General features: G+C 72.1%; 48 protein-coding genes and 1 pseudogene (2 of these 49 only partly in view). 19 read left to right on the top strand and 30 right to left on the bottom strand.

The window, feature by feature from the left end; all coding sequences use genetic code 11:
* The 4 genes from OG440_RS07560 to OG440_RS07545 form a co-directional block, all read left to right on the top strand.
* Positions 1-553: the 3' portion of a (2Fe-2S)-binding protein gene (locus OG440_RS07560; protein WP_406006055.1), read on the top strand. Its footprint begins 74 nt before the window's first position; the window shows 553 of its 627 coding nt (coding positions 75-627); its start codon lies beyond the left edge, outside the window; it ends in the stop codon at positions 551-553.
* Positions 554-555: 2 nt separating this feature from the next.
* Positions 556-2,952, top strand: coding sequence for a xanthine dehydrogenase family protein molybdopterin-binding subunit (locus tag OG440_RS07555; RefSeq protein WP_406006054.1), 2,397 nt, complete (start codon positions 556-558; stop codon positions 2,950-2,952).
* A gap of 139 nt (positions 2,953-3,091) precedes the next feature.
* On the top strand, positions 3,092-4,549 hold the full coding sequence (locus tag OG440_RS07550) for an NCS2 family permease (RefSeq protein WP_406006053.1): 1,458 nt from the start codon (positions 3,092-3,094) through the stop codon (positions 4,547-4,549).
* Positions 4,550-4,661: 112 nt separating this feature from the next.
* Positions 4,662-6,068, top strand: coding sequence for an XdhC family protein (locus OG440_RS07545; protein ID WP_406006052.1), 1,407 nt, complete (start codon positions 4,662-4,664; stop codon positions 6,066-6,068).
* Here the strand turns inward: OG440_RS07545 and OG440_RS07540 are convergent.
* From OG440_RS07540 to OG440_RS07505, 8 genes are all read right to left on the bottom strand, one after another.
* Positions 6,020-7,318 (bottom strand): lanthionine synthetase LanC family protein, encoded by a 1,299-nt coding sequence (locus tag OG440_RS07540; RefSeq protein ID WP_406006051.1) that lies wholly within the window; start codon positions 7,316-7,318, stop codon positions 6,020-6,022. The two genes, OG440_RS07545 and OG440_RS07540, sit on opposite strands and share 49 nt — an antisense overlap.
* Positions 7,319-7,354: 36 nt before the next feature.
* Positions 7,355-7,795 carry an SRPBCC family protein gene (locus OG440_RS07535; RefSeq protein WP_406006050.1) on the bottom strand — a complete coding sequence of 147 codons (441 nt, stop codon included), beginning with the start codon at positions 7,793-7,795 and terminating at the stop codon, positions 7,355-7,357.
* Between the two features lie 89 nt (positions 7,796-7,884).
* Positions 7,885-8,673 (bottom strand): polysaccharide deacetylase family protein, encoded by a 789-nt coding sequence (locus OG440_RS07530; RefSeq protein ID WP_406006049.1) that lies wholly within the window; start codon positions 8,671-8,673, stop codon positions 7,885-7,887.
* Positions 8,674-8,749: 76 nt separating this feature from the next.
* Positions 8,750-10,198 carry a family 43 glycosylhydrolase gene (locus OG440_RS07525; RefSeq protein ID WP_406006048.1) on the bottom strand — a complete coding sequence of 483 codons (1,449 nt, stop codon included), beginning with the start codon at positions 10,196-10,198 and terminating at the stop codon, positions 8,750-8,752.
* Positions 10,199-10,270: 72 nt separating this feature from the next.
* Complete coding sequence (locus tag OG440_RS07520; protein ID WP_406006047.1) at positions 10,271-11,761, bottom strand: family 43 glycosylhydrolase; 1,491 nt, start codon at positions 11,759-11,761, stop codon at positions 10,271-10,273.
* 221 nt (positions 11,762-11,982) lie between these two features.
* Positions 11,983-14,199, bottom strand: coding sequence for a catalase/peroxidase HPI (gene katG, locus OG440_RS07515; protein WP_406006046.1), 2,217 nt, complete (start codon positions 14,197-14,199; stop codon positions 11,983-11,985).
* Between the two features lie 84 nt (positions 14,200-14,283).
* On the bottom strand, positions 14,284-14,721 hold the full coding sequence (locus OG440_RS07510; RefSeq protein WP_406006045.1) for a Fur family transcriptional regulator: 438 nt from the start codon (positions 14,719-14,721) through the stop codon (positions 14,284-14,286).
* A gap of 72 nt (positions 14,722-14,793) precedes the next feature.
* Entirely contained in the window at positions 14,794-16,032 is a 1,239-nt protein-coding gene (locus OG440_RS07505) for a cysteine desulfurase-like protein (protein WP_406006044.1), read from the bottom strand.
* A gap of 223 nt (positions 16,033-16,255) precedes the next feature.
* On the opposite strand from OG440_RS07505, the gene OG440_RS07500 reads away from it, so the two are divergent.
* Positions 16,256-17,395: an SGNH/GDSL hydrolase family protein gene (locus OG440_RS07500; RefSeq protein WP_406006043.1), complete on the top strand. Its 1,140-nt coding sequence runs from the start codon at positions 16,256-16,258 to the stop codon at positions 17,393-17,395.
* Here the strand turns inward: OG440_RS07500 and OG440_RS07495 are convergent, their stop codons facing one another.
* From OG440_RS07495 to OG440_RS07470, 6 genes are read right to left on the bottom strand one after another with little or no spacing between them, the layout of a single operon-like run.
* Positions 17,396-19,048 (bottom strand): FAD-dependent monooxygenase, encoded by a 1,653-nt coding sequence (locus OG440_RS07495; protein ID WP_406006042.1) that lies wholly within the window; start codon positions 19,046-19,048, stop codon positions 17,396-17,398. It lies immediately after the preceding gene.
* The gene (locus tag OG440_RS07490) at positions 19,045-19,902 is read right to left on the bottom strand and encodes a fumarylacetoacetate hydrolase family protein (protein WP_406006041.1); all 858 of its coding nucleotides are present in this window, start codon (positions 19,900-19,902) and stop codon (positions 19,045-19,047) included. Before OG440_RS07490 ends, OG440_RS07495 begins: the two co-directional genes overlap by 4 nt.
* Positions 19,899-20,867, bottom strand: a complete 969-nt coding sequence (locus tag OG440_RS07485; protein ID WP_406006040.1) for a dioxygenase — start codon at positions 20,865-20,867, stop codon at positions 19,899-19,901. Before OG440_RS07485 ends, OG440_RS07490 begins: the two co-directional genes overlap by 4 nt.
* Complete coding sequence (locus tag OG440_RS07480; protein ID WP_406006039.1) at positions 20,864-23,788, bottom strand: glycoside hydrolase family 78 protein; 2,925 nt, start codon at positions 23,786-23,788, stop codon at positions 20,864-20,866. The genes OG440_RS07485 and OG440_RS07480 overlap by 4 nt, the downstream gene beginning before the upstream one ends.
* Before the next feature lie 27 nt (positions 23,789-23,815).
* A complete protein-coding gene (locus OG440_RS07475) occupies positions 23,816-24,736 on the bottom strand; it encodes an alpha/beta hydrolase fold domain-containing protein (RefSeq protein ID WP_406006038.1) in 921 nt (306 codons plus the stop codon).
* A 1-nt stretch (position 24,737) separates the two neighbouring features.
* Positions 24,738-25,286: a quercetin 2,3-dioxygenase gene (locus tag OG440_RS07470; protein WP_406006037.1), complete on the bottom strand. Its 549-nt coding sequence runs from the start codon at positions 25,284-25,286 to the stop codon at positions 24,738-24,740.
* A 300-nt stretch (positions 25,287-25,586) separates the two neighbouring features.
* On the opposite strand from OG440_RS07470, the gene OG440_RS07465 reads away from it, so the two are divergent.
* Positions 25,587-26,426 (top strand): IclR family transcriptional regulator, encoded by an 840-nt coding sequence (locus tag OG440_RS07465; RefSeq protein ID WP_406006036.1) that lies wholly within the window; start codon positions 25,587-25,589, stop codon positions 26,424-26,426.
* Positions 26,427-26,519: 93 nt separating this feature from the next.
* Here OG440_RS07465 and OG440_RS07460 read toward each other — a convergent pair whose 3' ends face one another.
* On the bottom strand, positions 26,520-28,019 hold the full coding sequence (locus tag OG440_RS07460) for an MFS transporter (protein ID WP_406006035.1): 1,500 nt from the start codon (positions 28,017-28,019) through the stop codon (positions 26,520-26,522).
* A gap of 258 nt (positions 28,020-28,277) precedes the next feature.
* Between OG440_RS07460 and OG440_RS07455 the strand changes: the two genes are divergently transcribed.
* Positions 28,278-29,387 (top strand): winged helix DNA-binding domain-containing protein, encoded by a 1,110-nt coding sequence (locus OG440_RS07455; protein WP_406006034.1) that lies wholly within the window; start codon positions 28,278-28,280, stop codon positions 29,385-29,387.
* Between the two features lie 155 nt (positions 29,388-29,542).
* On the opposite strand, the gene OG440_RS07450 is transcribed toward OG440_RS07455, so the two are convergent.
* The 3 genes from OG440_RS07450 to OG440_RS07440 all read right to left on the bottom strand — a co-directional run bounded on the left by OG440_RS07450 (position 29,543) and on the right by OG440_RS07440 (position 34,536).
* Positions 29,543-30,334, bottom strand: coding sequence for a S1 family peptidase (locus OG440_RS07450; RefSeq protein ID WP_406006033.1), 792 nt, complete (start codon positions 30,332-30,334; stop codon positions 29,543-29,545).
* Positions 30,335-30,627: 293 nt separating this feature from the next.
* On the bottom strand, positions 30,628-33,447 hold the full coding sequence (locus OG440_RS07445; protein WP_406006032.1) for an AAA family ATPase: 2,820 nt from the start codon (positions 33,445-33,447) through the stop codon (positions 30,628-30,630).
* Between the two features lie 222 nt (positions 33,448-33,669).
* A complete protein-coding gene (locus tag OG440_RS07440) occupies positions 33,670-34,536 on the bottom strand; it encodes a LuxR C-terminal-related transcriptional regulator (RefSeq protein WP_406006031.1) in 867 nt (288 codons plus the stop codon).
* A gap of 187 nt (positions 34,537-34,723) precedes the next feature.
* On the opposite strand from OG440_RS07440, the gene OG440_RS07435 reads away from it, so the two are divergent.
* Together OG440_RS07435 and OG440_RS07430 are read left to right on the top strand one after the other, a co-directional pair.
* Positions 34,724-36,400, top strand: a complete 1,677-nt coding sequence (locus OG440_RS07435) for an AMP-binding protein (protein WP_406006030.1) — start codon at positions 34,724-34,726, stop codon at positions 36,398-36,400.
* On the top strand, positions 36,397-38,028 hold the full coding sequence (locus OG440_RS07430; protein ID WP_406006029.1) for an AMP-binding protein: 1,632 nt from the start codon (positions 36,397-36,399) through the stop codon (positions 38,026-38,028). Before OG440_RS07435 ends, OG440_RS07430 begins: the two co-directional genes overlap by 4 nt.
* A 44-nt stretch (positions 38,029-38,072) precedes the next feature.
* Here OG440_RS07430 and OG440_RS07425 read toward each other — a convergent pair whose 3' ends face one another.
* Positions 38,073-38,972, bottom strand: coding sequence for a hypothetical protein (locus OG440_RS07425; RefSeq protein ID WP_406006028.1), 900 nt, complete (start codon positions 38,970-38,972; stop codon positions 38,073-38,075).
* 209 nt (positions 38,973-39,181) lie between these two features.
* Here OG440_RS07425 and gcl point away from each other — a divergent pair, with 209 nt between their 5' ends.
* Complete coding sequence (gene gcl, locus OG440_RS07420; RefSeq protein WP_406006027.1) at positions 39,182-40,966, top strand: glyoxylate carboligase; 1,785 nt, start codon at positions 39,182-39,184, stop codon at positions 40,964-40,966.
* 259 nt (positions 40,967-41,225) lie between these two features.
* Here gcl and OG440_RS07415 read toward each other — a convergent pair whose 3' ends face one another.
* The 5 genes from OG440_RS07415 to OG440_RS07395 form a co-directional block, all read right to left on the bottom strand.
* The gene (locus OG440_RS07415; RefSeq protein ID WP_406011290.1) at positions 41,226-41,486 is read right to left on the bottom strand and encodes a hypothetical protein; all 261 of its coding nucleotides are present in this window, start codon (positions 41,484-41,486) and stop codon (positions 41,226-41,228) included.
* Between the two features lie 212 nt (positions 41,487-41,698).
* Positions 41,699-42,667, bottom strand: coding sequence for a DMT family transporter (locus OG440_RS07410; RefSeq protein ID WP_406006026.1), 969 nt, complete (start codon positions 42,665-42,667; stop codon positions 41,699-41,701).
* A gap of 41 nt (positions 42,668-42,708) precedes the next feature.
* Positions 42,709-43,314: a TetR/AcrR family transcriptional regulator gene (locus OG440_RS07405; RefSeq protein ID WP_406006025.1), complete on the bottom strand. Its 606-nt coding sequence runs from the start codon at positions 43,312-43,314 to the stop codon at positions 42,709-42,711.
* 494 nt (positions 43,315-43,808) lie between these two features.
* Positions 43,809-44,711, bottom strand: a complete 903-nt coding sequence (locus OG440_RS07400) for a 2-hydroxy-3-oxopropionate reductase (RefSeq protein ID WP_406006024.1) — start codon at positions 44,709-44,711, stop codon at positions 43,809-43,811.
* Positions 44,712-44,737: 26 nt separating this feature from the next.
* Positions 44,738-45,559, bottom strand: a complete 822-nt coding sequence (locus OG440_RS07395; RefSeq protein WP_406006023.1) for a TIM barrel protein — start codon at positions 45,557-45,559, stop codon at positions 44,738-44,740.
* A gap of 225 nt (positions 45,560-45,784) precedes the next feature.
* Here OG440_RS07395 and OG440_RS07390 point away from each other — a divergent pair, with 225 nt between their 5' ends.
* The 7 genes from OG440_RS07390 to OG440_RS07360 all read left to right on the top strand — a co-directional run bounded on the left by OG440_RS07390 (position 45,785) and on the right by OG440_RS07360 (position 51,727).
* Entirely contained in the window at positions 45,785-46,063 is a 279-nt protein-coding gene (locus tag OG440_RS07390) for a thiamine-binding protein (RefSeq protein ID WP_406006022.1), read from the top strand.
* On the top strand, positions 46,060-46,428 hold the full coding sequence (locus OG440_RS07385) for a helix-turn-helix domain-containing protein (protein ID WP_406006021.1): 369 nt from the start codon (positions 46,060-46,062) through the stop codon (positions 46,426-46,428). Before OG440_RS07390 ends, OG440_RS07385 begins: the two co-directional genes overlap by 4 nt.
* Before the next feature lie 221 nt (positions 46,429-46,649).
* Entirely contained in the window at positions 46,650-47,159 is a 510-nt protein-coding gene (gene uraD / locus OG440_RS07380) for a 2-oxo-4-hydroxy-4-carboxy-5-ureidoimidazoline decarboxylase (protein WP_406006020.1), read from the top strand.
* 8 nt (positions 47,160-47,167) lie between these two features.
* A complete protein-coding gene (gene uraH / locus OG440_RS07375) occupies positions 47,168-47,593 on the top strand; it encodes a hydroxyisourate hydrolase (RefSeq protein ID WP_406006019.1) in 426 nt (141 codons plus the stop codon).
* 4 nt (positions 47,594-47,597) lie between these two features.
* Positions 47,598-48,527, top strand: coding sequence for a factor-independent urate hydroxylase (gene pucL, locus OG440_RS07370; RefSeq protein WP_406006018.1), 930 nt, complete (start codon positions 47,598-47,600; stop codon positions 48,525-48,527).
* Positions 48,528-48,648: 121 nt separating this feature from the next.
* Positions 48,649-50,028 carry an 8-oxoguanine deaminase gene (locus tag OG440_RS07365; RefSeq protein ID WP_406006017.1) on the top strand — a complete coding sequence of 460 codons (1,380 nt, stop codon included), beginning with the start codon at positions 48,649-48,651 and terminating at the stop codon, positions 50,026-50,028.
* 355 nt (positions 50,029-50,383) lie between these two features.
* Positions 50,384-51,727 (top strand): nucleobase:cation symporter-2 family protein, encoded by a 1,344-nt coding sequence (locus tag OG440_RS07360; protein WP_406011289.1) that lies wholly within the window; start codon positions 50,384-50,386, stop codon positions 51,725-51,727.
* On the opposite strand, the gene OG440_RS07355 is transcribed toward OG440_RS07360, so the two are convergent.
* A complete protein-coding gene (locus OG440_RS07355) occupies positions 51,693-52,295 on the bottom strand; it encodes an exonuclease (protein WP_406006016.1) in 603 nt (200 codons plus the stop codon). The two genes, OG440_RS07360 and OG440_RS07355, sit on opposite strands and share 35 nt — an antisense overlap.
* A gap of 113 nt (positions 52,296-52,408) precedes the next feature.
* Here OG440_RS07355 and OG440_RS07350 point away from each other — a divergent pair.
* Positions 52,409-52,802: pseudogene (locus OG440_RS07350) on the top strand (winged helix-turn-helix transcriptional regulator).
* A gap of 1 nt (position 52,803) precedes the next feature.
* On the opposite strand, the gene OG440_RS07345 reads toward OG440_RS07350, so the two are convergent.
* From OG440_RS07345 to OG440_RS07330, 4 genes are all read right to left on the bottom strand, one after another.
* Positions 52,804-53,226 (bottom strand): acyl-CoA thioesterase, encoded by a 423-nt coding sequence (locus OG440_RS07345; protein ID WP_406006015.1) that lies wholly within the window; start codon positions 53,224-53,226, stop codon positions 52,804-52,806.
* 58 nt (positions 53,227-53,284) lie between these two features.
* The gene (locus tag OG440_RS07340) at positions 53,285-53,992 is read right to left on the bottom strand and encodes a hypothetical protein (RefSeq protein ID WP_406006014.1); all 708 of its coding nucleotides are present in this window, start codon (positions 53,990-53,992) and stop codon (positions 53,285-53,287) included.
* 48 nt (positions 53,993-54,040) lie between these two features.
* Positions 54,041-54,640, bottom strand: coding sequence for a histidine phosphatase family protein (locus tag OG440_RS07335; protein ID WP_406006013.1), 600 nt, complete (start codon positions 54,638-54,640; stop codon positions 54,041-54,043).
* A 118-nt stretch (positions 54,641-54,758) separates the two neighbouring features.
* The gene (locus OG440_RS07330; RefSeq protein ID WP_406006012.1) at positions 54,759-55,967 is read right to left on the bottom strand and encodes a pyridoxal phosphate-dependent aminotransferase; all 1,209 of its coding nucleotides are present in this window, start codon (positions 55,965-55,967) and stop codon (positions 54,759-54,761) included.
* Between the two features lie 87 nt (positions 55,968-56,054).
* Between OG440_RS07330 and OG440_RS07325 the strand changes: the two genes are divergently transcribed.
* Positions 56,055-56,696: a winged helix-turn-helix transcriptional regulator gene (locus OG440_RS07325; RefSeq protein ID WP_406006011.1), complete on the top strand. Its 642-nt coding sequence runs from the start codon at positions 56,055-56,057 to the stop codon at positions 56,694-56,696.
* A gap of 179 nt (positions 56,697-56,875) precedes the next feature.
* Here OG440_RS07325 and OG440_RS07320 read toward each other — a convergent pair whose 3' ends face one another.
* Positions 56,876-57,671, bottom strand: the 3' portion of a protein-coding gene (locus OG440_RS07320; protein WP_406006010.1) for a hypothetical protein. It continues 41 nt past the right edge of the window; 796 of the gene's 837 nt are visible here — the last part of the coding sequence; its start codon lies beyond the right edge, outside the window; its stop codon occupies positions 56,876-56,878.

Here is a 57,671-nt window from a genome sequence, read left to right as displayed (position 1 = left end):
CGTGCTGCGCGAGCGGCTCGGGCTGCCGGGTTCCAAGAACGCCTGCGAACAGGGCGAGTGCGGCTCGTGCACGGTCCGGCTGGACGGCGTCCCGGTCTGTTCCTGCCTGGTCGCCGCCGGACAGGCAGAGGGCCGCGACATCATCACCGTCGAGGGCCTCGCGGACTACGCCAGGCAGCGCGCCGAACACGGCGGTTGTGGAACCGGTTCCTGCGGCACCCCGAGCACATCGCACACAGCAGGCGCGACGGGCGCCCCCTCCCTCGACGGAACCGACGGCGGGCCGGCGGCCGAGGGCACCGACTCCCTGACCGGCGAGGCGAGCGAACTCGCCCCGATCCAGCAGGCGTTCATCGACGCCGGGGCCGTCCAGTGCGGTTTCTGCACACCGGGCCTGCTGGTCGCCGCCGACGAGATGCTCGAACGCAACCCGAACCCGAGCGACGCGGACATCCGCGAGGCGCTCTCGGGCAACCTCTGCCGCTGCACCGGTTACGAGAAGATCATGGACGCGGTCCGCCTGGCGGCCGCCCGTCAGGGAGAGGCGGTCTGACCATGCCCACCAACGGCACTCCCACCACCCTCACCCAGGGCTCCCGGACCAGGGGCGGCATCGGCGAGTCCACGCTCCGTCCCGACGGCACCCTCAAGGTCACCGGCGAGTTCGCGTACTCGTCCGACCTGTGGCACGAGGACATGCTCTGGGGCCAGATCCTGCGCTCCACGGTCGCCCACGCGGAGATCGTCTCCATCGACACCTCCGAGGCCCTCGCCCTGCCCGGTGTCTACGCCGTGATGACGTACGACGATCTGCCGACGGACGTGAGGAACTACGGCCTGGAGATCCAGGACACCCCGGTCCTGGCCCACGGCAAGGTCCGCCATCACGGCGAGCCGGTCGCGATCGTCGCCGCGGACCACCCGGAGACCGCCCGCCGCGCGGCCGCGAAGATCAAGGTCGAGTACCGCGAGCTGCCCGTCGTCACCGACGAGGCCTCGGCGACCGCGCCGGACGCGATCCTGATCCACGAGGGCCGCGACGACCACCACATCGGTCACGTCGCGCATCCGAACATCGTCCACCGCCAGCCCATCATCCGGGGCGACGCGACCGCGGCAGCAGCGCGCGCCGATGTCGTCGTCCGGGGCGAGTACACCTTCGGCATGCAGGACCAGGCCTTCCTCGGCCCCGAGTCCGGCCTCGCCGTGCCCGAGGAGGACGGCGGCGTCCACCTCTACGTCGCCACCCAGTGGCTGCACTCCGACCTGCGCCAGATCGCGCCCGTCCTCGGCCTGCCCGAGAGCAAGGTGCGGATGACGCTGTCCGGCGTCGGCGGGGCTTTCGGAGGCCGCGAGGACCTGTCGATGCAGATCCACGCCTGCCTGCTGGCCCTGCGCACCGGAAAACCCGTCAAAATCGTTTACAACCGTTTCGAGTCCTTCTTCGGCCACGTCCACCGCCACCCGGCGAAGCTCTCCTACGAGCACGGCGCGACCAGGGACGGCAAGCTCACCCACGTCAAGTGCCGGATCGTCCTCGACGGCGGCGCGTACGCCTCCGCGAGCCCGGCCGTCGTCGGAAACGCCTCCTCGCTCGGTGTCGGCCCGTACGTCGTCGACGACGTCGAGATCGAGGCCCTCGCCCTCTACACCAACAACCCGCCCTGCGGCGCGATGCGCGGCTTCGGCGCGGTCCAGGCGTGCTTCGCCTACGAGGCCCAGATGGACAAGGTCGCGGCCGAACTCGGCATGGACCCGGTGGAGTTCCGCCGGCTCAACGCGATGGAGCAGGGAACGCTCCTGCCGACCGGACAGCCCGTCGACTCCCCGGCGCCCGTCGCCGAGATCCTGCGCCGGGTCAAGGCGATGCCACTGCCCCCGGAGCGCCAGTGGGAGAGCAGCGAGGGCGCGGACGTACGGCAGCTGCCCGGCGGTCTGTCCAACACCACGCACGGCGAGGGCGTCGTCCGGGGAATCGGTTACGCGGTCGGCATCAAGAACGTCGGCTTCTCCGAGGGCTTCGACGACTACTCGACCGCACGGGTCCGCATGGAGGTCATCGCCGGCGAGCCCGTCGCGACCGTCCACACGGCCATGGCGGAGGTCGGCCAGGGCGGCGTCACCGTCCACGCGCAGATCGCCCGCACCGAGCTGGGCGTGTCACAGGTGACCATCCACCCCGCCAACACGCAGGTGGGCAGCGCCGGTTCGACCTCGGCCTCCCGGCAGACGTACGTCACCGGCGGCGCCGTCAAGAACTCCTGCGAGCTCGTCCGGGAGAAGGTCCTGGAGATCGGCCGCCGCAGGTTCGGCTCCTACCACCCCGCCTGGGCCACCGCCGAGCTGCTCCTGGAGGGCGGCAAGGTCGTCACCGACGGCGGCGAGGTCCTCGCCGACCTGGTCGACGTGCTCGAGGGCGAGAGCGTCGAGGTCGAGGCGGAGTGGCGGCACCGGCCCACCGAGCCGTTCGACCTGCGCACCGGGCAGGGCTTCGGGCACGTCCAGTACTCCTTCGCCGCGCACCGCGCCGTCGTCGAGGTCGACACCGAGCTCGGTCTGGTGAAGGTCATCGAGCTGGCGTGTGTCCAGGACGTCGGCAAGGCCCTCAACCCGCTGTCCGTGATCGGTCAGATCCAGGGCGGCACGACCCAGGGTCTGGGCGTGGCGGTCATGGAGGAGATCATCGTCGACCCCAAGACGGCGAAGGTCAGGAACCCGTCGTTCACGGACTATCTGATCCCCACGATTCTCGACACGCCGACCATCCCGGTCGACGTGCTCGAACTCGCCGACGACCACGCCCCCTACGGGCTCCGTGGCATCGGCGAGGCACCCACCCTGTCGTCCACTCCGGCGGTCCTCGCGGCCATCCGGAACGCGACCGGACTGGAACTCAACCGCACCCCGGTACGTCCGGAGCACCTCACCGGCACGTGTCCCCTCGGGGTCTGAGCAGGTCGTCCGGGGGTGCCGCACCCCCGGACCACCCCCCTTGTTCGTCTCGGGCCGTCCCCCGGGTCGTCCATTCCCAAATCCCGCGACTCGCCGAAGGCACCACGCGGGTGTCCCTTTGAACCTTGGGAGATGGCCCATGACCCAGCAGTCACTGGAGCCGAGGACCACAGCCGAAGACGCGGGCGAAGGCACCCGCGTCCCGGCCGGACGGTCCTGGCTCGACCGCTACTTCCACATATCCAACCGAGGATCCACGGTCGCCCGCGAAGTGCGCGGCGGCGTCACCACCTTCATGGCGATGGCGTACATCCTCCTGCTCAACCCCCTGATCCTGTCGGGCAAGGACGCGGCCGGGGACACCCTCGGCCAGCAGGCGCTGATCACCGCAACCGCTTTCGCAGCGGCTTTCACGACGCTGCTGATGGGCTTCTTCGGCAAGGTGCCGCTCGCGCTCGCCGCCGGGCTCTCCGTGTCCGGGGTCCTGTCGTCCCAGGTCGCTCCCCAGATGACCTGGCCCCAGGCGATGGGCATGTGCGTGCTGTACGGCGTCGTCATCATGCTGCTCGTCGTCACCGGTCTGCGCGAGATGATCATGAATGCGATCCCGCTCGCGCTCAAGCACGGCATCACCATGGGCATCGGCCTGTTCATCGCGCTCATCGGCTTCTACAAGTCCGGCTTCGTGCACCAGGGGAAGGCGACCCCGCTCGCCCTCGGTCCGGCGGGCGAACTCGCGGGCTGGCCCGTCCTGTTGTTCGCCGGAACACTGCTGCTGATCTTCATGCTCCAGGCCCGGAACATCCCCGGCGCGATCCTCATCGGCATCGTCGGCGGCACGGCCGTGGCCGCCGTCCTCAACGCCACCGGGGTCGTCGATCCGAAGCAGTGGGCGGCCGGCGCTCCCGAACTGCACGGCAGCGCCGTCTCGATGCCCGACTTCTCGCTCTTCGGGGACGTCGAGTTCGGCGGCTGGGGCGAGGTCGGCGCGATGACCGTCGGCATGATCGTCTTCACGCTCGTCCTCGCCGGTTTCTTCGACGCGATGGCCACCATCATCGGCGTCGGCACGGAGGCCGGGCTCGCCGACGACAAGGGGCGGATGCCGGGCCTGTCCAAGGCGCTGTTCATCGACGGCGCCGGCGGAGCGATCGGCGGAGTGGCGGGCGGCTCCGGCCAGACCGTGTTCATCGAGTCGGCGACCGGCGTGGGCGAGGGAGCCCGCACGGGTCTCGCCTCGGTCGTCACCGGCGCCTTCTTCGCGGCCTGTCTGTTCTTCACCCCGCTCACCGCGATCGTCCCGCAGGAGGTCGCGTCCGCCGCCCTGGTCGTCATCGGCGCGATGATGCTGATGAACGCCCGCCATGTCGACTGGGCCGACCGGGCAACCGCCGTCCCGGTGTTCCTGACCGTCGTCCTGATGCCCTTCACGTACACCATCACCACCGGTGTGGCCGCGGGCGTCATCTCCTACACCGCCATCAAGGCCGCGCAGGGCAGGGCTCGGGAGATCGGCGCCTTCATGTGGGTCCTGACGGCGATCTTCCTGGTCTACTTCGCCCTCCACCCGATCGAGAGCTGGCTGGGCGTGCACTAGCGCCCCGTCCCGGCGGGCACCCGTCCCGAGGGGCGCCCGTCCCGCCGGGCACCCGCCTCCACTCCACCACCGCAACCGCCGTCCACCCGACCGCAGTCAAGGAGACCGAGAGATGCTGGACATCGCCGAGGAGCTGAACCGGTGGGTCGAGCAGGGCCGTGACTTCGCCGTGGCCACCGTGGTGGCCGTCGGTGGCAGCGCGCCCCGCCGGCCGGGCGCCGCCCTGGCGGTGGACGCCGACGGGGAGGCGGTCGGCTCGGTCTCCGGTGGTTGTGTGGAGGGCGCGGTGTACGAGCTGTGCCGCCAGGCGCTGGAGGACGGGGAGTCCGTCCTCGAACGCTTCGGTTACAGCGACGACGACGCCTTCGCCGTGGGGCTCACCTGCGGCGGGGTCATCGACATCCTCGTCACCCCGGTGCGGGCCGGCGACCGGACCCGGCCGGTGATCGCGGCGGGCCTGGCGGCCGCCGCCTCCGGCGGGGCCACGGCACTGGCGCGGATCGTGACCGGCCCGGCCCACCTCGTGGGCCGCGCGCTGCTCGTCCGCCCGAACGGGAGCGACGAAACCGGTTCCTACCGGAGCGCTTCTTACGACACCGGTTTCCGTGACGGCAAGGCGTACGACACCGGTTTCGACGGCGGCAACGCTTACGACAGCGGTTTCCGGGGCGACGGCGCCGACAATAGCGGTTTCCGGGGCGACGGCGCCGCCAACAGCGGTTTCCGTGACGGCAAGGCTTACGGCAGCGGTTTCCGGGGCGACGGCGCCGACAACAGCGGTTTCCGCGGCGGCAAGGCTTACGACACGGGTTCCTACGAGGGCGGTTTCGGCGCCCATCCGGAGCTGGACCGCACGGTCGCGGCCGAGGCCGGCGCCTTCCTGGACGCGGGGCGCACCGGCACCCTGGAGATCGGCGAGCAGGGTTCTCGCTGCGGGGCGCCGCTCACGGTCCTGATCGAGTCGTCGGTCCCGCCGCCCCGGATGATCGTGTTCGGCGCGATCGACTTCGCGTCGGCGCTGGTGCGGGTCGGCAAGTTCCTGAACTACCGCGTGACGGTGTGCGACGCGCGTCCCGTCTTCGCGACCGCGGCCCGTTTCCCGCAGGCCGACGAGATCGTCGTCGAGTGGCCGCACCGGTACCTGGAGCGCACGGAGGTGGACGCGCGGACCGTGTTGTGCGTCCTCACCCACGACGCCAAGTTCGACGTCCCCCTGCTCCGGCTGGCGTTGCGGCTCCCGGTCGCCTACGTCGGCGCGATGGGCTCCCGCCGCACCCACCTCGACCGCAACGCACGGCTGCGTGAAGTGGGCGTGACCGACCTGGAGTTGGCCCGTCTGCGGTCCCCCATCGGTCTCGACCTGGGCGCCCGTACACCCGAGGAGACGGCACTGTCGATCGCCGCCGAGATCGTGGCCGCCCGGCGCGGTGGCAGCGGGGTCTCACTCACCGGCGCGCACACGCCCATCCATCACGACGCTGCCTCGGCGCCGACGGGCCGGATCGGCTCGGTGGCCTGAGCGGCCGCTCCGCGCACGGCCGGCTGGTCGGGCCAGGTGAACGCGTAGCGCGGGTCGCCGTCCCGGGTCAGCCGGACGTGGCGCAGCAGTTCGCGCGCGATGCCCGCGTTGCCCATCGCCCAGCCGGTCTGCGGTTCGAGGCGGCTCGGGACGGGCCGGTGCGCGAGGTTGGACCAGCGCGCGCCCTCCGCGTCCCGGATCGCGTGTGTGGCGAGGTCCGCCACGAGGGTCCTGGCGAAGTCGGGGGAGTCGCCCTGCTCGGCGATCCGGTCGCAGGCCAGCGCCAGCACCCCCGCCGTGCCGCAGCAGCGGCCCGTGTTGTCCCAGAACCCGGGCCGCAGTCGCCGCGGCAGTCCGGACCGGGTCACGGTGTGCCAGCAGCGGTCGGCGAGACGTGCCCAGGCGGGTTCGCCGAGCACGTCGCGCAGCAGCCGGAAGACCTGGGCGTCGCCGGCCGGGCCGTGACACCAACCGTAGCTGTGGCGCTCGACCACGTCGGGCCGGTGGTGGGGGTCGGAGTGCGGTACGAGGAAGCCGTCCGGACCGGCCTCGTCCCGGGCGACGACGTCGGCGACGCCGGCCCGCCCGAGTTCCACCAGGTCCGTACGGCCGGTGGCGGTTCCGACGGCGGTCAGGGCGTAGGCGATGCCGAGCGTGCCGTGCGAGACATGGTGCAGGCGGGCCGGGGCGCCGAGCTTGAACTCCCAGGTGACGCCGCCCTTTTCGGTGGTCTCGGCGGTGTGAAGGTACGGCTCCAGCGCGTGTACGGCGAGGTCGGCGTCGCCGGCGGCCAGTGCGCCGAGGCCGATGCCCGCGTTGCCGCCCATCAGCTCGAACAGCACGCCCCAGCGCACTCCGTCGAAATGGTCCCGCACGCGCTCCAGGGCCCGGTCCGCGGCGGCGCCGGCGGTGTCGGCGCCGAGTTCGCGGTGGACGGCCCGCAGTACGAGCGCGATACCGGTCAGTCCGAAGTACAGGGAGTGGTCCGGGTGGTCGTCGACGGCGTCGGCGAGGCCGCGGGCGGCGCGCAGGGCGGTGTCGGCGTAGGAGTCGTCGCCGAAGTGCCGCCAGGCCTCCAGCAGTACGGGTACGACGCCGGCCGTGCCGTTGTACAGCTGCGGCTCGGTCCGGTCGCCCGAGGGTGCGACGGGCCAGCCGAGCCCGCCGCCGCTCCCGGTGTCACGTGCGGTGCCCCGCAGCCAGCGCAGGGCGTCCCGGGCGAGTTCCTCGACGTCGGCGGCCGTTGTCATGCCCTCAGCCTGCCCGGTCGCCGCGGGCCGGGCACGTCAGTGACCGCGGAGCAGCCGGTTGACCGCGCGGCCGAACACCGAGCGGGCCGTGGCCCCGAGGACGGGATCGAGGAAAGACGGTAGAAAACGCGTCCCCAACTCCTCGCGCCAGAGCACCCGGGCCCGCCCGCCGGGGCCCGGCCGTACCTCGATCTCGGCCCAGCCGAGGACGACCCGGCCGCGTTTCTCCAGTCGGCACCGGCCCGGCTCGTCGTCGGAGGGCGGCTGCCACACGGTCACCTCCATCCGGTCGGCGAAGGAGAACGGGCCGAGACCCGAACGCGCCACGAAGACCGTGCCCTCGTGGGTCGGGGCGGGGGTGAGCACGGCGACGCGGGTGAGCGGTACCACGTCGCCGTGCCGGGACCACTCCGTCAGACGGCGCCAGGCGTCGTCCGGGGAAAGCGGTACCGTGCGTTCGAGCTGGAAGAAGACCACGCGTCGATCGTAGGGAGTCGGGGGCGTCCGACGGCGGATTACCCTCCGGCTCACAGGTTCGGACTCACCTTCGCGGTGTGGCGGCCGGGTCAGCGGTAGACGTGGCCGGGCAGCGCGCTCCCCGGCGCCAGGAGCTGGGAAACCGTCACGAAGACGTATCCGCGCTCTTTCAGCGCGTCGATGATGCCCGGTACGGCCGGCACGGTCCCGTCGTAGATGTCGTGCAGCAGGATGATGCCGTCCCGGTCGGCCTGGGCGAGCACCCGGCGGCGGATCAGCGCCGAGTCGGTCGTCGTGTAGTCCTTGGCGGTCACGGTCCACAGCACCTCGGCGAGGCCCAGCTCGCGGCAGATGCCGTGCACGGTCTCGTCGGTGCGGCCCTGCGGCGGGCGCATCAGGGTGGGACGGCGGCCGGTGAGGCGCTCTATCTCGTCGTTGGGGCGCCGGAGTTCGTCGCGTATCTCGTCCGGGGTGATCTGCGTGAGGATCTGGTGGTCCCAGGTGTGGCTGGCCACCTCGTGTCCCTCGGCGGCCATGCGTACGACGAGTTCCGGGTACTTCTCGATGTGCCGCTCGCCCAGCAGGAAGAAGGTCGCCGGGACCTGTCTCTCCTTGAGGATGTCGAGCAGGCGGGCCGAGTTCTCGCTCGGGCCGGCGTCGAAGGTGAGGGCGATGCACTTCGCCTCACGGCAGTCGACGGTGCCGAAGCGGGCGGCCTGGGTGGTGGCGGCGGGGCGGGCGCGGGCGGCGCTCGGGTGGGTGATGTCGGCGCCGCCGCAGCCGGTCAGCGTGACCGCCAGGCAGGTGGCCGCCGCCGAGATGGCGACGGCCCGCAACCTGGCCCCCGTTTTCTTCGTCTTCCTGGTCAGAGAAGGCATGCCGAGACTATACATAGAGCGTATACACCCTATGAATAGTCTCGGTCGTCATGTGCTCCGCAGGCCGGTCAGGGCCCTATTGGGCGTAGAACGTCGCGTCTGCCTTGTCCGTGGCCGTGCTCGGCGTCTGCACGTAGAGCACGTAGTCGTAGTGGCGCACATAGCGTCCGGCGTAGTTGTACGACTCGTACGAGACCCCGGCGGAGTCGGCGAGACCGGCCCGCCGGTAGAAGGTGGCGTCGGAGGCGAACGCCGACGTGCCGTCGTTCTTCTCCAGCCACACCTCGAAGTTCTTGTGCCGCAGGTAGTAGCCGGGGAAGTTGGCCGACTCCAGGGAGACCGTGCCGGTGCCCGCGAGACCGGGGACCACCCGGAACTGCGAGTCCGCGAGCGGGCTGACGCCGGCCTCGATGCGGGCGCGGTACTCCCAGTGCCGGATGAAGCGGTCCGCGTAGTTGTACGAGGAGAAGCGCTGCGGGGTGACCCCGTCGGCCACCGGGATGCCGAAGTCGGGGGTGCCGTCAGCCTTCCAGTACACCTTCTGCACGCGGGTACGGCGGTTGGGGTCGTTCAGCGGGTCGCCGGTGATGTCCTTGTAGCTGCGGTCGTGGTAGACGAGGATGTCGGACTTGCCGTCCTCGGAGACCGTGAACGAGTTGTGGCCCGGACCGTACTGCGAGGTCGAGGCGTTCGAGGTGAAGACGGGCTGCGTCCCCTTGGCCCACGACGCCGGGTTGGTCAGGTCGGCCGTCGCGGAGGCGGTCAGCATGCCCAGGCAGTAGTTGGCGTCGGTGGCGCTCGCCGAGTAGGTCATGAAGACCTTGCCGCCGTGCTGGATCAGCGCGGGGCCCTCGTTGACCTTGTAGCCGACCGTCTCCCAGGAGAGCGTCGGCTGGGAGATCTCCGCCGGAGTGCCCTGGATAGTCCAGGGGTTGGCCAGCTTCGCGATGAACAGGCTGGTGTTGTTGTCCTCGGCCGGGTTGCGCTGCGCCCAGGCGAGATAGCGGACACCGTTCACGGCGAAGGTGGTGGCGTCCAGCGAGAAGCTCTCCCACGTGGTCTTGATCTGGCCCTTCTCGGCCCAGGCGGCGGTGAGCGGGTTGGCGCCGGTGCCTTCGAGGACGTACATGCGGATCGCCCAGACGTCACTGGTGGACCCGGCCGCGAAGTACACGTACCACTTGCCGTCGATGAAGTGGATCTCCGGCGCCCAGATGTGGGCGCCCATGACCCCGCTGCTGTGTTTGGTCCAGATGGTGACCTCCTGGGCCGTCGACAGGCCCTGGATGGTCGTCGCCCGGCGCAGCACGATGCGGTCGTAGGCGGGGACCGTGGCGGTGAAGTAGTAGTAGCCGTCGGTGTGTTTGTAGATGTGCGGATCGGCGCGCTGCTCCGCGATCGGGTTGGTGTACGTCACGGCGGGGGAGTCGGGCACGGCGGCCTGGGCGGGGGCGCCCACGCCCGTGAGGACGGCCGCGAGGGCGACGAGGCCGGCCAGGATCAGCCGAACGGCGTTGCGTCTCAAGGGACTTCTCCAGACGGAGGGGAGGGGAGGGGAGAGGGGAAAGGGGTGTGGAGGGGAGGGTGGCGCCGGGGTTCAGGTGGTGGGTACGAGGCGCCACTGCTGGCAGGTGTTGTTCAGCCAGGTCCACTGCCGGACGTCGGCGCCGTTCGTGGTCGCGCAGTCCGCGACGTCGGCGACCTTGCCGCTGTTCTCGTTCACGAGCCGGACGTAGTCGCCGGTCGCGGTGAAGACGGGGCGGAATCGCTGGCACGTGTTGTTCAGCCACGACCACTGGCGCAGGTCGGCGCCGTCGGCGGCGGAGCAGTCGGCGGTGTCCATCACCCCGCCGGTGGCCACGTTCACCAGCCGGCTGGTGTCGTCGCCCTGGTCCTCGATCCGCCACTTCTGGTTGGTCCCGCCGGTGCAGGTCCACTGGAAAATGTTCGTGCCGTTGGCGGTGGAACCGCCCTCGACGTCGAGGCACTTGCCGCTGTTGCGGTTGACGAGGGTGTACGACGTCGGGGTCGCCGCCGTCTCGCCGGACGGGCCGGGGAGCGTCGTGCCCAGGGCGACGGGGGTGCCGAAGTTCGGGGTGCCGTCGGCGTTCCAGGTGAACTTCTGCGCGCGGGTCGTCCGGCCGTTTCCGCAGCCGCCGCTCGCCGAGGAGTTGGCGTGGTAGACGATCCAGTTCTCGGTGCCGTCGGGTGAGGTGAAGAAACCGTTGTGGCCCGGCCCGTAGACGCCGGCCGCGTCGTTGCGCTGGAAGACGGGCGTCTGCTTCTTGGTCCACGACGCCGGATTCAGCGGATCGCTGCCCGTCAGCTCCAGTTGGCCGAGCTTGTAGTCGGCGGTCTGGCAGTAGCTGGCGGAGTAGCTGAGGAAGGTACGGCCGTTGTGGTACAGCGGTTCCGGGCCTTCGTTGACGGGCGCGCCCACGCGTTCCCAGGCCAGTGTGGGGCTGGAGATCACCGTGAAGGTGTTGCTGGACAGCGTGTACGGGTTGCTCATCGGCGCGATGACCAGGCTCTGCGCGCTGCCGTTCACGGAACCGCTTCCGACGAGATACAGGTTTCCGTTCGCCTGCAGCACGCTCGCGTCGATCAGCCAGCCGCCCGGCGTGAGGTTGGAGCCGGTCAGGGAGCCCTTGTAGGTGTAGGGGCCCAGCGGGTCGGTGCCGGCGCTCTCCAGGACATGGGTGCGCTGGGAGTCGCAGCAGGCGGTGCCGCCCTGGCCGGCCGAGTAGTACAGGTACCAGTGGCCGTTGAACTGATGGATCTCCGGCGCCCAGATATTGGTGTTGCGGGTGGAGGTGGTGTCCGACCACACCTGCACGGTGGGCGCGGTGGCGAGGCCCGCCAGGGTGGGCGCCTTGCGCATGCCGAGGACGCCCGTGAACGTGGTGGTGATCAGGTAGTAGTTGCCGTTGTAGTACTCCAGCCAGGGGTCGGCGCCCTTGGCCGACTTCAGCGGGTTGGTGTACGGGCGGCCGTCGGCCGCGGCCACCGGCTGGGTCGCCGCCACCAGGGCGACGAGGAGGGCCAACACGCAGACGAGCAGGGGTCTGCGGCGGTATTTCCGAGGCATGCAGGACCGTCCCTTGTCCGTGAAACTGCCTGTCCGAGATTTCGAACGTGGTTCGTAACTTCGGCCAGAAGATAGGGGGCCAGCATGGCCTCGTCAATGGTTTCGACACCCCGCCGACGCGCAGGGCGCCCCGCCCGGTCGCTGGAGGACCGGGCGGGGCGCCCTGGATGTTCCGTCGTTCCGTCCTTTCGGCCTCCCCTGGTGGAGCGGCCGGGAGCGGATCAGACCAGGTCGAACCGGTCGAGGTTCGAGACCTTGACCCACGCGGCGACGAAGTCGTTCACGAACTTCGCCTTCGCGTCGTCGCTCGCGTAGACCTCGGCGAGCGCGCGCAGCTCGGAGTTCGAGCCGAAGACGAGGTCGGCGCGGGTGCCGGTCCACTTGACCTCGCCCGAGGCGGCGTCGCGGCCCTCGAAGGTGGACTGGTCCGCGGACGTCGACGACCACGTCGTACCCAGGTCGAGCAGGTTGACGAAGAAGTCGTTGGTCAGCTTGCCCGGGGTGTCGGTGAAGACGCCGTGCGAGGACTGGGCGTGGTTGGCGCCCAGGACACGCAGGCCGCCGACGAGAACCGTCAGCTCGGGCGCGCTCAGGGTCAGCAGGTTCGCCTTGTCGACCAGCAGGAACTCGGCCGGCAGACGGTTGCCCTTGCCGAGGTAGTTGCGGAACCCGTCGGCGGCCGGCTCGAGCGCGGCGAACGACTCGACGTCCGTCTGCTCCTGCGTGGCGTCCACCCGGCCCGGCGTGAAGGGGACCTCCACGGCGTGACCGGCGTCGGCGGCGGCCTTCTCCACGGCGGCGGCGCCACCGAGGACGATCAGGTCGGCCAGGGAGACCTTCTTCGCGCCGGAGTTGAACTCCTGCTGGATGCCCTCCAGGACGCGCAGCACCTGGGCCAGCTCGTCCGGGTTGTTGACCTCCCAGCCGCGCTGCGGCTCGAGGCGGATACGGGCGCCGTTGGCGCCGCCGCGCTTGTCGCTGCCGCGGAAGCTGGAGGCCGACGCCCACGCGGTGGACACCAGCTGGGAGACGGTGAGCCCCGAGGCGAGGAGCTTGGCCTTGAGGGCCGCGATGTCCTCGGCGCCGATGGTCTCGCCCTCGGCCTGCGGCAGCGGGTCCTGCCACAGCAGGGTCTCCGCCGGGACCTCCGGGCCGAGGTAGAGGGACTTCGGGCCCAGGTCGCGGTGGGTCAGCTTGTACCAGGCGCGGGAGAAGGCGTCCGCGAACTCGGCCGGGTTCTCGTGGAAGCGGCGCGAGATCTCACCGTAGATCGGGTCGAAGCGCAGCGCCAGGTCGGTGGTGAGCATCGTCGGGAGCTTCTTCTTCGACGCGTCGTGCGCGTCGGGGACGATCGCCTCGGCGTCCTTGGCCACCCACTGCTTGGCGCCGGCCGGGGACTCCGACAGCTCCCACTCGAAGCCGAAGAGGATGTCGAAGAAGTCGTTGCTCCACTGGGTGGGCTTGGTGGTCCAGGTGACCTCCAGACCACTGGTGATGGCGTCGCCGCCCTTGCCGGTGCCGAAGGAGGACTTCCAGCCCAGGCCCTGCTGCGCGAGGGCGGCGGCCTCGGGGTCATCGCCGACGTGGTCCGCCGGACCGGCGCCGTGGGTCTTGCCGAAGGTGTGACCACCGGCGATCAGCGCGACGGTCTCCTCGTCGTTCATCGCCATGCGGCGGAACGTCTCGCGGATGTCGCGGGCGGAGGCCAGCGGGTCCGGGTTGCCGTTGGGGCCCTCGGGGTTGACGTAGATGAGGCCCATCTGGACCGCGCCGAGCGGGTTCTCCAGCTCACGGTCGCCGGTGTAGCGCTGGTCGTCGAGCCAGGTGGTCTCCGGACCCCAGTACACGTCCTCGTCGGCCTCCCAGACGTCCGCGCGGCCGCCGGCGAAGCCGAAGGTCTCGAAGCCCATCGTCTCCAGCGCGACGTTGCCCGTGAGGATCATGAGGTCGGCCCAGGAGATGGACTGGCCGTACTTCTTCTTGACCGGCCACAGCAGACGGCGGGCCTTGTCGAGGTTGGCGTTGTCCGGCCAGCTGTTCAGCGGCGCGAAGCGCTGCTGCCCGCGGCCACCGCCGCCGCGGCCGTCGCTGATGCGGTAGGTGCCGGCGCTGTGCCAGGCCATCCGGACCATCAGCGGGCCGTAGTTGCCGAAGTCGGCGGGCCACCAGTCCTGCGAGGTGGTCAGCACCTCGGCGATGTCCTGTTTCACGGCCGCCAGGTCGAGGGCCTCGAACGCCGCGGCGTAGTCGAACTCCGCGCCGAGCGGGTTCGCCACGACGGGGTCCTTGGCGAGGATCTTCAGGTTGAGGCGCTCCGGCCACCACTGGCGGTTGCCGCCGCCCTGGGTCGGGTGCGCGGCGCGATCGTGCGCGACCGGGCAGCCACCTGCCTCCGCCGCCTTCGAGTCGGTCACGATCGCGTCATGGTTCTCGGTCATGGGGGAATCCTTCTGGGCTGGTCGGATCACAGGCTCGCGCACCGCAGGCGTCGGTTCCTGCGGGCGCTCGGGTGCTGCGGGCGTTCAGGTGCCGCCGGCGGTGGAGCAGTCGGGGCACAGGCCCCAGTAGATGACCTCGGCCTCGTCTATGGCGAAGCCGCGGTCGTCGGAGGCGGTCAGACAGGGGGCGTGGCCGACGGCGCAGTCGACGTCGACGACCGCGCCGCAGGACCGGCAGACGAGGTGGTGGTGGTTGTCCCCCACGCGTCCCTCGAACCGGGCGGGGCTGCCCGGGGGCTCGATGCGGCGCACCAGTCCCGCGCCGGTCAGCGCGTGCAAGGCCTCGTACACGGCCTGGAGGGAGATGTGGCCCACGCGGCCGCGCACTCCGGTGGCGATGGCCTCGACACCGAGGTGGTCGCCGTCCCGGACGGTCTCGAGCAGGGCGACACGGGCGGCCGTCACCCGCAGGCCGGCACCGCGCAGCTCTTCGGCGGTGGTCGGTGTACGGGGTGCTGTCATGAGGTCGAACCTACTTCATAAACACGAACCATTCAAGAAAACGAACGGTGCAAGTCTGGGAAACGGCACACGTCAGAGAAACGAGCCGAGCCCGTCGAGGAGCCTGTCGACGTCCCCGGTGTCGTTGTAGGGCGCGATGCCCACCCGCAGCGCGGGGTCGGCGAGCTCGAGCATGGTGAACGCCTCGTAGGCGTAGAACGAGCCCGCCGGGGCGACGACACCCCGGGCGGCGAGATGCGCCTGGGCCTCGCGCGCGTCCCGGCCCGCGAAGCTCATCAGCACGGTCGGGGTGCGGTCCTTCGCCCTCGAGTGGACGGTGACGGCGTCGCCCAGCGCGCGCAGTCCCTCCTCGACCCGGGCGCGCACCGCGTTCTCGTGCTCGTGCAGGGACCGCAGCGACCGTGCCAGCCGCTCCCGGCGCGTCGCCGGCGTCCCCGGCGTGTCCCCGGGCGCCCCGGGCCGCTCCCGTTCGTCCGGATCGAGCGCGGCCAGGAAGTCCACGGCCGCGCTGGCGCCCGCCAGGATCTCGTAGGGCAGCGTCCCGAACTCGAAGCGCTCCGGCACGGTGTCCGGCGACGGCAGCAGCTTGTCCGGTACGAGCGTGTCGAGGACGTCGGGCGATCCGGCGAGCACGCCGCAGTGCGGTCCGAGGAACTTGTACGGCGAGCAGACGAACAGGTCGGCCCCCAGCGCGGGTACGTCCACCAGGTGATGTGCGGCGTAGTGCACCCCGTCCACGAACACCAGGGCGCCGGCCTCGTGCGCCAGGTCGGCGATCCGGCGCACCGGCGGCAGGGTGCCCAGCACGTTCGAGGCCGCCGTCACCGCGACCAGCCGGGTCCGGGGCGACAGCGCCCGCTCGTAGGAGCCGAGGTCGAGCTCCGCGGTCCCGGCGTCGATCTCGATCCAGCGGACGACGACCCCGGCGCGCTCCGCCGCCTGCACCCAGGGGCGCACATTGGCGTCGTGGTCGAGCCGGCTGAGGACGATCTCGTCGCCGGGCCGCCAGCCCGTGGCCAGGGTCCGGGAGAAGTCGTACGTGAGCTGCGTGGCGCTGCGCCCGTGGACGACACCCGTCTCCGGCACGCCCAGCAGGTCGGCGTAGGCGGCCCGGAAGCCGGCGACGGCCTCTTCGGCGTTGCGCTCGGACGCGCTGACCTGCCCCCGGTTGGACAAGGGGGCGGTCATCGTCCGGATGACGGCCTCGGCGACGGGGGTGGGCGTCTGGGTACCGCCCGGTCCGTCGAAGAAGGCGAGACCGTGTGCGAGGGAGGGGAAATGTGCCCGGAGGGCGACGACATCGATGGCCATGGCCCCGACTCTGGCACCCGGGGCCGGACGCCGCAGCGGTCCGGCCCGTCCGGTGGTCACCACCGGGCAGGACGCCGCGGCGCATTCGGGGACCGACGCGGCGAATTACGCGACGAATGCCGGACAGAGGACTACGACTGACCTGACCTGAACCTGCCGATCGAACCCGACCCGACCCGACCCGACCCGTACCGAACTGACCTGTGCGTCGAGAGGCCCTCGCATGTATTCCGTACTCGACCGCGCGCTCGACTGTGTCGTCGGCGCGCTCGGGAAGACCACCGACCCGACCGGGGTCACCCTGCACCGTTCCCCGGACTCGGGGCGGGCGCGGCTGGCCGATCCGGCGTTCGACTTCAACAGCGCCGTGCCGTCCGGGGTGCGTCTGGAGATGCTCACCGACGCCACCGAGCTCGAACTCGACGTACGGCTGACGGTGGTCCTCCCCCTGGGCATGCCGTCCACCGGCAGCGTCTTCGACCTGGTGGTCGACGGGGAACTGGCCGAGCCGGTGGTGGTGACGGAACAGAGCCCGATCTTCCTCGACCCCGCGACCGGCTCGCTCAAGGCGGGACCGGCCGAGCCCGCGACGGTGCGGTTCCGCCTCGGCCCGCGGGCCTGTGAACGGCGGGTGGAGATCTGGCTGCCGGTCACCCCGGCCCTCACGCTGACCGACGTCCGTGTCCCGGACGGGGCGTCGGTGCGCCCGGCTCCCGCGAGCGGCCCGCTGTGGGTGCACTACGGCAGTTCCATCAGCCAGTGCTCGGACGCGGACCGCCCGACCTCGACCTGGCCGGCCGTCGTGGCGCGCTCGGCCGGCCGGTCCCTGGTCAACCTCGGCCTGGGCGGGCAGTGCCAGCTCGACCCCTTCATGGCCCGTGCCGTCCGCGACCTGCCCGCGAGCGCGATCAGCCTCGAACTGGGCATCAACGTCCACAACGCCGACAGCATGCGCGAACGCGCCTTCGTCCCGGCCTTCCACGGCTTCCTCGACACGATCCGCGACGGGCACCCGGACACACCGGTCCTGGTCGTCAGCCCCATCGTCTGCCCGGCCGCCGAAGAGCGGCCCGGTCCCACGCTGGTGGGCGCCGACGGCATGGTCCACACCGTCCACCGCCCCGCCGAGCTCGCGTTCGGCGCGCTCACGCTCACCCGTATCCGTGAACTGCTGAGCCGGCATGTCGAGCAGCGCCGGAAGGACGGCGACGAGCGGCTTCGACTCCTCGACGGGACAACGCTGTTCGGCCCGGACGACGTGGCCGACCTGCCCGACGGCCTGCATCCGAACGCGGCCGGTTACGCCCGCATGGCCGAGCGCTTCCTGCCCCGTTCGTTCGGCGAGAAGGGCGCGTTCGGGTGACTACCCCGGGCCGCTCGCCGAGAGGCCCGGGTGCGGCGGACGGGACCGCGCGGCGCCGCGGACGACGTCCAGCACGTCCCCGGCCCGCGTGCCGTCCGCGCCCCGCCACGCGATGTGCTGGTCGGGCCGGACCAGCAGCATCGGGGCGCCGTAGCGCTCGGGCGGGACCAGGCCGGTCACGTCGACGGTGGCGAGGGGGACGCCCCGGGCCGCCGCCTCCCGCGTGAAGGCGGCGCGGCCGGCTTTCCTGTCACCGGCCGGGAGGAGCAGCGTCAGACCGTCGCCGAGCAGGTCGTACAGGGAGCGGCCGTCGGGGAGCCAGCTGTGCGGCAGCCGGGCGCCCGGGAAGGACAGGCCGTGGTACCCGCGAGGTGTGAGGGGCGGGACGGCGGAGCCGTCGTCGACGACGACGGGGGACGAGGCGTAGTGCTGGCCGAGGACGAGGCCCTCGCTGTGGAACTCGCCGGCCTTGGCCCGGAGCGCGGCGGCGGTCCGCGCCCGGCGGCGGTCGGCCTCGGGGGTGTCCCCGAGGAGCGCGGGGTCGGCGAAGGACGGGGCGAGAAGCCTGTCCTGGGCGGCACCGCCGGCGATGATCCGCCGGGCCACCGGGCGCCGCTCGGTCTGGTAGCTGTCCAGCAGCTCCGCGCCGCCCCAGCCCTGGAGGACGGCGGCGAGCTTCCAGCCGATGTCGACCGCGTCGCCGACACACGTGTTGAATCCGTGCCCGCCCCACGGAGGGTTGAGGTGGGCGGCGTCGCCCACCAGGAAGACCCGGCCGCGCCGGTAGCGGTCGACCAGGAGCATGCGGGCGGTCCAGGGGTCGGTGGCGAGCACCTCCAGGGGCCCGCGGTGTCCGGCGCCGACGAGACCGCGCACCAGCGCCTCGGGTTCCACCGGGCGGTCGGGGCCGGTCCGCTGGACGATGGCCCACCACCGGTCGTCCAGGTCGAGACGGCCCATCAGACCGGACACCTCGGGACTCACCACCCAGTACTGCACCGCCCGGTCCAGGCGGACGGCCTCGCCCAGGCCCGGCGCCCTGAAGACGACGCTGAGGTTGGGCCGTTCCCCGGACGAGCCCGCGTACGCGGCTCCGACGGCCTGCCGGACGACTCCGCCGCCGCCGTCGCAGCCCAGCAGATACCCGGCCGTCAGCACGCCGACCGAGCCGTCGGCGGCGGCGACCGTGGCCCGCACGGCGTGTTCGTCCTGCTCGACGGCGGTGACCCGGTGGCCGGTCAGGCAGGTGACCGAGGGCAGTCCGGCCACCGCCGTACGCAGGATCCGCTCGACGACCGGCTGCGGGACCTGCTGGCCCGGCTCCGCCCAGCGCTCGTCGCGGCCGTCGTACAGGCCGAACACGTTGCGGAACCTGGTCAGTTCGGTGCCGAGGAGCGCGGTGCAGAAGATGACGTCCTGGGACCAGGCCACGGGCAGCGGGGCGGCCGCGCGCAGACGGTCGGCCAGACCCCAGCGGCGGAAGTGCTCCATGGTGCGGATGCTGGTGGTCTTGGCCCGGGGCCGGTCGTCGTCGACGGTGACGCGCGGCTCGACGAGCACGGTGCGGATGCCGCGGCGGCCGAGCTCGATCGCCGCGGCGAGACCGGACGGCCCCCCGCCGGCGATCAGTACCCGGACGGCCGTCCTGGTCACGCGCCGGACCTCGCGGACGCGTCGGTGACGGGCGTACGCAGCGTGCCGAGCCGGTCGACCTCCACCTCGACCACGTCACCCGGCCGCAGCAGACGGGGTGGCGTGCGCACGTAACCGACGCCCTCCGGGGTGCCGGTGGCGACGACGTCACCCGGATGCAGGGTCAGGGTCGCGCTGATCCGCGACAGCAGCTCGGGCACCCCGAAGATCATGTCGCGGGTGTTCCCGTCCTGCACGACCTCCCCGTTGACGCGGGTGACCAGGCGCAGCCCGTCGGCGAGACCGCCGGCCTCGTCGGCGGTGACGAGCGGTCCGATCGGGCCGCTGAGATCGGCGTTCTTGCCCAGCGTCCACTGGGCGGTGAGCTTCTGCGCGGTGCGGGCGGTGAGGTCGTTGAAGACGGCGTATCCGAGGACGGCGGCCTCGGCCTCCCGCTCGTCCGCGTCGCACAGCCGGGCGCCGACGACGGCCGCGACCTCGCCCTCCCAGTCCAGGCCCGGCTCGTTCGCGGGCACCGGGACGGGAACGCCGCCCACCGACAGAGAAGCCGTCCAACGGCCGAACACGGTGGGGTGCTCCGGCGCCCGGAAACCGCCCTCGGCCGCGTGCGCACGGTAGTTGAGACCCACGCACAGCACCCGCGCCGACGCCGGTACCGGCGGGGCGGGGGACACCTCCGCGAGCGGGATCGTGCCGCGGCGGACGGCGCGGGCCCGCTCCATCCAGCGGGGGAGATCCGCGTAGAAGCCGTCCACCTCCGTGAGCGGGGCCACCAGGCCGTCGACGGCGACGCCGATCACCACCTGCCTGCGGCCGGGCCCCCGGCCCGGATCCGCCATGCCGACGAGCCTCATACGCGCGTGCCTCCTGATTCCGCCACCGGAGCCGCGGCCAGACGGATGTCGAACTCGGCCTCCAGGAAAGGGCCTTCCATGCCGTACCGGCGGGCCGCGTCCTCGTCGGCGACCGGCGAGAAGGGCGCCACCAGCGCGTCCTTCACGGCGAACGCCGCGTCGGAGCCGAGATAGGGGTCCGCGGCGGCGAACACATGAGTGGTGAGCGACCGGTGACCGGCCGCCTCCACCCGCAGATGGATATGGGCCGGACGCATGGGATGACGGCCCAGCGCCCGCAGCAGCTCGCCCACCGGGCCGTCGGTCGGCACCGGATAGCTGGCGGGCTTGACCGTACGGAACCAGTAGGCGCCGTCGGGACCCGTCGTGAACAGGGCGCGCAGGTTCCCGTCGGGCTGCTCGTCGTCCTGGCTGTCGTACAGACCCGTGTCGTTCGCCTGCCAGACGTCCAGCACGGCGCCGGACAGCGGCCTGCCGTCGCAGTCCGTGATCCGGCCGTGCACCACGGCCCGCTCACCGCGCCCGAGTTCGGGGCCCTCGGCGATCCAGGCGCCCATCGGGCGGGGCGGCGCCGGCGAGTGGAAGGGCCCCTCGACCGAGCTGGGCGTCATCGTGGGCGGGCCCGTGTGGTTGACGTCGTCGACGGCCGAGGTGAGGCCCAGCATGTCGGAGAGCAGGAGGAACTCGTTGCGGCGGTCGGTGCAGGCCCGGCCCGTGCGGACCAGGAAGTCCACCGCGCGCAGCCACTCGTCCTCGGAGGGCCGCGTCTCCCGCACGAAGGCGTGCAGATGGGTGACGAGGCCGCCGATCAGCTCCCGCAGCCGCTCGTCCTCGCCGCGGACGGTGGAGAGGACCTGGCGTACGAGGGCGTCCGGCCCGGGGGCGGGCTCGGGTGCCGGTGCCGGTGCGGGGGGCGCCGTCCCTCCGGCGGCGGCCGGGCGAGCCGTTTCGGTGCTGTCGGTCATGGGGTCGCTCCCGCGGGAGTCAGGGCGGCGTCCGGTGCCACGCAGCCGTAGGTATGGGTGCCGGGCCCGGCCCGGTGCCGGGCGCCGTCGGGCAGGACGACGTGCGCGGTGGTGCCGGGCGGCACGGCGACGCCCAGGTGGAAGCGCCCGCCCTCGATGTGCCAGGACGAGCGGATCGGCCCGTGGGGCGAGTGGTGTTCGGCCCGCGCCCGGGTCAGGCCGCCGCCGGGGCGGGGCGCCACGGTGAAGCGGCGATAGCCCGGAGCGTCCTCGTCGGGCCTGATCCCGGCCGTGTGGCGGTGCAGGAACGAGACGACCGCGCCCTTCGAGTAGTGGTTGAGCGAGTCGTGCGGGGTGCCGTCCGCCCGGACGCCGTCCCAGTGCTCCCAGACGGTCGTCGCGCCCCGGTCGATCATGTGGAGCCAGGACGGGGCGGTGTCCTGGAACAGCAGGTCGTACGCGACGTCCAGGTGTCCGGAGTCGGCGAGCACCGGCAGCAGGTCCGGGGTGGCGAGGAAGCCGGTGCCGAGGTGCGTGCCCGCGGCACGGACCAGCTCCACCAGCCGCTCGGCGGTCCGGGCCCGCAGTGCGGCCGGGACCAGGTCGAAGGCGAGCGCCCGCACATGGTGGGCCTGGGTGTCCGGACGCAGCGAGCCGTCGGCCGCGATGAACTCCGTGCGCCAGGCGTCGCGCACCCGCTCGCTCAGTTCCCCGTAGCGGTCGGCGTCCTCGTCGCGGCCCAGGACCCGGGCGACGCGCGCCGCCAGCCGGGTGGAGTGCGCGTAGTAGGCGGTGGCGACGTCCGCCTTGTCCAGCGCCGCGTACCCCTCCAGATCGTCGACGTGCTCACCGGGCACGAGCCACTCGCCCCAGTGGAACCCGGTGTCCCACAGGTACCGTTCGTGCGGCGCCGGGCGGGGGGAGCGCCGGATCCGGTCCGGGTGGCGCCCCTCCAGGGCGGCCCGTTCGACCCGGCCGAGCCACGCGGTCATGGCCGGCCACAGCTCCTCCAGGATCCCGGGGTCGCCGTAGGCCAGGTACAGCTGCCAGGGCACGATGACCACCGCGTCGCCCCAGCCGGCGGAGCCGTGGAGATGCGCCATCGGACCCTTCGGGCCCTCGGCGCGGCAGGCCGGCGAGATGTTGGCGACGGTGCCGTCCGGCCACTGGTCGGCGGCCACGTCGCGCAGCCACTTCGCCGAGAAGCCCGACACGTCGTAGAGGAAGGCGGCGGTCGGCACGAACAGCTGCCAGTCCCCGGTCCAGCCGGCGCGTTCACGGGTGGGGCAGTCCGTCGGGATGTCGCAGACGTTGCCGCGCAGGCCCCACCGGGCGGCCTCGTGCAGCCCGTTCACCCGCTCGTCGTCGCAGTCGAACCAGCCGGTCCGCCGCAGGTCGGAGTGGACGACCACGCCGCGCAGGTCGTCGGCGGTCAGCTCGCCCGGATGACCTTCGACGCGGACGTACCGGAAGCCGTGCGTGGTGTGCCGCGGCTCGAAGGCCTCACCGGGACGGCCGGCCGAGACGACCCGGTCGACCTGACCGGCCGGGAGCGGCTCGGGCAGGAACGGCATGTCCACGCGGAGGTGATCCGTCGTCACATCGCCGTCGGGGCCCAGGGACTCGCCGTGCGTGAGGGTGAGGCGGGTTCCCGCAGGACCGAGCCCGGTCAGCCGCACCCAGCCGTTGATGTTCCGGCCGAGATCGAAGACCTGCCGGTCGGGGCGCGGGCGGGTCACGGCGACCGGGACGAGTTCCTCGACCCGCCGTACCGGCGGGGCGGGTGAGGCGACCAGTCCGGCGTGCCCGTGGTCGGCGACCTCCACCGGCGTCCACGCCGAGTCGTCGTAGCCCGGCCGGTCCCAGCCGACGGGGGTGAGGCGCAGATCGGTGGACTGCCCGGCGATCAGGTCGGCGGCCACGATCGGCCCGGGGGCCCAGCGCCAGTGCCGGTCCGTGCACACGACGGACGTGGTGCCGTCGGCGTGCTCGAGGTGCAACTGCGCCAGGAACGAGACCCGTGCACCCCACTGGTCGTGGGCCCGGGTGACCCCGACCTGCCCGCGGAACCAGCCGTCGGACAGCACCGCCCCCAGGGCGTTCTCCCCGTCCCGCAGCAGCGCGGTCACGTCGTACGCCTGGACCTGGAGGTGTACGTCGTACTGCGTGAAGCCCGGTGTCAGCTCGGCGTCCCCGACGCGCTCCCCGTTGAGGAAGACCTCGTAGAGGCCCTGGGCGGTGGCGTAGAGGCGGGCCCGGCGGACCGGGGAGCCCGGGGTGAACCTCGTACGCAGCAGCGGAGCGGGCCGCTGCCCGGCGGGCGGCACGTGTGGTCCGCCGAGTGCCGCGGGCGCGGCGGTCACGCCGGCGACGGAGCCGCCGGGCCGGCCGTGCCCGCCGTGTTCCCGGTGCGGGTCCTGTTCCCCGTGCTCGTCAGGCTCGCCGTGCACGGAATCAACGGCCCCGCCGGGCACGATGGCCTCGCCAGGCACGGTGGCCTCGTCAGACACCTCAGGCACCTCAGGCATTTCGGCCCCGCCATGCACACCACCCCCTCCTGGCGCCGAGGTCGCGACGGGTACGACGGGCTCGATCCACCGTGCCTGCCAGTCGGCGGGATCCAGCAGGCCGGTCTCGAACCAGGCCTCGCGCGACCACGCGCTCTCGCCGAGGTCGGTCCAGACCTTGACCCGCCAGGTGATCCGCTCCCCGGAGCCGGGCGGCGGCCCGCCGTACGGCACATGCGTGCTGTCGGCAGCGTCGACCCGGCCGGAGTCCCAGCCCGCGCTCGTGCGGACGCGGTACGCGACCTGCTCGCGCGAGCCGGGCGGCAGCCACCAGGACAGCCGGGGGCGGCGGTTGCCGAGGCCCAGAGGCTGTTCCAGCTCGTCGGCACGCAGGCGGGTGGGAGCGGCGTTCATACAGGTGACCAAACGTTCGAGGAGGGGTCAGGCCGGGTCGGGAAGCACGGGGAGGCCGCAGACGCGCGCGGCGAACTCCAGGGCTTCGGCGAACACGGTCTCCGGATCGGGCAGCCCGGCCCACAGGTGATCCGCGCCGTCGACCAGACGCAGGCTCACCCGGCATCCGTGGGCGCGCAGGGCCGCGGCGAGCTGTTCGCTCTGCCCGCTGGGGACGAAGCGGTCGGCGGTGCCGTGGGCGAGCAGGAAGGGCGGGGCGGCGGCGGACACATGGCTCACCGGGCTCGCCGCGGCGGCGCGTTCGGGTGCCGCCGGTACGGGCGCGCCGATGAGCAGCGCCTCCCGAGAGTCCTCGGCGTCCGGGGCGCTCACCGCGTCGGGCCGGGACTGGCGCTGCATGGTGCGCAGGTCCGCGGGGCCGTACCAGTCGACGACCCCGGCCACGGTCACGCCGGGACCGGGCTCCGCGACGTCGCCCTCCCACTCGGGTCTGCCGGCGGTCAGCGCGAGCAGCGCCGCGAGATGACCGCCCGCCGACTCGCCCCACAGGACGGCCCGTCCCGCGTCGAGCCCCAGCACGTCGGCGTGCGCGCGCAGCCAGCGCAGCGCGGCCTTGCCGTCGTGCAGCTGGGCCGGGAAGACGGCCTCGCCGCTGAGCCGGTAGTCGAGGGAGGCGACCGCGAAGCCCGCCCGGACGAGACGGTCGAACGGCCCGAGCGGCCACCCGGCGAAGGCCGGACCGAACTGGTCGCGCCGTCCGGTCCGCCAGCCGCCGCCGTGCAGGAAGACGACCACCGGGGCCGGGTGTCCGGGGTCGCGGGCGGGCCGGTACAGGTCGAGCAGCAACGGCCGGAATCCGGTCGGCGAGCCGTACTCGACCCCCCGGAGCACGCGGGAGCCCCCGGCCGTGGTCTGCTCCGCCGGGAGGGCGGGGATGTTCGCCGTCATGTCAGCGGTCCAGGGGACGCAGGTCGAACCGGAACTCCTGCCGGTGCTCGCGGGCGACCCGGGCCAGCCGCTCGTGGGAGGGGATGTGGGGCGGGTGCGGAAGCTCCCTCGAGTCCGTGCGGGTTCCGGCGTCGCCGAAGAACCGCTCGAAGCCGCCGCTGGAGGCGCCCATGATCTTCGTGTCGTCGGCCTCGACCCGGAAGGTGTGCAGGCAGCCGGCGGGCACGTAGCCGAAGTCGCCGGGCTTGAGGAGCTTCTCGTACGTCTCTCCGTCGCCGTCCTGGATCCACACCCGGGCGCGGCCGGACAGCAGATAGAAGGTCTCGTGCACGTCGGCGTGGCTGTGGGTGGGGATCGCGTCGCCCTTGGGGGCCGCGTAGGTGAAGATGCCGAACTGGCCGGCCGTCTCGTCCTCGCTGAGCAGCACGGTGATGAGGGCGTCGAACAGGTGGGACCGCTCACCCTCTCCGGCTTCCAGGAAGAAGGGCACCGGCTTCCCGGGCAGGGGGAGGCGCCTGGCGCCGCCGCTCTGGGCGAACTCCGCAGTCATGGGATCTCCTCGGAAATCTGATCGGCTCCACCCGGGGCGGGAGCGGGCGACCCGTCGACGCGGCCGCGAGAACGGCCGCGTCGAGGACGGCCGCCGTGACGACAGGTGCCGTGACGACAGGTGCCTCAAGGGGGGTGCCTCAGGGACGGCTGCCTTCACGACGGGTGGCGCAGGGAAGGGCGGATGCCGTAAGGATGGGCCCGCGGCCGCCGTCCCACCAGGCGGAATTTCATTGAATGGCATACGGCCGAAACGTGGACGCCACGCGTCTCCGGTAGCGGGGTGGGTCACACTGCACGGGTGACGAACAACGCGGGAACCCCCCGTGCCGGCGTCCGGGGGCGACGGCCGCCGCAGGGCGAGCCGGTCATCGACCGTGCGTTCGCGCTGCTCACGGCGTTCTCCGAGGACCGCCGCGCACTGACCCTCGCCGAGCTCAGCCGCGTCACGGACACACCGACGAGCACGACGCTGCGGCTGGCCCGGCGGCTCGTGCACTGGGGCGCCCTGGAGCGGGACGCCGACGGCCGCTACGTGGTGGGCCTGCGGCTGTGGGAGGTCGCCTCGCTGGCGCCGCGTGCGCACGGGCTGCGCCGGGTGGCGCTGCCGTACATGGAGGACCTGTACGAGGCGACCCACCAGCACGTCCTGCTGGCCGTACGGGACGGCACGGACGCGTTGCTCGTCGAGCGGCTGTCGGCCCACGCCGCCATCGACGTCCTGTACCGGGTGGGCGGCCGGCTGCCGCTGCACTCCACGGGCGTCGGTCTGGTGCTGCTGGCGCACGCCGGCGCCGACTTCCAGGACGAGATCCTCGGGCAGGCCCTGACGCACGAGCCGGAGGGGGTACCGCTGTCCTCCGCCGCACTACGGCGTTCCCTCGCCGAGATCCGCAGCACCGGGGTGGCGGTCGTCAACCGGGCGGAGCCCGTCCCGCTGCACGCCGTGGCGGCCCCCGTGCGGGGCGCCGACGGCGAGGTCGTCGCGGCGCTGTCGGTCGTCGTCCCGGCCGGGCACGCGGAACCCCGCGTGCTCGCCCCCGCCCTGCGCGCCACCGCCCGGGCCCTCTCCCGCAGCCTCGGTGCCGTCACGGCACCGCCGGCTCCGGCGCAGGGCGGCGGCCCGCGCCGACGACCGTGAGGCTCCGGGCGGGGCAACGCCACCGTCTCCCCCCGCCCGGGGACGCGACGGGAGAAGACGGTGGGACTGCGGGACTGCGGGGCTCCTGCCCGGTCAGGAGGCCGGGGGAGCGTCGCCCGCCGCCGCGCCGGCCGCCGCCGCGTCACCCTCCGCCGGATCCCGCGGCGCCGGAAGGAACAGGGACACCGCCAGCGCCGCCAGCAGGATCAGCGCGCCGGTCCAGAAGACCCAGGTGTAGCCCGCGTCCAGGTAGAAGGCGGTGCCCTTCAGGACCGTGCTGTGCGCGGCGAGGACGGCGAAGCACACGGCGGGGACGACCGTGCCGAAGAAGTTGAAGAGCATCTGCATCAGACCGCTGCCCTGCCCCTGCTCCTCCACCGAGACCACGCCCAGGACCAGCACGGGAGCGACGGAGACGATGAGGCCGGTGCCGACGTTGGCCAGACACGCCGTCAGGACGAGCTGGGTGGCATCGGCGTGGAACAGGCCCATCAGCCCGTATCCCGCCGCGCCCAGCGCCAGTCCGGCCCCCCACAGCAGGCGGGCGTCGGCCTTGCGCAGCAGGCGGCCGGCGAGGAATCCGGTGCCGAGCATGACCAGGTTCCAGGTCAGACCGATCCGGGCGTTGTGCGTGCTGGTCCAGCCCAGTCCGTCGGACACCCCGGGGATGCGGGGGTAGAGGGCCAGCAGGATGCCCATCGAGGCCATCGCCAGCGCGGTGGCCTGGCCCACGGCCGCGGCGCCGACCGTCAGCGCGACCGGCCGCCGGCCGAGCACGCGCAGGTCGAGGATCGGGTGGGCGCTGGAGCGCTCGACGAGGACGAACGCGCCGATCGCCAGCAGTCCGCCGGCCGTCCAGCCGAGCGTCGCCGCGCTCGTCCAGCCCCGGCTCTGCCCCTGCCCGACCGCGTACACGACGGCTGCCAGGCCCCCGCCGAGCAGCAGCCCGCCCGGCCAGTCGAAACCGTTCTGGAAATCGTGCCGCGGAGTCTCGGGCACCAGCAGGGCCACCAGGAGGAACGCCACCGCGGTCGCCGCGGCGATGAACCACAGCGCGGCCCGGTAGCCCCCGGCGTCGATCAGCCACCCGGCGAGCAACGGTCCCACGACCCCCACCAGACCCATGCTGCCGCCGAGCACCGCGCTGGCCTGCTTCACCATCCGGGCGGGGAAGAGGTCACGCACGGCGGGGAAGGACAGGGCGGCGAACGGGGCGTAACAGGCGGCGATGCCCCGGCCGACCAGCAGCAGCCAGAAGCTGCCGGCCATGGCCGCGATGATGTCGCCGACGACCCCGAGGCCGATCATGGCGAGCATGATCCGCCGCCTCCCGTACCGGTCGCCGGCCTTGATGACGAACGGGATGAGCAGCGTCGAGACCAGGGTGACGATCAGCGAGAACCAGGCGACCTGGGTGGTGTGGAAGCGCTGCGCGACGTCGGCCGTCGTGTTGGCCGTGACGATGCCGGCGACGGCCAGCAGCTGCGTCGGCCAGATCAGGGCCACCAGCAGGGCCATCAGCCGCCGGTTCCAGCGTTCGGTGGTCCGGGCGGACGATGCCGTGAGCGAGGGGCTTGCAGACGTCGATGTCACGCAGCCGCTCCTTTCGCGAGCCGGGGAAAGGGCAGAACGCCCGGGAGCGGCACCTCCGACACCTGACGGCCGGCCCCCACGAGGCGTGCGGCAAGAATGGGCGGCCGCCGCCGCGGCCACCAGGCGGATTTTCATTGAATGGCACGTGACGGACGCGCGGCCGCGGCGGGTCGTCGGCAGGGAGGCCGCCTGCCCGGAGCGTGGCGGTGACGGCGTCGCGGACCAAAGGTGTCCGCAACTCCCGCTACGTTGCCGTACATGACGAAGACGACGTACCCGGCGGGCCCCGTGCTCGGCGCTCGTGCCCTCAACCGCGCCACGCTGGAGCGGCAGTTGCTGCTGCGGCCGGCGTCGATGTCCGCCGGGGCCGCCGTGGAGCACCTGCTCGGGCTCCAGGCACAGAACGTCAAGCCGCCGTACTACGCGCTGGCCGCCCGGCTCGACGGCTTCGTCCCCGAGCGGCTGTCGGCGCTGATGGCGGGCCGTGAGGTGGTCCGTATCGTCAGCATGCGTTCCACCATCCACACCCACACCGCCGACGACTGCCTGACGCTGCGGCCGTTCGTCCAGCCCGCCCGCGACCGTGAGCTGACGTACTTCCGCAAGGGGCTCGGCGGCGTCGACCTCGACCGCCTCGCCGCCCTCGCCCGCGACCTCGTCGAGGCCGAGCCGCGCACCATGAAGCAGCTGCGCGAAGCGCTCTCCGCCGAGTGGCCGGACGCCGACCCGCCGTCCCTGGCCGTGGCCGCCCGCTGCCGTCTGCCCCTCGTGCAGGTCACCCCGCGCGGACTGTGGGGCAGGAGCGGGCAGGTCGCGCTCACCACCGCCGAGCACTGGCTGGGCCGGCCCGCGCTGCCCGCCCCGACGGCGGACTCGGTGGTCCTGCGCTACCTGGCCGCCTTCGGTCCGGCCTCCGTCAAGGACATGCAGACCTGGGCCGGCCTGACCCGGCTGCGCGACGCCTTCGACCGCCTGCGCCCGCGGCTCCTCACCTTCCGTGACGAGCACGGCGTCGAGCTCTTCGACCTCCCCGACGCGCCGCGCCCCGACCCGGACACCCCGGCCCCGCCCCGCTTCCTCCCCGAGTTCGACAACCTCCTCCTGTCCCACGCCGACCGCACCCGGGTCGTCCCGGCGGAGTACCGGGGCCGCTCCTGGCAGGGCAACCAGGCGTACTGCACCTTCCTCGTCGACGGTTTCCTGGCGGGCGTGTGGAGACTGGAGCAGGACGCCCTGGTCGTCGAACCCTTCGGCACCCTCACCGGCGCCCAGCGGCGGGACGTGGCCGCCGAGGGCGAGCGGATGCTGGCCACCGTGCACCCCGGGCAGCCCTACGACATCCGGTTCGGGACCGTCGTACGGACGTGACCACCGTGGCCCCCGGCATACGACAAGCCCCCACCGGCGACCGGTGAGGGCTTGGAGAGGGGGCGCTGCGGGCCGCTCGTGGAGGCTCGCAGCGCCCCCCGGTCTTTCCCTGAGGGGTGCTCAGGAGATCTCGGGAACCGCTGTGCGGTGACGGACTACGAGTTGACCTGCGTCGTCACCAGGCTGGAGAAGGTGGTCAGCCGGGTGTACACACCCGGGTAGCCGGCCTCCGCGCAGCCCTCGCCCCAAGAAGTGATGCCTGCCAGGACGCCCCCGATGAGCAGGGGACCGCCGCTGTCGCCCTGGCAGGTGTCTACGCCGCCGGATGTGTATCCGGCGCAAACCATGTCGGTCGCGACGAAGTCGGAACCGTAGGAGCTCTTGCAGCTGGTGTCGGACACGATCGGGACGGTCGCGGTCCGCAGCTGGTTGGAGGAACTGCCGCTCTCCGAGGTGGTGCCCCAGCCGATGATGCGGGCGGTGGTGCCGGCCGCGTACACACCGGTCTGGGACGAGGAGACGTACGACGCCGTGGTGTAGGGCATCGACGTCGACAGGGTCAGGACGGCCACGTCGTCACCGTTGGTGGCGTCCGTGTAGCTCGGGTTGATCCAGATCTTGCTGACCCGGCTGACCGTGCCGTTGGTGCCGTTGAGGTAGGTGCGCCCACCGACGACGCGCACGCTGCTCGTGGTCTCGCCGACCATGCAGTGGGCGGCCGTGACCACCTTGGTCGCCGAGACGAGGGTGCCGCCGCAGAACTGGTTCTGCGAGGCGTCCGTGATCTGCATCATGAACGGGTACGTCGTGGTCGTGGTCGTCGTGCCGCCGACGATCGGCTGCGGCGCTGCGACAGCGGTGGGGGCGCTGAGCAGTGCGGTCGCCGCGGCCGCGGCGGTCGCCGCGAGGACCGCGGCGGTCTTCTTGAACCGGTTGAGCCCGAACATGGATCTCCTCGGTGGGGATTGCCGGTGGGGGGTCGCACGGGTGTGGGGGGTGCACGGGGGTCGCGGGACCGACCCCCGTATGCCCGGGCGAGCGGCACGTCCCTTAAGCTAGGTCCCGGCACCCGTTCCCCCCAATGAGGGAACCCCCTAAGGGAGTTGGGGCAGGGAAAACCCTCGGTCGGCTCAGGCACGTCACAGTCGCCGCCGAGGGGGTGCTCAGAGAATCCGCCGCACGGGGCCGCGGCACCCGCTGAGGGTGGGGAGCCCTCAGGGGCAGTTAACCCGCGGATTCCTCACTTCGCGTGACGCCCCGCCGCCAGTCGGACGATGTCCACCCGGGAACGGATCCCCAGCTTGCGGTAGACCCGGGTCAGGGTCGCCTCGACCGTCTTGACGCTGATGAACAGACGCGCGGCGATCTCCCGGTTGGTCGCGCCCTCCATGACGAGCGAGGCGACCTGACGCTCCATCGAGGCGAGCCCCTCCAGCGCGTCGGACGGGGGAGCCGTCTGCCGGGGCACGGCGGCCGTCCCGGGCGCGACCGCCGCGGCCGCCGCCTCCACCTGGCGCAGCCAGGGCAGCGCCCGGCAGCGCCGGAACAGCCGCGCCGCCTCGTCGTACGACGTCGGCCCCGGGCGCCCGGTGCGCAGCAGGGCCAGCGCGAACGCCGCCCGCGCCTCCTCCAGGCCGTATCCCAGCTTGGCGAGCCGGTCCTGAACGGACGTCAGCCGGGACAGCGCCGCCTCGTGGTCGCCGCGTGCCGCCCGTACCATCGCCTCCGCCCGGTCCAGCACGGCCAGCACGCTCTCCCGGCCGAGCCTGAGCGCGTGCTCGCGCGTGACGTCGACGACGTCCTGGGCCTCGCCCGGCTCGCCGATGCGGACCAGCGCCTCGGCGAGGTCGCCGTGCCAGCGGCCCCGGGCGGGATCGGTGATGCCCAGGCCCTGCTCCAGCTCCCGCACCCGGCGCAGCGAGCCGACCGCGCCGGCCGCGTCCCCGGCCACCAACTGGGCGTGGCCCAGTGCCGCCAGCGCCCGCGAGACGTACATCTGGTCGCCGTCCTCCTCGGCCTTGCCCGCCGCCTCCCGGGCCAGCGCCAGCGCCCGGTCGACGTCGCCGCCGGACGCCTCGGCGAGGGAGGCCAGCATCGCGGAGGCACCCAGACCGATCCCGGAGTCCCGGGCCAGCCGCAGGCTCTCGCGGGCCAGGTCGAGGGCGCGCCCGCAGTGCCCGGAGCGCAGTTCGGTCTCGGCGAGGAAGCGCTGGAAGTGCACCTCGCTCTCGACCATGCCGCGCCGGCGCACCTCGCGCAGCAGCGCGGTGATGGTCGACCGGGCCTCGGGCAGCTGATCGCTCATCAGCAGCCAGCGGAACCGGGCCGCCCCGGCGCCGTTGTGATGGCACGCCACGTAGGGGTCCTGGGGTTCCCTCAGGGCCCGCTTGATGGTGGAGGGGGCGTTCGGGTGGCCCATCAGGGTCTCGGTCGAGGCCTGGAAGGAGAGCGCCATCAGCTCGGTGCGCCGGTCGTGCCCGCGGGCCGCCAGGTCGGCCGTGTGCGCGGCCTCCTCGCGGGCCTCGGCGAAGTCGCCCTCCACGATCAGCTTGCGCCAGGCCAGCCGGTAGTGGACCAGGGCGAGCAGCCGCGGGTCGTCGCCGGCGTCGGCGAGGGCCTGCGGGAAGACGGCGTCGACCTCGCCGAGGGACTGCCCGGCGGCCTCGATCACCACCTCCCAGGCCCGGATCCGCTCGGCGGGCACGGTCGCGCGGGTCAGCACCTCGCGCGCGATGTCCCGGGCGAGGTCCACCTCACCGGCGGTGATCGCGTCCTCGGCGGCCTGGAGCCGCCGGTCGTCCGGGGCGGTGGGGCCGTCCGGCGGGGTGTGCCGGGCGGCGAGCAGGCCCAGTGAGGCGGCGACCGAGGGTGCGCCCCGGTCGCGGGCGAGCGCGGCGGCCTCGGCGAGCCGGTCGGCGACCTCCGGGTCGGTACCGGTGGTGGCCAGGGCGAGGTTGCGGGCCCGCTCGATCGGATCGGAGGCGGCCGTGGACAGCGCGGCGTGCGCGGCCCGGCGCTCCTGGGCGGGCGCCTCCGCGTACAGCGCGGCCGAGATCAGCGGATGCGCGAACCGGACGGCCGGACCCTCGGGCTCGGTCGCCAGCAGCCCGAGCGCCGCCGCCTGCGCGGTCTCGGCCTCGGCGTTCTCGCGGCCGGCCGCGTGCAGCAGCGCCAGGGTGGGGCGGGCGCCGGCGCTGGCCACGAGCAGGGTGCGGCGGGCCTCGTCGGACAGCATGTCGAGACGGCTGAGGACCAGGGCGCGCAGCGAGGTCGGCACCGGCAGGGGTTCGCCGGGCCGGGGCGGTGTCGGGCTCTCGCCGAGGGCGCGGCCCAGCTCCAGGGCGAAGAGCGGGTTGCCGCCGCTGGTGCGGTGGATCTCCCGCATCGTCGAGCGGGGCAGGTCGGTGTAGCCGCGGTGGTCGAGCAGCGCGGAGACCTGGGCGCGGGAGAGGGGGTTGAGCCGGACGGCGAGGGTGTCGGGCGGGGACGCGCGTAGATGACGGTCGTACTCCTGCTCCTCCGTCCGCACGGCGCACAGCAGTTGGACGGGGGTGTCGCCGAGGCGGCGGGCGGCGAAGCCGAGGAGTTCGGCGCTGGCCGAGTCCAGCCACTGGAGGTCGTCGGCGACGAGCAGGACGGGACCCGCGGCGGCGAGGGCGCGCAGGGCCGACAGCACGGCCAGCCGCAGGGCCAGGCCGTCGCGTTGCAGAGTCGATTCGCCTCGGCCGGTGAGCGCCGACTCCAGGGCCGTGCGCTGGGCGACGGGCAGCTTGTCCGAGATCTCGTCCAGGACGAGGCCGAAGAGGTCGGCCAGAGCCAGGAAGGGGAGGTGGGATTCGGACTCGGTCGCCGAGCAGCGCAGGACGGTGTGGGCCGCCTCGCCGTAATCCGCGGCCAATGCCCGCAGCACGGTCGACTTTCCTATTCCGGCCGGGCCGTGCAGCAGCACACTGCCGCCACGTGTCAGCTGGTCACGGGCGGCCGTGAACAGCTCGTCCCTGCCGATGACCAGGTCGGGGCGGCATCTGGCAGGCTCCTTGAAGTCCCGTCGCACGGTCACCGCTCCCCTCCGAGTGTCGTGTCCGGGCCAAATTCTAGGCATCGTCCCTTTGAAATTCGGAGACGCGGCGTGGTGAGGCATATAACAACGTGCCGCATAGGGAAATTCATGGAGACGACGAATGAATGGTCACTTGTCGTGAGGGGCCTCCCTGGCTGGATGTGATCGCTGCTCCAGGTATCTTGCACCGCCCGCGCTACGGGCATGTTGCGCGCCCCGCGTTCAGGGCAGCAAGCCCGCCCTCCGGGCCGCGACCACCGCCTCCCCCCGGGTGCGTGCGCCCAGCCGGCGCATCGCCGACCGCAGATAGCCCTTGACGGTCTCCGGGCGCAGTCCCAGCCGCTCGGCCGCCGCCGCGTTCGTCGCCCCCGCCGCCACCCACGCCAGCACGTCCAGCTCCCGCGGGGCCAGGGTCACCGGCTGTCCCGGCGCCCGCTCCGGCGGCTTCGGGGTCAGCAGCCCGCAGACCTCCAGCAGCTCGGCGCGCAGACCCGGATCGGCGATCCGCGGGGCCAGAGCGCGCAGCGCCGTGTGCGCCTCGCGCACCTGCTCCCAGCCGGCCCCCGCCCCGGCGCCCGGACCCGGACCCGGCCCCGCGCCCGCCGAGCCGGGCCTGGCCGCCGTCAGCAGGTCACGCGCCTCGTCCCCGACCACCAGCGCCTGTTCGACGTCCCGCGCCGCCTGTACGGCCGCGGTCAGCGTGCGGTCGCCCAGCGGCTGCGCCGTGCGCAGCGCCCCGTACAGCACTCCGCGCACCCGGCGCCGTACGACCACCGGGATCGCCAGCACCGAGCGCAGACCCTCGGCGGCGACGGCCGCGTCGTACTCGTGACTGATCTGCCGGGAGAGGGAGTAGTCCGTGACCGCGCACGGGCGGGCCAGCGCCACCGCCTTGCCGCCGAGACCGTTGCCGGAGGTCACCGCCAGTCCGCGCAGCGCCAGACCGGCCGCGCCGCTGAACTCGCTGATCCGGATCCGCTGCCGCCCAGGCTCCACCAGACCGCCGAAGGCGACCGGCAGCCCCGTCACCCGCCGCAGCCGCGCCAGCGCACCACGAATCTCCACCGTTCCGGCCGCGTCTGCCGCCACGTTCTCGCCCTTTCCGCGCGGCTTGGTGCCGCACACCCCCGTCCGGGGGTAGTGAGACCTGCATCACGGATTACACGATGGCAGAGAGCCGCCCGGCAATGGTCCGGCACCACGGGAGTGCGCCGCAGGGGCCGAAAGCGCCCCCGGAGGCGCACGACCGGGCAAGCCAAGAAAGCACGGAGGACAGATGACGACGGCGACGGCGACGGAGCGTTTCCGCAGAGCCCGCGACTTCCTGCTGGCACACCGCGAGGACTACACCACCGCGTCCGAGGGTTTCGAGTGGCCCCGCCCGGAGCGGTTCAACTGGGCCCTCGACTGGTTCGACGCCGTCGCCGACGGCAACGGGCGCACCGCCCTGCACATCGTGGAAGAAGACGGTTCCGAAACCCGTCTCAGCTTCGCCGAACTCTCCGAGCGCTCCGACCGGGTCGCGAACTGGCTGCGCGAGCGCGGCGTCGCCGCCGAGGACCGGATCCTCGTCATGCTCGGCAACCAGGCCGAACTGTGGGAGACCGCGCTGGCCGCGATGAAACTGCGCGCCGTGGTCGTCCCGGCCACCCCGCTGCTCGGTCCCGCCGACCTCACCGACCGCGTCGAGCGCGGCCGCATCCGGCACGTCCTCGTCCGCACCGAGGACACCGGCAAGTTCGACGGGGTCCCCGGCGACTACCGGCGCATCGCGGTCGGCGGCGCACCCGAGGGCTGGCAGCGGTTCGAGGACGCCTACAGCGCCCCGGCCGGCTTCACCCCGGACGGCCCCACCCTCGCCGACGACCCGCTGATGCTCTACTTCACCTCCGGTACGACCGCCAGCCCCAAGCTGGTGGAGCACACCCACACCTCGTATCCGATCGGTCATCTGTCGACGATGTACTGGATCGGGCTCCAGCCCGGCGACGTGCACCTCAACATCTCCTCGCCCGGCTGGGCCAAGCACGCCTGGTCCAACCTCTTCGCCCCGTGGAACGCCGAAGCAACCGTTTTCATCCACAACTACACCCGCTTCGACCCGGCCCGGCTGATGACCGAGATGGACCGCGCGGGGGTCACGACGTTCTGCGCCCCGCCCACCGTCTGGCGCATGCTGATCCAGGCCGATCTGACCCAGCTGCGGACCCCGCCACGCGAGGCGGTGGCGGCCGGCGAGCCGCTCAATCCCGAGGTCGTCGAGCAGGTGCGGCGCGCCTGGGGGGTGACCGTCCGGGACGGCTTCGGGCAGACCGAGACGGCCGTGCAGATCGCCAACAGCCCCGGACAGGAACTGAAGACCGGCTCGATGGGCCGGCCCAGCCCCGGCTACCGGGTGGAGCTCCTCGACCCGGTCTCGGGCGCGCCGGGCGCCGCGGAGGGGGAGATCGCGCTGGACCTGGCGGCCCGGCCGGTCGGCCTGATGACCGGCTACCACGGGGACGCGGACCGTACCGCGGAGGCGATGGCCGGCGGCTACTACCGCACCGGCGACATCGGCAGTCGCGACGAGAACGGTTACATCACCTATGTCGGCCGGGCCGACGACGTCTTCAAGGCGTCCGACTACAAGATCAGCCCCTTCGAGCTGGAGAGCGCGCTGCTGGAGCACGAGGCGGTCGCCGAGGCGGCCGTCGTGCCCGCCCCGGACGCGCTGCGCCTCGCCGTGCCCAAGGCGTACGTCGTGCTCGCCGAGGGCTGGGAGCCGGGCCCCGACACGGCGAAGGTGCTGTTCGAGCACTCCCGCGAGGTCCTCGCCCCCTACAAGCGCGTGCGCCGCCTGGAGTTCGCCCCGCTGCCCAAGACCGTGAGCGGCAAGATCCGCAGGATCGAGTTGCGAGAGGCGACCGCGGCGGGCTCGCCGGACGAGTACCGCGAGGAGGACTTCCGATGAGCGAGGCGTCGAACGCGCGGGACACGGATGTGTCGTACGCGCACGGGACGAGCGGGACCGCGCTGCTCGGGGACACCATCGGCGCCGACCTGGACCGGACCGCCGCGCGTTGGCCGGACCGCGAGGCGCTGGTCGACGTGCCGTCCGGGCGCCGCTGGACGTACCGGCGATTCGTCGAGGACGTCGACCGGCTGGCGTACGCGCTGCTCGCGAGCGGGGTCGCCAAGGGCGACCGGGTGGGCATCTGGGCGGTCAACTGCGCCGAGTGGGTGTTCGTCCAGTACGCCACCGCCCGCATCGGCGCGATCATGGTGAACATCAACCCGGCGTACCGCACGCACGAGGTCGAGTACGTGCTCCGACAGGCCGGGGTCTCCGTACTGTTCGCCTCGCTCGGTCACCGGACGAGCGACTACCGCGCGATGGTCGAGCAGGTACGCGGCAACTGCCCGCAACTGAGGGAGACCGTTTTCATCGGGGATCCCAGCTGGGGCGCGCTGCTGCGGCGCGGAACGCCCGATCTCCAGGAAACTTTCCGCACCCGCAGAAACGAGTTGTCCTGCGACGACCCCATCAACATCCAGTACACCTCGGGCACCACGGGCTTCCCCAAGGGGGCCACCCTCTCCCACCACAACATTCTCAACAACGGTTACTTCGTGGGCGAGTCGATCGCCTACAGCGAGCAGGACCGCATCTGCGTCCCGGTGCCCTTCTACCACTGCTTCGGCATGGTGATGGGAAACCTGGCGGCCACCTCGCACGGCGCCTGCATCGTCGTCCCGGCCCCCTCCTTCGACCCGAAGGCCACGCTGGAGGCGGTCCAGCAGGAGCGGTGCACCTCCCTGTACGGCGTCCCGACCATGTTCATCGCGGAGTTGAACCTGCCCGACTTCGCGACCTACGACCTCTCCTCCCTGCGTACCGGCATCATGGCGGGCTCGCCCTGCCCGGTCGAGGTGATGAAACGGGTGGTCGCCGAAATGAACATGGCGGAGGTGTCGATCTGTTACGGCATGACCGAGACCTCGCCGGTCTCCACCCAGACCCGCCGCGAGGACGACCTCGAGCACCGCACCGGCACCGTGGGCAGGGTCCTGCCGCACATCGAGGTGAAGGTCGTGGATCCGGTGGACGGCGTGACCCGACCGCGTGGCGTCGCGGGCGAACTGTGCACCCGCGGCTACAGCGTGATGCTCGGATACTGGGACGAGCCCGAGAAGACCGCCGAGTCGATCGACGCCGCACGCTGGATGCACACCGGGGATTTGGCGGTGATGCGCGAGGACGGTTACGTCGAGATCGTCGGCCGCATCAAGGACATGATCATCCGGGGCGGGGAGAACATCTACCCGCGCGAGATAGAGGAGTTCCTCTACGGCCACCCGAGGATCCGGGACGTCCAGGTCGTCGGCGTCCCGCACGAGAAGTACGGCGAGGAGGTCCTCGCCTGCGTGATCCCGGCCGACGGGGCGGACCCGCTCTCGCTGGAGGAACTGCGCGCCTACTGCGAGGACCGGCTGGCGCACTACAAGATCCCGAGCAGGCTGCGGATCATGGAGGCCTTCCCGATGACCGTCTCGGGGAAGGTACGCAAGATCGAGCTGCGCGAGGAAAACGCTCTCTGACGTATGTTTCCCGGCCCCGGGCCCTTGGCTTCCTCCGGGTTCGTTCAGCTGCCTCGGGTGGCGAGGGCGTCGGCCATCGCGTTCACGGGCTGCGGGGTGCCCGTCAGGTCCAGGACGAAGAGGGGGACACGCAGTCGGTCGGCGCGGGCGCGGGCGTCCTCGGCGTACCCGGCGAGGGAGAAGTAGACGCAGTCCGCGGATTCCGTCATGGCCGTCAGCCAGAGGCACTCCACGTCCCGCAGTGAGGCCGGGTTCACGCTGGGGTCCACCTGGGCCACGAGCCCGCGGGCGGCGAGGCCGATCCCGGAGGTGGGCCGCTGATCGGCCCGCCGGATGTCCGCGTGGCCGAGCCAGTTCAGATAGAGCGCGGCGGCGGTGACCGCGTCGCGAGCGGTACGGATGGCGACGGGTCGGAAGGCACGCCGTTGCGCCCCGGGTTCCGTGTGCGTGTGCGTGTGCGGGTGCGGGTGCGGGTTCAGGTCCGGCTCCAGATCCGGGCCTGGTGCCGGCGTCCGTGCGGAGGGCGGCGGGGGTGTCGACGTCGATGTCGGCGCGGTCGTGTCCGGCCCCGGGCCGGGCCCCCGCCCCCGCTCCGGGCTCGGCTCCCGCTCCGGCCCCCGCTCCGGCCCCGCCGTCCGCCGAACCCCTGGCCCCGGCTCGGGCCCCTGCTCGGAATCGGGGGTCGGGTCGGTCACCGGGATGCGTATCACCGCTCCGCAGGCGCAGCCCAGTTCGGGGTGTGGCCACTGGTGCCGGCGGCCGCAGCCGGGGCACCGCAGGGCGACCCACTCGTCGTCCCACACCCGGTGCGTGACGGTCGTAGGCGTCGTCCGCCGGTCGAGTACGGGCGTGACGGGAGCACCGCACGCGCACGGGTAGCAGGGCGCGGTGTAGCGGCGCTCGCGCCGACAGGCCGGGCAGCGCACCGGCACGCTCTCGGGCATGCGCCCCATCGTCCTACTCCGGTCCCCGCTTGTCCGTCTCTTGACGACCTTCGCGTGCCCACTTACATTGCTTCCAGATAGCAGAAAGTATTTTCCGCATTACGGAAGTAGTGCGGAACGCTGGAACCGAAGGAAGGGCTCACCGCGGGGCGCGACGGGAGAGCGAATCCGACAGCAAGCAGCTGAAGCAGTCGAAGCAGGAGTAGCCCATGGCTCGTATGACCGCTGCCCGCGCGGCAGTCGAGATCCTCAAGCGCGAGGGCGTCACCAGCGCGTTCGGTGTCCCCGGCGCGGCGATCAACCCCTTCTACGCGGCACTCGAGGCCTCCGGCGGCATCCGTCACACCCTCGCCCGTCATGTCGAGGGCGCCTCGCACATGGCCGAGGGCTACACCCGTGCCCGACCGGGCAACATCGGTGTCTGCGTCGGTACCTCGGGCCCGGCCGGCACGGACATGATCACCGGGCTGTACTCCGCCATCGGCGACTCCGTCCCGATCCTGTGCATCACCGGCCAGGCCCCGACCGCCGTGATCCACAAGGAGGACTTCCAGGCCGTCGACATCGCCTCGATCGCCAAACCGGTGACCAAGATGGCGGTCACCGTGCTGGAGGCGGCCCAGGTCCCCGGCGTCTTCCAGCAGGCCTTCCATCTCATGCGCTCCGGACGGCCGGGCCCGGTCCTGATCGACCTGCCGGTCGACGTCCAGCAGACGGAGATCGAGTTCGACATCGACACATACGAGCCGCTGCCCGTCTACAAGCCGGCCGCGACCCGGGCGCAGATCGCGAAGGCGCTCTCGATGCTGAACGCGGCCGAGCGCCCGCTGATCGTCGCGGGCGGCGGTGTCATCACCGCCGACGCCACGGAACTCCTGCTCGAATTCGCCGAGTTGACGGGCACTCCGGTGATCCCGACGCTGATGGGCTGGGGCGCGATCCCCGACGACCACGAGCTGAACGCCGGGATGGTCGGCCTCCAGACCTCGCACCGCTACGGCAACGCGACGTTCCTGGAGTCCGACTTCGTCCTCGGTATCGGCAACCGCTGGGCGAACCGGCACACCGGCCGCGTCGACGTCTACACGGCCGGCCGTACCTTCGTCCACGTCGATGTCGAGCCCACCCAGATCGGCAGGATCTTCGCTCCGGACTACGGGATCGCCTCGGACGCGAAGGCGGCTCTGGAGCTGTTCGTCGAGGCGGCGAGGGAGTCGAGGGCGGCGGGCACGCTTCCCGACCGTTCCGCGTGGGCGGCCGCCGCGCAGGAGAAGAAGGCGACCCTCCAGCGCCGTACGCACTTCGACGACATCCCGATCAAGCCGCAGCGCGTCTACGAGGAGATGAACAAGGCCTTCGGTCCCGAGACCCGGTACGTCACCACCATCGGTCTCTCGCAGATCGCGGGCGCCCAGATGCTGCACGTCTACCGCCCGCGCCACTGGATCAACTGCGGCCAGGCGGGGCCCCTCGGCTGGACGATTCCGGCGGCGCTGGGCGTGGCGAAGGCCGACCCGGAGGCGCAAGTCGTCGCCCTCTCCGGAGACTACGACTTCCAGTTCATGATCGAGGAACTGGCGGTCGGCGCGCAGCACAAGATCCCCTACGTCCACGTCCTGGTCAACAACTCCTATCTGGGGCTGATCCGGCAGGCGCAGCGGGCGTTCGACATCGACTTCCAGGTCAACCTGGAGTTCGAGAACGTCAACTCGCCCGAACTGGGCGTGTACGGCGTCGATCACGTCAAGGTCGCCGAGGGCCTCGGCTGCAAGGCGATCCGGGTGACGGACCCCGCGGAGCTGGGGGCCGCCTTCGAGCAGGCCAAGAAGCTTGCCGCCGAGTTCCAGGTGCCGGTCGTCGTCGAGGCGATCCTGGAGCGCGTCACCAACATCTCGATGAGCGGTACCAACGACATCGGCAACGTGGTCGAGTTCGAGGACCTCGCCACCGAGCCGGGTCACGCGCCGACATCGATCAGGACGCTGAAGGTCTGACGCCGAAGATCTGACACCGACCGTCTGACGCTGACGGTCCGACGCGGCTCGTCGTCGCGCAGGGGTGGCCCGTCCGGGGGACGGGCCATCCCTTGCCGACGTCCCACCGCGCGTGAGCCCACCGTCGGAGCGGGGCCCGCCGCCCCCGTGTCGGCGGGCCCCGCGTGACCACAATGTGCCCTCACCCAGGGGTGGTTGAAGCCTGCTGAGCCGAGTTCAGAGGTTGATTTGAGGTTGTCGGCCCGGTCTGCACCCCGGTCTACTCCCCGGTCCGCTCCCCGTGCGGCCGCCCGTGCTCCTCCGACAGTCCCGGCCAGTCGTCGGGCCCGCCGCCCTGCCATTCGATGAGGTCGCTCTCCTCCACCTCGATCCGGTCCAGGTCGGCCAGGCGAAGGATCTCGACGACGTCGTCGAGGTGGGACGCGACCCCGAGAACGGCGTCACCGGAGGTGACCCGCCGAGACCCGTCGAGCGCCGGAGGGTGGACCACGATGTGCGGAAACTGCGGCGAATCGTTCATATGCGTATTCATCACCAGGTCGAGGGCCTTGTCCACGGGCAACGCGTGGCGCTCCCTCGTCGGTCCTGCTGACGGGGGAGCGCGGGCACGGGCGGCCGTCCGACGGCGCGGGGCCGGCCGTGACAGGACGTCCGGAGCTCGTGCGCGGCCGACGTGCGGTGAGCTCGCGGCGGGAGGTCATGTGCCGCCGTCCGTGCGGTCGGGGCTCGCTCTCAGAGCTTTCCGGCGTTCGTGCCGCGCTTCGGTGTTCTCGTCGAAGTCCTCTTCTTCCGCGGGTCCGGGAACGCGGTCGCTCCCGGTTGCCGGTTGCGCGGTGCCGGCGCCGGGAGGGTGATGACGGCGAGGCAGGCGACGACCAAGGTGACGCCGGTCCAGCCGGTGGCGGGGAGGCGTTCGCCGACGACCGCGACGGCGAGGACGGCGGCGACGGCCGGTTCGAGCAGGGACAGTGTGGTCGCGGTGCTGGCGGGGACGCGAGCGAGCCCCCGGCCGAACAGGACGTAGCCGACGAACATGGGGATCAGGGCCATGTAGGCGCCGACGGCGGCGTCGGACCACGAGTCGACGAGAGGTGCGCCGGTGACCGCCAGGACGGGCAGCAGGACCAGGCCGCCGATCCCGAAGACGGCGCCCATGGCCGCGTGGGAGGGAATCCGGCGGGCGATGAGCCGGTGCGCGGACCAGGCGTAGAGGGCGTAGGTCGTGGCGGCGACGAGCCCCAGACCGGTGCCGAGCAGCGTCGCGGCCACCGATCCCCCTTCGGCTCCGACGTCGGCGTGGGAGGCCTCGGCGACGCACAGCAGGAGCGTGCCGAGCAGGCCGAGTGTGGCGGCGAACGTCCAGCGGCGGGTGAGCCGGCGGCCGTCGACGACGCGTTCGATCAGAACCGAGGCGAGCGGGGCGGTACCGATCGACACCACGGTGCCGACGGCGACTCCGGCCAGGTGCATCGAGCTGTAGAACGCGAGGGGATAGACCGCCACCGAGCCCGCGCCGAGCAGTACCGTGCCGCGCCGCTCGCGCAGTCGGGAGGCGTGATGGACGATCCCCGGGGCGGCGATCAGGGCTTGCAGGAGTCCGCCCAGTCCCATGGCGACCGCGCCGATGGCGAGCGGACCCACGTTCGGGGCGAAGGTGGCGGCTGTGCCCGTCGTGCCCCACAGCACGGAGGCTGCCAGCACGCACAGTGCCCCCATGGCCGTGGACGAGCCGGTGGGCCGCCTCACAGGCGGTCCAGCAGGGCCGCGGCGATGGCGCGGGCGTGCTGGACACGGCCGCCGTCGCCCTCCAGGCCGGCGCGCGCCATCGCGCCCTCCAGGAGGAAGGCGAGGTGCTCGGCCAGCGCCCGTGCCTCGGCCGGGCGTTCGGGCAGCAACTCCTCCAGATGGCCGGCGATCAGCCGCTCGACCTCCTCCTTGTGGGCGCGCACCACGAGCCGGGCTTCGTCTCCGGCCGGAAGTTCGGCGGCCGCGTTGAGCAGTCCGCAGCCACGGAAACCGTGCTCGTAGGCGAACGCCGCGTGGTCGGCGTAGGCGTCGAACACGGCCAGCACGCCGTCCCGCGGCCCCGGGGCCGATGCCAGCCGCGCCCGGTACAGGCCGAGCCACTCCTCGTGTCGGGCGTCGAGGTAGGCCCTGACCAGGTCGGCTTTGGAGGAGAAGTTGTTGTAGAGGCTCATCTTCGCCACGCCGGCCTCGGCGGTGATCGTGTCGATGCCGGTCGCCGCCACGCCGTCGGCGTAGAAGCGGCGAGCCGCGGCGGCCAGCAGCCGTTCCCGTGCCGGACGCCGGCGCCCGCGCTCCGTCTTGTTCGCGCCGATCTCGCTCATGGCCCTCCATATTAGGTAGGTAGGTCTACCTAGTATACGGATCCCTCCGCGCGGGAACGGGTGGCCGTCCGACGGCGCGAGGCTGGGCGCGACAGGACATTCGCGCCGCCGGACGGAGTTTTCGGGGTGGGGTGGGACGGGTCCGAGGTGGGGGCAGGGACCGCGGCGGGGTGCGACGGAGCCGGGAGCGGGCTTCCCTCAGGTCGAGAAGCAGGCCCCGTTCCTTCACCACCGCACTGGCTCGCACGCCGCCGCGGTCCTCGCCCTGCCCGCGCCCCCCTTCCGGCGTCACCCCTCATCCGGGTCGCACGGTAGGGCCGCGGGCCGCGCGTACGAGGTCGTGACGGTGTGTCAGGATCCGTACGCGAGACTGGTGTCCGGTCGCCGACGAGGTCGTGCGCACCGGTCGACAACAGTTTCTAAAAGGGTTTCCGGGCGACGCCGCCACCTGGGCGCGACAGGACAGATGTCAGCGACGGCGCCGCCCGGAAGTCTCAGAGCCGCGCGCCCGACAGGCGCTCGACGGCTCGCAGCAGGGCCGAGTGGTCCAGTCCGCCGTCGCCCTGCGCGCGCAGGCTCGCGACCAGCTGGGCGACCATCGCGCCCACCGGCAGGGCCGCTCCGACGTTGCGGGCGGCGTCCGTGACGATGCCCATGTCCTTGTGGTGCAGATCGATCCGGAAGCCCGGCTTGAAGTCGCGGGTGAGGAAGTTGTCCTTCTTGCGGGCCAGGACGGTCGAGCCGGCGAGCCCGCCGCCGAGCACGTCCAGCGCCGCCTTCAGGTCCACGCCCGACTTCTCCAGGAAGACCACGGCCTCGGCGCACGCCTGGATGTTCACGGCGACGATCAGCTGGTTGGCGGCCTTGACGGTCTGCCCCGAGCCGTGCGGACCGCACAGCACGATGGTCCTGCCGAGCGCCTCGAAGACGGGCTCCGCCTCGTCGAAGTCGCTCTGCTCGCCGCCCACCATGATGGAGAGCACGGCCTCGACGGCACCGGCCTCACCGCCGGACACGGGGGCGTCGAGCACCCGGATGCCCTTGTCCCTCGCCGCCCGCGCCAGGTCGATCGAGGTCTGCGGGGTGATCGAGGACATGTCGATCAGCAGCGCCCCGGTCCGCGCGTTCTCCAGGATGCCGTCGGGGCCGTAGGCGATGGCCTCCACCTGGGGTGAGGCCGGCACCATCGTGATCACGACGTCGGCGTCGCGCACGGCCTCGGCGATGGACCCCGCGGCGCTGCCTCCGGCGGCGGCCAGCCGGTCCAGCTTGTCCTGCTCCAGGGTGAAGCCGGTGACGTCGTAACCCGCCTTGACGAGGTTCTCGGACATGGGCGAGCCCATGATGCCGAGGCCTATCCAGGCGATCTTGGGCAGTGCGGGAAGTGCGTTGCTCATCGGGGGTGCCTCTCGGTACGGGGGGATCAGCGGGGCAGCCAGTCGAAGGCCTCGGCGCTCGGGCGGTCGCCCGGCTTGTACTCGAGGCCGACCCAGCCGTCGTATCCGGCCTTGCGCAGCCGGTCGAGGAGGTCCTCGAGGGGCAGCGAGCCGGTGCCCGGCGCGCCACGGCCCGGATTGTCGGCGATCTGCACGTGGCCGGTCCTCGACGCATAGCGCTCGATCACCGACGGCAGGTCCTCGCCGTTCATCGACAGGTGGTAGAGGTCCATCAGGAACTTCGCGTTGCCGAGTCCCGTGGCGTCGTTGACCCTGTCGACGACGCCGATCGCGGCCGGCGCGCTGACCAGCGGGTAGCGGGGTGACTCGGGCCGGTTCAACGCCTCGATCAGCAGGATCGCGCCGATCCGGTGCGCGGCCCGGGCCGCGAGGACCAGGTTCTCCAGCGCGAGCGCGTCCTGTTCGGCCGGGTCGACGCCGTCGAGGCGGTTGCCGTAGAGCGCGTTGAGCGCACCGCAGCCCAGGGACTGCGCGAAGTCGGCGGCCACGTCCACGTTGGCGCGGAACCGCTCCGACTCCTCGCCGGGCAGCGACAGGGCGCCACGGTCGGGGCCCGGAAGCCGTCCGGCGTAGAAGTTGAGGCCGGTGAGCCGTACGCCCGCGTCCTCGATCGCGTTCTTCAGCGCGTCGAGTTCGGACGCTGCGGGGGTGGGTGAGTCGATCCAGGGCCACCACAGCTCGACCGCGGTGAAGCCCGCCGCGGCGGCGGCCGCGGGGCGCTCCAGGAGCGGGAGTTCCGTGAAGAGGATCGACAGGTTGACGTTGAAGCGCCGGTCTTCGAATCCCATAGGGGTTCCGCGCTCCCTTCCGTGTCGAGTGTTTCCGTATTGCGGAAGTTGTTTTCTGCTTATTGGAAGATTGCCGTTCGGTCGGGCGGCTTGTCAAGGGGATGAGGGGGCGTCGGAGCCCCGTCCCGGTGGAATCCCGACTCCCGGGTGATCGTCCGCCAGGTCCGTTAAGGTCGGGGTCCGGGCGCCGACGATCCGGTCCCGTCGAGAGAGGTGTGGGGCGCGATGCGACTGAAAGTGGAGTTCACCACCGAGCCCTTCGACCTCGACGAGGCGCCCGCGCACGCGCTGGTCGCCCGTGCGGTGATCGAGGCGGCCGACCTGGACGCGGTGGACGTCGGGCCGTTCGGCAACACCGTCGAGGGGGCCGCCGACGCCGTGCTCGCCGCCGTGGACGCCCTGCTGCGCAAGTCCCTCGGCGCGGGCGCCACCCGGGTCTCGCTCCAGGTCAACGTCCTCGATGACGCGGACGCCGACGCCGACGCCCTCGGGGAGGGCGCGTGAGCACCTCCGGCGACGAGGCCTTCATCGCGGCCGTGAAGCCGCTGGTCGACGCGATGGGCGGGGAGATGATCCCGCCGGACGAGGCCGGCACCGACGATGTCGTCCTGGCCTGGGAGGGTGTCGACGCCGTCGCGGTGCGGCTGCCCCAGCTCGCCGACTCCCTCGACCACATCCTCGCCGCCATGGAGCGCAGGAAGGGCAGACCGCTCGCCGACCTGGACCGCAAGGCCAAGCAGGAGGTCGTCCGGATACTCGAGGCGCGTGGCGCCTTCTCCGTACGGCACGGCGTGGAGACCGTGGCGAGCGCGCTCGGGGTGAGCCGCTTCACCGTCTACAACTATCTCAACCGGGAGAAAGGCGCCTGAGCGGTCCGTCGGGGGAGGACTTTCCCGGGCCGCAAGAGGGCCGCAAGGGGCTGCCGCGGGGCCGCAAGGGGCCGCAGAGAAGCCGTACGGGTGTCGCAGGGGGCCGCCGGGTTTCGTTACCCGGAATTTTCAACAAAGTGTTGACGTGGTGTCGCGGACAGGCGTTAGCTGGCCGCAGTCCGCTCAAGCACGACGGCCGTTCCGCGGCCACGGAGGCTCCCGTGACTTCGACCGCCCCACCCCCGGGTCTGGCCCGGTTCAACGACCTCGAGGAGCCCGCGGCCCGCGCCGCGCTCCACGAGGCGTGTGCCTCCACGGCGTGGGCCGGCCGACTGCTCGCGGCCCGCCCCTACGCCACCGTCGCCGAGCTGTACGCCGTCAGTGACGCCGCCATGGCCGGCCTGACCGCCACGGACCTGGCGGAGGCGATGGCGGGGCACCCGCCGATCGGCCGCCCCGAGCCCGGCGACCCGACCTCGGCCCGCGAACAGCGCGGCATGGCCGGCGCCTCCGGGGAGCTCAAGGCCGAAATGCTCGAACTGAACCTGGCCTACCAGGAGAAGTTCGGCCATGTCTTCCTGATCTGCGCCACCGGTCGCACCGGCGAGCAGATGCGGGACGCGGTGAAGGAGCGGATCGGCAACGCGCCGGAGCGGGAACGGGAGATCGTCCGCGTCGAACTGGGCAAGATCAACCGTACCCGCCTCGCCCGACTCGTCGAAGAGGACTGACGCACCCCATGAGCACCAGCAGCACCGCATCGGTGTCCACCCACATCCTGGACACCTCCGTCGGCCGCCCCGCCGCCGGTGTCGCCGTCCACCTCTCCGCCCGCTCGGGCCGGGGTGCCGGGCACGGGCAGGAGGGGGACTGGCGTGCCCTCGGCGGTTCCGCGACCGACGCGGACGGCCGCTGCAAGGACCTGCCGGCGCTGCCGGAGGGGACCACCCACGTACGGCTCGACTTCGCCGTGGAGGCGTACTTCGAGCGACATGAGAAGAAGCAAGCCGATACGCAGCAGGACGTCCCCGCGAATCGGGACAGCGGTCCCGCACCCGTGTTCTTCCCGGAGGTGGCGATCACCTTCGCCGTCGTGCCCGGCGAGCACTATCACGTACCGCTGCTGCTCAACCCGTTCGGCTACTCCGTTTACCGAGGGAGCTAGCTAGATGACCGCCCATTCCCACCCGGCCCGCCCTGCGTTCCTGGGACAGAACCAGTACGGCAAGGCCGAGAACCGCGTCGTCAGGATCACGCGGGACGGCGCCACCCACCACATCAAGGACCTCAACGTGTCCGTGTCGCTGAGCGGCGACATGGACGAGGTCCACTACTCCGGCTCGAATGCCAACGTCCTGCCGACCGACACCACCAAGAACACGGTGTACGCGTTCGCCAAGGAGTACGGCATCGACTCCGCCGAGCAGTTCGGCATCCACCTCGCCCGCCACTTCGTGACCTCACAGGAACCGATCAGGACCGCGCGGATCCGCATCGAGGAGTACACCTGGGAGCGGATCGAGACGCCCGGCGAGGACGAACACTCCTTCGTCCGCAAGGGCCAGGAGACGCGTCTCGCGCAGATCACCTACGACGGCTCCTCCTGGGAGGTCGTCTCCGGGCTCAAGGACCTGACCGTCATGAACTCGACGAACTCCGAGTTCTGGGGCTACGTCAAGGACAAGTACACGACGCTGCCGGAGGCGCACGACCGCGTCCTGGCGACCGAGGTGTCCAGCCGCTGGCGCTTCAACTGGACCGACGACGCCCAGCAGGCGCCGGCCTGGGAGGAGTCGTACGCCCAGGTCAAGCACCACATGCTGCAGGCCTTCGCGCAGACGTACTCCCTCTCCCTCCAGCAGACCCTGTACGCCATGGGCTCGCGGATCATCGACCACCGCGGCGAGATCGACGAGGTCCGCTTCTCGCTCCCCAACAAGCATCACTTCCTGGTGGACCTGAAGCCGTTCGGGCTGAAGAACGACACCGCCGACGGAGCCGTCTACTACGCCGCCGACCGTCCCTACGGCCTGATCGAGGCCACCGTCCTGCGGGACGGCTGCGAGGCGAGGGTCCCCGTGGACCTCACCAACCTCTGACCCACCCCCTTTTCGGCACCCGTGGCCGGCGAGCCCGCGCCTCACCGGCCACGGCACTCAAACTCCCAGGGTCCTGCCGTGCCCTCTCCACCAGAGTCCACTGAGCGAAAAGGACGACACCATGGCAGCAGACCGGCGCACCGTCATCGAGAACTGTTCGATCGCGACCGTGGACGCGCACGACACCGCGTACGAGAACGGTCACCTCGTCCTCGCCGGCAACCGGATCGAGTCGCTCGGCGCGGGCAGGGCCCCGGACGGCCTGGAGAACGTCGAGCGCCGTATCGACGCCACCGGGCACCTGGTCACCCCGGGCCTGGTCAACACCCATCACCACTTCTACCAGTGGATCACCCGGGGACTGGCCACCGACCACAACCTCTTCGACTGGCTCGTCGCCCTCTACCCCACCTGGGCGCGCATCGACGAGCAGATGGTCCGCGCGGCCGCCCAGGGCTCCCTGGCGATGATGGCCCGCGGCGGCGTCACCACCGCCATGGACCACCACTACGTCTTCCCGAAGGGCTCCGGCGACCTGTCCGGCGCGATCATCGGCGCCGCCCGCGACATGGGCGTCCGCTTCACCCTCGCCCGCGGCTCCATGGACCGCAGCGAGAAGGACGGCGGCCTGCCCCCGGACTTCGCCGTCGAGACCCTGGAGGGCGCGCTCGCCGCCACCGAGGAGACCGTCGGGCAGCACCACGACGACTCCTTCGACGCGATGACCCAGGTCGCCGTCGCGCCCTGTTCGCCCTTCTCCGTCTCCACTGAACTGATGCGCCAGGGAGCCGAGTTGGCCCGCCGGCTCGGCGTGCGTCTGCACACCCACGGCTCGGAGACGGTCGAGGAGGAGAAGTTCTGCCACGAGCTGTTCGGCATGGGTCCCACCGACTACTTCGAGTCCACCGGCTGGCTGGGCGAGGACGTGTGGATGGCGCACTGCGTCCACATGAACGACTCCGACATCGACGCCTTCGCCCGCACGGGCACGGGTGTCGCCCACTGCCCCTCCTCGAACGCCCGGCTGGCGGCGGGCATCGCCCGGGTCCCCGACATGCTGAAGGCCGGCGTCCCGGTCGGCCTCGGCGTCGACGGCACGGCCTCCAACGAATCCGGCGAACTCCACACCGAGCTGCGCAACGCCCTGCTCATCAACCGTCTCGGCGCCCACCGCGAGGCCGCCCTGAACGCCCGTCAGGCGCTGCGCCTGGGCACCTACGGCGGCGCCCAGGTCCTGGGCCGCGCCTCGCAGATCGGCTCCCTGGAGCCGGGCAAGCTGGCCGACCTGGTGCTGTGGAAGCTGGACACCCTCGCCCACGCCTCCATCGCCGACCCGGTGACCGCCCTGGTCTTCGGCGCGGCGGCGCCCGTCACCGCCTCCTTCGTGAACGGCCGTCAGATCGTCGAGCACGGCCGCCTGTTGCACGCCGACGAGGACGCGATCGCCCGCTCGACGCGGGAGGAAGCGCGGCGGCTGGCACGCATCGCCGCACAGAGCTGAACACGCCCACCCGTTGCGGACGGGCCCCTACCCCTGAGGGACCCGTGCACAAGAGGCCCGCACAGAGGAAACCCGCCCGTAAGAGGCGGACCCCGTAAGGGACTTGCCCCGTGGAGACCGCGGTCCCCGCGGGCACCGGACTCCGGTCGAGGGGGACGGCCCTCGACCGGCAGCCGTGGCCGGGGCGCGCGCGGACGCGCGTGCCCCGGAACGGTTTCCCCCAGGCACTTCCAGCAGCGCCGCACCACCTCCCTGACACCCGCGTCAGAGCCGACGTGTACCCGACCGGAGGAGAGCCGCCGTGTCCCCGCATGCAGTCGACCACCCCGTGGACGAAAAACTTCCCGCACTGAGAATGGCGACGAGCGGCCTCCAGCACGTGGCCGCCATGTACGCGGGGGTCGTCGCCCCGCCCCTGATCGTCGGCGCGGCCGCGGGCCTGACCGGCACCGAACTCACCTTCCTCACCGGCGCCTGCCTGTTCACGGCAGGCCTCGCCACCCTCCTCCAGACGCTGGGCGTCTGGAAGATCGGCGCCCGCCTACCGTTCGTCAACGGTGTCACCTTCGCGGGGGTCGCCCCGATGACGGCGATCGTGGCCTCCACCGACGACAGGCGGGACGCCCTGCCCGTCATCTTCGGCGCCGTGATCGTGGCCGGTCTGCTGGGCTTCCTGGCCGCGCCCGTCTTCTGCAAGGCGGTCCGCTTCTTCCCGCCCGTCGTCACGGGGACGGTCATCACCCTGATCGGCGTCTCCCTGCTCCCCGTCGCCTTCGGCTGGGCGCAGGGCCCCGACCCCACGGCATCCGACCACGGTTCGACGACGAACCTGGGCCTCGCGGCGGCGACCCTCCTGATCGTGCTGCTCCTGCGCCGCTTCACGCGCGGCTTCGTCAAGCAGGTCGCCGTGCTGCTCGGTCTGCTGGTCGGCACGCTCGTCGCGATCCCCTTCGGCGTCACGGACTTCGGCCCGGTGGCCGACGCGGGTGTCGTCGGCTTCCCCACCCCCTTCCACTTCGGGGCCCCGCAGTTCCAGCTCGCGGCGATCCTGTCGATGTGCGTGGTGATGGTGGTCTCGATGACCGAATCAACCGCGGACATGCTGGCGTTGGGCGAGATCGTCGAACGTCCGGCGGACGAGCGGACCATCGCGGCGGGCCTGCGCGCCGACACCCTGGGCTCGGCCCTCAGCCCGGTCTTCAACGGCTTCATGTGCAGCGCGTTCGCCCAGAACATCGGGCTGGTCGCGATGACCAGGATCCGCAGCCGCTATGTCGTCGCCACCGGCGGCGGCTTCCTCGTCCTGATGGGCCTGTGCCCGGCGGCCGCCTCGCTCATCGCCGTCGTACCCCGCCCGGTCCTCGGCGGTGCCGGCGTCGTCCTGTTCGGTTCGGTCGCCGCCAGCGGCATCCAGACCCTGGTCCGGGCGGGCCTGGAGAAGGACGACAACGTCATGATCGTGGCCGTGTCCCTGGCGGTCGGGATCATCCCGATCACCGCGCCGGAGTTCTACCACGCCTTCCCGGAGACGGCCAGGATCGTCCTGGACTCCGGAATCTCCACGGGCTGTCTGGCGGCCGTCCTGCTCAACCTGGTCTTCCACCACACCGGCCGGGCGCGGGACGCGGCGGACGTGACCCGTCCGACGGCGGCGGGGGAGGAGCTCACCGGGGCGACCCGGGCCCCGGCCACGCCATGAGGTTCGCGAGCAGCTCGGCCTGTTCGACGGCGTCGTCCCGTGCGTGGTGGGTGTGCGGACGCCTCGGCAGCAGGTGCGCCGGCATCGTCCGCTTCGCCACCGCCCGCAGGGGCGCCCCCGCCTTGGTGGCGTACAGCGTCTTCAGGTCGAGGCAGCCGGAGTGCCCGAAGGGGCTCTCACCGGTGAAGCGGATCAGATACCAGTACAGGAACGTCCAGTCGTACGACGCCGGGTAGCCGCTCATCACCGGCTGGGCGTCCCCGCTCACCTCGCCCACCCAGCGGCCGAACTGCGCCAGCGCCAAGGCGGGTTCGAGACCCTCCTTGGTCAGACGCTCCCGGTCGAGTCCGCTCACGGCCAGCGCCTCCGGGACGAAATCGTCGCTGATCGGCCGCAGTTCACGGTAGAAGGTCTGCCGGGCGGGGTCGGCCGCGGTGAACCCGTCGGCGTCGTGCCGTCCCGCGACCGCCGCGCCCAGGCTCAGCATCGAGTACGGCCCCGGGATCGGACCGTCCGCCTCGACGTCGACGGAGATGTAGAGGCTCGGTTTCACGCGTCGTGCGGACATGGGACCAGAGCATCGCAGGTGGGCGGGGCGCCGCGCATCCGCATTGAGCGGTGGCGGAGCATCCCGGCGTCCGGCGGCGCGCCGCGGCGGGTGCGCGCGCCGGCTCCGGTCGAATGTCCCGGGGGAACACCGGTGATACCCCGCAGGTCGTGAACGCGCACGCCTGCCCGGTACGGGAAGTGCCTGACAGGGTGTCGGGGAAGCGGAGCGTGCAGATCCTCGTCGCGGCGGCGCACGGCCCCATCCGCTTCACGGAGCTGGAGCGCAGCATCGAGGGCATCAGCCGCCGCATGCTGACGCTCACCCTGCGCAACCTGGAGCGCGACGGGCTCGTCACCCGCACGGTGCACCCGACGGTGCCGCCCAAGGTCGAGTACGAACTGACGCCGGTGGCACTGGAGTTGTACGAGACCCTGCGCGTCTGACGAACTGGGCCGAGCGCAACAGGATCTATGTCGCGAGGCCCGGGCGGCCTACGACACCGAGCGGGAAGCGGAACCGGTCTGAGCTAGAACCCGAACAGGCTCGGATCCGCGGCCAGTTCCTTGAAGCAGTCCGTCGGGTCGGAGATCAGCCGGCGCTTCTCCAGGTCCAGCAGCCCGCCGACCGAGGTGAGTTCGGCGCAGACCGTACCGTCCGCCCTGCGGATGATCTGCTGGATGCGGAACGTCTTGCCGCCGGCCCACTCGAAGGCGCAGGTGACGTCGACCTCGTCGCCCGCCAGCAGTTCGCGCCGGTAGCGGATGGTCGTCTCCAGGGCGACCGGGCCGACCCCCTTGGCGCGCAGACCGGCCTGGGTGATGCCCGCGGCCTGGAGCAGTGACCAGCGAGCGTGTTCCGCGTAGTTGATGTACACGCTCTGGTTGAGGTGTCCCTGCACGTCGGTCTCGTAGCCGCGTACGGTGATCCGGACGGAGAACGGCTCGCTCACGGTGTCCCCTTCTCGCTTCTCGATGTCGGTGCCCTGACCGTCGATCTTGGCATGTCCCTCACACTCGGCGCGGGGAAGCCAGCAGATAGCGCGCTCTCGTGCGGGACTCGGTGTGCTCGCCGGCCTGCCAGCCGGCCTTCTCCAGGGTCGCCGCGCAGGCCCGCAGTGTCGCGTCGTCCGGTGCGTGCACGGCGACCGCCTCCGGCTGCGGGGTCGCCCGCACCCGGTAGCCGTCGGTACCCCGGGGCCCGGCGGGACGATGGCCGGCCGCCTCCAGGGCCAGCGCGGCGGCCCGCACGAGGTGCGTGCGCTCCCAGCCGCACGGCCGGTCGGTGGCCCCGTCCGGTCGGGTCATGCGGCGCAGTTCGAGCAGGCCCTGCCAGGCGCTGTGCACCTCGCGGGCCCGGGAGGCGGCGGCCGGCCCGGCGTCCTCCTCGCCGCCGACGCGCGCGGCGAAGACGCCGTTCTCCGCCGGCGGCGGCTCGGGGGCGGCCGCCCGCGGAACGCCTGCCGGAGCGGCTGCCGGAGTGGCCGCCTGTACCCCTGCCGGAGCGGTTCCGGGCGCGGGCTCGGGCGCCGGGGTCTCCTCCCGGATCCGGTGCCCCGCCGGTGTCAGGAAGTGGTCGTGCGGCGGGCGCGGGTGCCGGAAGGCGAGCCCGTGCCGTACCAGCGCCGCCAACTGGGTCTGCGTGCCCCGCAGTCGCCCGGTGACCGGGTCGGCGGCGTCGATGACACGCCGCTGGGCGGCGGTCGGCGGTCGTGTCACGGCGTGCTCCCCTCGAATGCCGGCCCCGACGGGGGGCCTCATCGAAGGCTACGACCCGGGTCTGACATTCCAGGCGGCGATGACCGGCCGTCCGTGTTCCGTGCCGAGCCGGCACAGGGTCCCCGTCGCCAGCTGGAACAGCGCTCCGGCCGATGCCGGCAGCCCCAGCCGGCGGGCGGTCAGCACCCGCAGGAAGTGCCCGTGCGCCACCAGCACCACGCCGTGGCCGGTCTCGGTGTGTGCCGCGTCGATCCGGGCCAGCACCCGGTCGGCCCGCTCGCCGACCTGTTCGGGCGTCTCCCCGGGGCGGTCGGACGGGCCGGGCGCGACCCCGTCCGTGAAGAGGAACCAACCCGGTCGCGTCCGCTGGATGTCGGCCGTGGTGACGCCCTCGTAACCGCCGTAGTCCCACTCCCGCAGACCGGCGTCGACCCGGGCATCGTGCAGTCCGATCAGCTCCGCCGTCTCCCGCGCCCGTTGCGCCGGGCTGACGAACGCGGCCCCGATCCGGTGCGAACGGATCAGCGGCGCCAGCCGTCGTGCCTCGTCCCGGCCGTGCTCGGTCAGCGGGACGTCCGTCGATCCGGTGTGCCGGCCCGAGCGTGACCACGCGGTCTCCCCGTGCCGCACGAGAAACAGGTCGCCCACGCGCGCGTGCCCCTTCCTGCCGTGCCTGTCAGCACCGTGACACAGGACCCGGGCGTGCGCACGTCAGCGTCCGGCGGTGGCGGGGGAGGGCCGGGCCCGAGGGACCGGCCGTCGCGCGCTACTGCCGGTACCCGCTGAGGAACCGCCCGATCCGGCCGATCGCGGCCTCCAGGTCGTCCGCGTGGGGCAGGGTCAGGATGCGGAAGTGGTCGGGGGTCGGCCAGTTGAAGCCGGTGCCCTGGACGACCTGGATCTTCTCCCTCAGCAGGAGGTCCAGGACGAACTTCTCGTCGTCGTGGATCGGGTGCGCCTTGGGGTCGATGCGGGGGAACGCGTACAGCGCGCCCTTGGGTTTCACGCACGACACGCCGGGGATCTCGTTGAGCTTCTCCCAGGCCGTCTCGCGCTGGTCGTAGAGCCTGCCGCCCGGCGCCGTCAGCTCGTGGATGGACTGGCGGCCGCCGAGCGCCGCCTGGATGGCGTACTGGGCGGGCGCGTTGGCGCACAGGCGCATGGAGGCCAGCATGGTGAGGCCCTCCAGATAGTTCCTGGCGTGCTGCCTGGGGCCGGTCACCACGAGCCAGCCCGAGCGGAAGCCCGCCACCCGGTACGTCTTGGACAGGCCGCAGAAGGTCAGGACCACCAGGTCGGGCGCGAGCGCGGCGGCCGAGTGGTGGACTGCGTCGTCGTAGAGGATCTGGTCGTAGATCTCGTCGGCGAAGACCATCAGACCGTGCCGGCGCGCCAGGTCGAGGATGCCCTCGATGATCTCCTTGGGGTAGACCGCGCCGGTGGGGTTGTTGGGGTTGATGATGACGACGGCCTTGGTGCGGTCGGTGATCTTGGACGCCATGTCGTCCAGGTCCGGGTACCACTCGGCCTGCTCGTCGCAGAGGTAGTGGACCGCCTTGCCGCCCGCGAGCGTGGTCACCGCCGTCCACAGCGGGAAGTCGGGGGCCGGGATGAGGATCTCGTCGCCGTCCTCGATCAGCGCCTGTACGGCCATGGAGACCAGTTCCGACACGCCGTTGCCGAGGAAGACGTCGTCGACGCCGACCTCCAGGCCCCGCTCCTGGTAGCGCTGGGCCACGGCGCGGCGGGCCGAGAGGATGCCGCGCGAGTCCGTGTAACCGTGCGCCCGCGGGAGCATCCTGATCATGTCCTGGAGGATCTCCTCGGGCGCCTCGAAGCCGAAGAGCGCGGGGTTGCCGGTGTTCAGGCGCAGGACGCTGTGGCCCGCCGCCTCCAGCGCGTCGGCGTGCTCGATCACCGGGCCGCGGATCTCGTAACAGACCTCGCTCAGCTTGTTCGACTGCCGGAACTCCATGCGCGCTCGCCCCTCCGGTTCGTTGTGTTGCTTGGTTTTACCAAGTTCCAGCTTGGAAAGTCCAACGACATGTCTAGACTGCGTGCCATGTCACCTCGCCGAAGCTACGACCAGTACTGTTCCGCCGCCCGGGCGCTCGACGCCGTCGGCGACCGCTGGACCTTGCTGATCGTCCGGGAGCTGCTCGCCGGCCCGCGCCGTTACACGGACCTGCACGCCGATCTGCCGGGTGTGAGCACGGACGTGCTCGCCTCGCGGTTGAAGGACATGGAAAGGGACGGGCTGACCACCCGGCGCCGGCTGCCTCCGCCGGGCGCGGCCTACGTGTACGAACTCACCGCACGGGGGCGGCGGTTGCTGCCCGTGTTGCAGGCGCTGGGGAAGTGGGGCGAAGGCGAACTCGGTGAGCGGCGGCCCACCGACGCCCTCCGCGCGCACTGGTTCGCGCTGCCCCTGCTGCGCGGGCTCGACGCCGAGGGGGCCACGGGTGCGGGGCTCGTCGAAGTCCGGCTCGACGAGGGGGCCTTCCATCTGTACGTGGGCGCGGAGGACGGGCCGGTGTACGGCGACGGGCCCGCGCCCGCGGAGCCCGACGCGCGGCTCGTCCTCGACGCGGACACCTGTACGGCGGTCGCCCAGGGAGCGTTGGGGGTGCTCGACGCGGTACGGGCCGGCCGGATCGAGGTCGGCGGCGACGGCACCCTGGCCAAGGCGCTGCGGGAGGCCTGAGGGCGACCTCGGGGGAGGGCGCGTCACGGACGGCCCGGCGCAGGCATGACGGAAAGCGTCCGGCGCAGGCATGACGGAAAGCGTCCGGCGCGGGGAGGACGGAAAGCGTCCGGCGCGGGGAGGACGGAAGGCCCGCCGCTGGGACGCGGCGGGCCTTCTGATGGGACGTCAAGTGGCGGTCAGGCGCCCGGCGGTACGTTTCGCGGCCGTCCCGAACCCCGGGTCAGCGTGTATCCGCCGATCCCGGCGAGGGCGGCCAGCACCGCGCCGATCGCGCTCCACACCCAGCGGTCGGACCACCAGCCGGAGGCCCAGCCGTCGTCCGGCTCGATGCTCGACAGCACGGCCGTGGCCGACGAGTCGTCGGAGTCGTCGTCCTGCGCATCGGACGTGACGGCGATGCCCGGGACCAGCGGCTTCGCCAGCGAACCGTCGACGGCCGCGGCGCCCCCGATGTCCTTGGACTCCACCCGCAGTTCCGCGCCGACCGGCAGACCGAGGTCGGCCGCCTTCAGGTCGAGGACCGTCAGCCGGACGTAGTAGGTGCCCGGCAGCGGGTCGTCGGCCCACGGCTCCGACCAGGCGCGGACCGTGCGCAGCACGCAGGCCAGCTCCACCGAGGCGGTGCCCTGGGCGGCGGTGCGCGTCTGGGCGCCGTACTGGCAGGCCTGGCGGCGGCGCAGACCGTCGTACACGTCGACCTGCCAGGTCTGCGTGGTGTGGGCCTGCGGCAGCTTCACCGTCGCCTTGACGGTGGGGCGTTGGCCCGAGTCCGCCGGGAACGACCAGTAGAGGTAGTCGCCCGCGGATCCGCTCGCCGTCGCCGTCTGCCCCTGGTCGATCTCCGTCGCCGTACGGAACGAGGTGCCCGCCTCGGTCGGCGCGGAGCTGTCGTCGGACGGGCTCGCCGAGGGGGTGGAGTCGGCCGCGGCCGGTGCGGCCGCCGGCCCGAGCGCCAGCCCGAGCACCGGTCCC

The sequence above is a fragment of the Streptomyces sp. NBC_00637 genome, from assembly GCF_045161545.1.
Lineage (GTDB): Bacteria > Actinomycetota > Actinomycetes > Streptomycetales > Streptomycetaceae > Streptomyces.
The sequence above is the reverse complement of the archived record's forward strand: the minus strand, read 5'-3'. Positions and strand labels throughout refer to the sequence as shown.

Coding starts and splice junctions, on each gene's coding strand:
- OG440_RS07555 (WP_406006054.1), top strand. CDS start 556: ATGCCCACCAACGGCACTCCCACCACCCTCACCCAGGGCTCCCGGACC.
- OG440_RS07550 (WP_406006053.1), top strand. CDS start 3,092: ATGACCCAGCAGTCACTGGAGCCGAGGACCACAGCCGAAGACGCGGGC.
- OG440_RS07545 (WP_406006052.1), top strand. CDS start 4,662: ATGCTGGACATCGCCGAGGAGCTGAACCGGTGGGTCGAGCAGGGCCGT.
- OG440_RS07540 (WP_406006051.1), bottom strand. CDS start 7,318: ATGACAACGGCCGCCGACGTCGAGGAACTCGCCCGGGACGCCCTGCGC.
- OG440_RS07530 (WP_406006049.1), bottom strand. CDS start 8,673: ATGCCTTCTCTGACCAGGAAGACGAAGAAAACGGGGGCCAGGTTGCGG.
- OG440_RS07520 (WP_406006047.1), bottom strand. CDS start 11,761: ATGCCTCGGAAATACCGCCGCAGACCCCTGCTCGTCTGCGTGTTGGCC.
- katG (WP_406006046.1), bottom strand. CDS start 14,199: ATGACCGAGAACCATGACGCGATCGTGACCGACTCGAAGGCGGCGGAG.
- OG440_RS07510 (WP_406006045.1), bottom strand. CDS start 14,721: ATGACAGCACCCCGTACACCGACCACCGCCGAAGAGCTGCGCGGTGCC.
- OG440_RS07505 (WP_406006044.1), bottom strand. CDS start 16,032: ATGGCCATCGATGTCGTCGCCCTCCGGGCACATTTCCCCTCCCTCGCA.
- OG440_RS07500 (WP_406006043.1), top strand. CDS start 16,256: ATGTATTCCGTACTCGACCGCGCGCTCGACTGTGTCGTCGGCGCGCTC.
- OG440_RS07490 (WP_406006041.1), bottom strand. CDS start 19,902: ATGAGGCTCGTCGGCATGGCGGATCCGGGCCGGGGGCCCGGCCGCAGG.
- OG440_RS07485 (WP_406006040.1), bottom strand. CDS start 20,867: ATGACCGACAGCACCGAAACGGCTCGCCCGGCCGCCGCCGGAGGGACG.
- OG440_RS07480 (WP_406006039.1), bottom strand. CDS start 23,788: ATGAACGCCGCTCCCACCCGCCTGCGTGCCGACGAGCTGGAACAGCCT.
- OG440_RS07475 (WP_406006038.1), bottom strand. CDS start 24,736: ATGACGGCGAACATCCCCGCCCTCCCGGCGGAGCAGACCACGGCCGGG.
- OG440_RS07470 (WP_406006037.1), bottom strand. CDS start 25,286: ATGACTGCGGAGTTCGCCCAGAGCGGCGGCGCCAGGCGCCTCCCCCTG.
- OG440_RS07455 (WP_406006034.1), top strand. CDS start 28,278: ATGACGAAGACGACGTACCCGGCGGGCCCCGTGCTCGGCGCTCGTGCC.
- OG440_RS07450 (WP_406006033.1), bottom strand. CDS start 30,334: ATGTTCGGGCTCAACCGGTTCAAGAAGACCGCCGCGGTCCTCGCGGCG.
- OG440_RS07435 (WP_406006030.1), top strand. CDS start 34,724: ATGACGACGGCGACGGCGACGGAGCGTTTCCGCAGAGCCCGCGACTTC.
- OG440_RS07430 (WP_406006029.1), top strand. CDS start 36,397: ATGAGCGAGGCGTCGAACGCGCGGGACACGGATGTGTCGTACGCGCAC.
- OG440_RS07425 (WP_406006028.1), bottom strand. CDS start 38,972: ATGCCCGAGAGCGTGCCGGTGCGCTGCCCGGCCTGTCGGCGCGAGCGC.
- gcl (WP_406006027.1), top strand. CDS start 39,182: ATGGCTCGTATGACCGCTGCCCGCGCGGCAGTCGAGATCCTCAAGCGC.
- OG440_RS07415 (WP_406011290.1), bottom strand. CDS start 41,486: ATGAACGATTCGCCGCAGTTTCCGCACATCGTGGTCCACCCTCCGGCG.
- OG440_RS07405 (WP_406006025.1), bottom strand. CDS start 43,314: ATGAGCGAGATCGGCGCGAACAAGACGGAGCGCGGGCGCCGGCGTCCG.
- OG440_RS07400 (WP_406006024.1), bottom strand. CDS start 44,711: ATGAGCAACGCACTTCCCGCACTGCCCAAGATCGCCTGGATAGGCCTC.
- OG440_RS07395 (WP_406006023.1), bottom strand. CDS start 45,559: ATGGGATTCGAAGACCGGCGCTTCAACGTCAACCTGTCGATCCTCTTC.
- OG440_RS07390 (WP_406006022.1), top strand. CDS start 45,785: ATGCGACTGAAAGTGGAGTTCACCACCGAGCCCTTCGACCTCGACGAG.
- uraH (WP_406006019.1), top strand. CDS start 47,168: ATGAGCACCAGCAGCACCGCATCGGTGTCCACCCACATCCTGGACACC.
- pucL (WP_406006018.1), top strand. CDS start 47,598: ATGACCGCCCATTCCCACCCGGCCCGCCCTGCGTTCCTGGGACAGAAC.
- OG440_RS07365 (WP_406006017.1), top strand. CDS start 48,649: ATGGCAGCAGACCGGCGCACCGTCATCGAGAACTGTTCGATCGCGACC.
- OG440_RS07360 (WP_406011289.1), top strand. CDS start 50,384: ATGGCGACGAGCGGCCTCCAGCACGTGGCCGCCATGTACGCGGGGGTC.
- OG440_RS07355 (WP_406006016.1), bottom strand. CDS start 52,295: ATGTCCGCACGACGCGTGAAACCGAGCCTCTACATCTCCGTCGACGTC.
- OG440_RS07330 (WP_406006012.1), bottom strand. CDS start 55,967: ATGGAGTTCCGGCAGTCGAACAAGCTGAGCGAGGTCTGTTACGAGATC.
- OG440_RS07325 (WP_406006011.1), top strand. CDS start 56,055: ATGTCACCTCGCCGAAGCTACGACCAGTACTGTTCCGCCGCCCGGGCG.